The organism is Nocardia sp. NPDC023852, assembly GCF_040639505.1.
Taxonomy (GTDB): Bacteria; Actinomycetota; Actinomycetes; order Mycobacteriales; family Mycobacteriaceae; genus Nocardia.
In genome coordinates, this window is record NZ_JBFAAB010000001.1 from 574747 (window position 1) to 630877 (window position 56131).

Below are 56131 nucleotides of genomic sequence, written 5' to 3' on the forward strand. Positions count from 1 at the left end.
TCGACGAGTTCAAACCGCTCTATGGCAGCAGTCTGGTGACCGGATGGGCGGAGCTGCACGGATATCCGATCGGCATCCTGGCGAACGCGCGCGGCGTCCTGTTCTCCGAGGAGTCGCAGAAGGCCACCCAGTTCATCCAGCTGGCCAACAAGACCGACACGCCACTGCTGTTCCTGCACAACACGACCGGCTACATGGTCGGTAAGGAATACGAGCAGAAGGGCATCATCAAGCACGGCGCGATGATGATCAACGCGGTCTCCAACTCGAAGGTGCCGCACATCTCGGTGCTGATGGGCGCGTCCTACGGCGCCGGCCACTACGGCATGTGCGGCCGCGCCTTCGACCCGCGTTTCGTGTTCGCTTGGCCCAGCGCGAAATCCGCCGTCATGGGCGGCGCACAGCTGGCGGGTGTCATCTCGATCGTGGGCCGTGCCGCCGCCGAGGCGAAGGGCCTGCCGTTCGACGAGGACGCCGACGCCGGAATGCGAGCCATGGTCGAGGCGCAGATCGAAGCCGAGTCGCTGGCTATGTTCATGTCCGGGCGGCTGTACGACGACGGCGTCATCGATCCGCGCGATACCCGCACCGTGTTGGGAATGTCCTTATCGGCCATTCACAATGCCCCGATCAAGGGCGCCGACGGCTTCGGCGTCTTCCGAATGTGAGGCGCGCCGTGTCCAACTCCTCCCTCGCTCTGGCCCCGGCGATCACGAACGTCCTTGTCGCCAACCGTGGCGAGATCGCCCGCCGAGTGTTCGCCACCTGCCGCCGGATGGGCCTCGACACCGTCGCGGTGTACTCCGACGCGGACGCCGCCGCGCCGCATGTGGCCGAAGCCGACAGCGCCGTCCGGCTGCCCGGCAACGCGCCGGCCGAAACCTATCTGCGCAGTGAGCTGATCATCGAAGCCGCGCTGGCGACCGGCGCCGACGCTATCCACCCCGGATACGGATTTCTTTCCGAGAACGCTCAATTCGCCAGGGCGGTGCTGGATGCCGGGATGGTCTGGATCGGCCCTCCGGTCGAGGCGATCGAGCAGATGGGCTCGAAGGTCGCCTCGAAGAAGCTGATGGATGTCGCCGGCGTCCCGGTGCTCGCCGAACTGGATCCGGCCGAGGTCACCGCAGCGCATCTGCCGGTCCTGATCAAGGCCTCCGCGGGCGGCGGCGGGCGTGGCATGCGGGTGGTGCGCGACCTCGCCGACTTGACGCCTCAGATCGATGCCGCCCGGCGGGAGGCGGAATCCGCGTTCGGCGATCCGACGGTGTTCTGCGAGCGCTACCTCGAGACCGGCAGGCACATCGAGGTCCAGGTGATGGCTGATATCCACGGCACGATCTGGGCGGTCGGCGAACGCGAGTGCTCTATCCAGCGCCGCCATCAGAAGGTGATCGAGGAGGCTCCCTCGCCGTTGGTCGAGCGCACCGAGGGCATGCGCGCTCGGCTGTTCGAGGCGGCGCGGCTCGCGGCGGGCGCGATCGGCTACACCGGGGCGGGCACCGTGGAGTTCCTCGCCGACGAACAGGGTGCCTTCTTCTTCCTGGAGATGAACACGCGTTTGCAGGTCGAGCATCCGGTCACGGAGTGCACCACCGGACTGGATCTGGTTCGGCTGCAACTGGATGTCGCGGTGGGCGGCATGCTGCCCGCCGAGCCACCCGCGATGCACGGGCACTCGATCGAGGCGCGGCTCTACGCCGAGGATCCGGCGCATGAATGGCAGCCGCAGAGCGGAACGGTGCACCGGATCGATATCCCCATGGTGGCAGCGGAATTCGATCTACTCGACCGGCCGGGCGTGCGCTTGGACACGGGCGTTGTGGCCGGTTCGGTCGTCGGCGTGCACTACGACCCGATGCTGGCAAAGGTCATCTCCTACGCTGAAACCCGCGGCGAGGCGGCACGATTGCTGGCCGCCGCGCTGCACCGCGCGAAGATCCACGGCCTGGTCACCAACCGGGACCTGCTGGTGCGAGTACTACGCCATCCGGCGTTCGCGGCCGGTGCCACCGACACCGCGTTCTTCGCCACACATGGCTTGGACACCCTGGCCGCGCCGTTGGTATCCGAATCCGACGAGGCGCTGTCGATCGTCGCCGCCGCCCTCGCCGACGCGGCCGCGAACCGGGGCAGCGCCGGAGTGGGTGGTGGATTGCCCAGCGGCTGGCGGAATCTGCCCTCGCTGTCGCAACGCAAGTCCTACGAGAGCCGCTCCAGTGGGACGCACGAGATCGGCTACCGGTTCGGTAGGACCGGCGTCGCGGTGGACGGCCACGACGGGCTCGAGCTCGTCGAGTCCGCCCCTGATCGCGTGGTCCTCTCCGTGCCCGGTCCAAGCGGCCCCGTGCGTAGGCAGTTCGATGTGGCGCGCTACGGCGAGCAGGTCTACGTCGATTCGCCGTTCGGCCCCGTCGCCGTGCGCAGGCTGCCGCGCTTCAGCGATCCGGCCGATCAGGTGGCCACCGGCTCGCTGCTCGCGCCCATGCCCGGCAGCGTGATCCGGATCGGCGCAGAGGTGGGCAGCCACGTCGAATCGGGCCAGCCCATTCTGTGGCTGGAGGCGATGAAGATGGAGCACACCGTCGCCGCGCCCGTCGCCGGTGTGCTCAGCGCTGTCAATGTCACCGTCGGCCAGCAGGTCGACGTCGGCGCCGTGCTGGCGGTCGTCGAACCCGCCGCGGACAACGAAGACCTGGAGGAGCGATGAGGGGCCATTGCGCCGCGCCTGATCGCGCCGACCGGGTGCGACCGTTCCGCAGAACACAGGAGAACTGATGAGCTTCATCGAAACCGACGAACAGAAGGCGCTGCGGGCCGCCGTCGCCGCACTGGCCGGGAAGTACAACTACCGCGACTACGTGCTGCCGAAAGCCCGCAAGAACGAGCCGCTCAGCGAATTATGGGATGAGGCAGGCAAACTCGGCTTTCTCGGCGTGAACCTGCCGGAGGAGTACGGCGGCGGTGGCGCGGGCATGTACGAGCTCGCGCTGGTGATGGAGGAACTCTCCGCGCAGGGCGCCGGTCTGCTGCTCATGGTGGTCTCCCCGGCCATCTGCGGCACCATCATCACCAAGTACGGCACCGACGCGCAGAAGCGGGAATGGCTGCCCAAGCTCGCCGACGGCTCCGGCACGATGGTCTTCGGCATCACCGAGCCGGACGCGGGATCCAACTCGCACCAGATCACCACGACCGCGCGCCGCGACGGCGAGGACTGGATCCTCAACGGCCGCAAGATCTTTATTTCGGGCGTGGACCAGGCCGAGGCCGTGCTGATCGTGTCCAGGACAGCGGACCACAAGACCGGCAAGCTGAAGCCCGCCCTGTTCATCGTGCCGACCGACGCCGAGGGCTTCACCAAGACGGCGCAGGAGATGGACATCATCGAGCCGGACCACCAGTACAACCTGTTCCTCGACGACGTCCGGCTGCCGTCCAGCGCGCTGGTCGGCAAGGAGGACGCGGCGCTGATGCAGCTGTTCGCGGGTCTGAACCCGGAGCGCATCATGGGTGCCGCCATGGCCGTTGGCCTCGGCCGCTACGCCATCGACCGTGCCGTGGAATACGCCAAGGAGCGCACCGTGTGGAAGACGCCGATCGGTGCGCACCAAGGCATTTCGCATCCGCTCGCGCAGGTGAAGGTCGAGCTCGAGCTGGCCAAGCTGATGATGCAGAAGGCCGCTACCCTCTATGACGCGGGCGAGGAAATGGGGGCCGCGGAGGCCGCCAACATGGCGAAATACGCCGCGGCGGAGGCCAGTATCAGGGCACTCGACCAGGCCATCCAGACCCACGGTGGTTCCGGTCTGACCCGTGACGTCGGGCTGGCCGCCATGCTCGCCGCCTCGCGCATCGGCCGCATCGCCCCGGTCAGCCGGGAAATGGTCCTGAACTTCGTCGCCCAGTATTCGCTGGGCCTGCCGAAGTCCTACTAGGAAAGGCCATCGATGACCGAGACGGTTCCGTTCGTCCGCTATACAGTGGCGAATGGTGTCGCGACGCTCACGCTCGACTCGCCGCACAACCGCAACGCACTGTCGTCCAAGCTGGTCGCCGAGCTGCTGCGCGGGCTCGACGACGCGACCGCCGACGACAATGTGCGCGCGATCGTGCTCACGCACATCGGAAGCACCTTCTGCGCGGGCGCGGACCTGAGTGAGGCGAGCACCGCCGATCCCGCGGTGGCCGCGGACGAGCGCACCCGTGTCATGATCGAGGTGCTGCGCAGGCTCGTGGAGATCCCGAAACCGGTGATCGCGCAGATCGACGGCAATGTCCGCGCGGGCGGTATGGGCATCGTCGCCGCCTGCGACCTCGTGGTGGCCGGGCCGGACAGCAGTTTCGCGCTCACCGAGGTTCGAATCGGGTTGGCGCCGTTCATGATATCGCTGACCCTGCTGCCCAGGCTCAGTCCGCGCGCGGCCAGCAGGTACTACCTGACCGGTGAGAAGTTCGGCGCCGCCGTGGCCGCGGAGATCGGCCTGGTCACAGTCACCGCCGACGATCCGGCGGCCGAGGTGGCGCGGCTGTGCGCGGAGTTGCGCAAGGGATCTCCCCAGGGGCTGGCCGAGTCCAAACGCTTGGTGAACGCGAGCATCCTCGCCGAGTTCGACGCGTCGGCCGAGGAGCTCGCGGCACGCTCGGCGGGGTTCTTCGGCACAAGTGAGGTGCAGGAAGGCATGCTTGCCTTCTTGCAGCGTCGCCCCCCGAGCTGGGCAGAATGACCCCCATGGCGACTCCGCACGAACCCAAGCAGGACCGCAGCCGAGCGACTCGGCAGCGCCTGCTCGAGGCGACCATCGACTGCCTGGCCGAAATGGGTTGGGCGGCAGCCACAGTCGCCGTCGTCGCCGAACGTGCGGGGGTATCGCGTGGCGCGGCGCAGCATCACTTCCCGACCAGGGAGGACCTGATCACTGCCGCGCTGGAGTACATGTTCGACACCCGCAGCGGGCAGGCCATCGGGGAGGCGGCGACGCTGCCGGAGCCGGTCTGCGGCGTCGCCCGCACGGAGGCGGTGGTGGCGGGGCTGGTCGAGTCCTACACCAGTCCCTTGTTCAAGGCGGCCCTCCAGGTCTGGACCCACGCGGCCGCGGACCCGGCCCTGCGCGAACGCATCGTCCCGCTCGAGGCCCGCTTCGGACGCGCCTCACACCGCCGCGCGGTCAAGGCCCTCGGTGCCGACGACTCCGACCCCGTCGCCCACCACCTGGTCCAAGCGACCCTCGATTTGGCCCGCGGCCTCGGACTCGCCGACGTCCTCACCGACGACTCGGCCCGCCGAAAACGAATCGTGGAGCAGTGGGCGGCGACCCTGCACGCCGCCTTGCACCCACCGCGCTGAGCGGAGCTAGCACAGTCCTTGCTGCTCGAGCCGCCCGGAATCGATGGCGTACGAGGACGCTCCGATGGCGGCGCCGATCAGTCCGACGATGATCGCTCCGGGAATCGCGCCCACGAAGAAGACCGGCAGGCCGATGAGCGCACCGACGGCAGCACCGACCGCCGCTCCCAACCCCGTCCTGAGTTCGATGGTGTCGCCGGGCGGCAGACACACCTTGACGTACGACACCTGCGGCGTTTCCCCCGATGACGCGGTGACCTGCTCGGCCTGCTCGGCCTGTTCCGCTGGTGCGGCCGACGCCGTGGACGCGAATCCGACGGTGAGCGCGGCAGCGACCAGCGCGCTGATGACCGTCACGGCCAGTTTCATGATGGCATTCAACTGTTTCCCTGTTTGTTTCGTGGTGGACGCGTGACCTGATGGTGGCTGAGGCCCCGGCTCCCAGCGGGGAGCCGTCACATGCCCGATCATCATCGCTGGAGTTCTGCGAGATGCCAACAGTTAACCGAATGAACGCGACAACCGAGCCTTTCGCGACGATGTCACCGCATCTGCGTCTCGACCTATCGTGACGGCGTGACTTTGCTTCGCAATGCCTCTCATCGGCGCCCGTCGCTTCTGATGTGACCATCAGTTGCGGAACCAGACCTCGTCCATTTCGCCTACCTCGACGCGCTGGAGTGGTAGCACCTCCGCGCCAGGCACACGACCCAACGCAGCGAGCGCCTCCGCGTCCATTCCCGGATGATCAGCCACCGGCCACATCCGGCCGTCAGTCATCCGCCGGGCCGTCCACTGCCAACTCCGGTCCTCGTGCAGCACCCATTCATCGCCCCGAACATCCCGGTATACACCGGGCTCATTCGGCAGCGCCATCAGTCCGAGATCCCCGCGTAGTGTGCCAACGCACGCAGACTGCCGCTCGCGCGTCGCTGCTGACTCGCTGTCGTCCGGATGGCCGTCTTGACCGCACGGGACTTCTGGAAGTACTCCGGCGCTGCTTCCTTCGCGTTCGCCAAAGCCTCGATCGCGCGATCAGGGTCGCCCGCGCTCAGGTGTGCGCGCGCCTTGTCCAGCCAGAAATGTGCCTGCCGTTCCCGTGGGTAGCCCGTCGGCAGTTCCGTCTCATCCGCTAGCTCCAGCGCTTTGGGTACCCGACCCAAGTCGACCGCGGAGGACAGTTCGAACAGGCGCACGTTGGTCGGGCCGACCACCGTACCCAGCACCTGCCGGTCGCCCACCCGTTCGCCGAGAATGTGCGCTTCTGCGAAGTGGGTGTCGGTGGTGTCCGCATCAAACGCGGTAGATGCCAGTCCTGCGCGGCGCATGTGAAGCGCACACAGCACCGCCGCGGCGGTCTCGTCATCCGCGAGTGGTTCGACCTCGCTGATCGTGCGGTCCGTCAAGCGCACAGCTTGTTCGGTCGCGCCGACCCGGGCTAGGGCAGCCGATTTCACGTACTGGGTGGTGGCTAGCAACAGCGGGTCGTCTGCTTGGGATGCCGCGCTAACCATGTAGTTGGTTGCCAACAGAGATAGATCGTAGTGGCCGGTCTTGTGCCCCAATGTGTTCGCGGCCCGGAGCACGGACGTGAGCAACGCATAGGCCGGTGCTCCGTCGCGGAGTCCTGCAACGAGCAGCTGATCCACAAGGTCCGGGAGGACGTCGACGATCTTGGCGTAGGCAGCGGCGTGACGCCACTTGCCGACCTGCTCGACCTGCGGGCGCAGAACTTCCAACGGTTCCGCATCGATATCGGGCGGGAATTCCACCGCGGCCAGAACCCGCCGGACGGTCGGTGCGATGCGGTCGATCTGCTCGGCCTCGCTTTCGGCGCCGTACAGGATGCATGCATCCACCCCGAGAGCGGCGGCAACGACGCCCACCCACACTGCGGTCGGGGCCTTCTTGCCCCTCTCGACGTGCGCGAGGTAGTCGCGTCCAACATTCGCCAGTGCAGCCAACTGGTGCTGAGTCATGCCGCGGATGTTGCGGATGCGGGCGATGTTCGCGCCGACCTCGTCACTCTTTTTCACCCGGTCAACGGTAGCACCGACAGAAAGCACAATCAGAGCACATTCAGGTCTTCACCAGCTCTTAACGTGAGTGTCAGCTCCCGATGACGGGCGGCCGACTATCGGAAGTGGCGGCCAAGGTGAGAGTTCGTACGCATCGCGAACCAACTATCCCCGGCGTCGGGCGCATCCAACTCCACAACACCACACGCGCCCCGGGGGTATAGACCAAATGCCCAAAGCAGGACCACCGCAGCGAATTCCGTTCGACCACAGTGAGCCAGTTGCCGCCGACTACAGCCCGCCATCGCTCGAGGTGGCAGCACGTTTCGGAGACGGCATCCGCGAGTGGGCGGACCAGCCCGACGTGCACGCGCAACGCGTCCAAGAGGGGGTATAGCCCCAATGCCCACAGCTCTCTTGATCGCCTTCGCCGTAGCCGGCCTCGTCTACGGCACGATCTGTTTCTTTGATCAGCCCGTGGAAGGCGTCGAAGCGTGCCACTTCGCACCGGATGTCCCGTACACCCCGGAGGACGCACACCTGGTGTGGCAGGCGCGGATCAGCTGCGACACCGAAACGTGCGCCGACAAGGCCGCCGCGCTCGATGTCCTCGTCGCTGCCAAACTCGTCAAGCCATCGCGAGCCCTGCGGTGAGCACTTACCTCGCGCGGATCGATCGGTGGCGTGCCCAGCACCGCGACTGCACCGCCGACATTCCGCCGACCTCACTCGAGCAGGCAAGGTTCGTTCTCAAAGACCACGGCGGCCACGGCCCCCGCTGCCTGCAATACCTCACCGCGTCCGCTTACTACAGCTTCGGAGCCGGCGATGATGAGTGACTGGCGGATTCTATGGGACCCGGATCGGAACCTGGACGAACCTCGGGCCATGCTGCAGCGCGACGACGGACTGTCGGCGCGTATCGGTTGCGACGGCCGGGCCATCGACCTTGACGACACGGATCTCGACCGATGAGGACGCGTACCAACCATCGGCTGACCGCTGAACGCCGCTCGGCGGCTCCCCGCTATATCGGGTTGACGGAGTTCGCGAACTACGCCAGCGTCGACCACCGCTCCCTGTCCCGGTGGCGGCAGCACGGTCCCGTGTGGGTGCCCGGCCCGGATGTGGTCCTCGGCGAGCAAGAGCGCCCCGGCTGGACGGTCGAATGCGCCGAGGACTGGTCTCCGTCGGTGCGGCCCTATGTCCGCGCCGAACCGGATGTCTACCTCGACACCGCGCAGATGAAGGCACGTCACCACCTCTCCTACGAGGTGTTGTGGATCTGCATTGTGGTCGACAAATCACTACCGATGCCCGCCATATGGGTAGACGACAAACCTGGATGGCACCCGTAGGCCTTCCCGGCATCAGCCGGGCAGCAGGAATGAGGGTCGACATCGAAGCGAACGGATCACATCAGGAGAGTACTGAGCGGTATTGGCTGCTCCTGCAACAAAGAATGGGGGAAATCCATTGTGCTACAACATTTCTCGACTTTCCGTCATCGTCGTCGCGCTCGCCGCGACACCGATCTCGGGCACAAGCGGCAACGTCGCGAACGCCAGTCCCAGCGGGCCGACACTGGTAAAGAGAGCTCTGTGTGACAACGGGTTCACTTTTAGCAAGCCGACGATTCTGATGCCGCATATCGAGGGGGTGCGGATGGGCCGCGTGCACCGCCGTACCCGCCGATGCTGCGCTGACGCACAACTACTACCTGAGCCTGCAACGGCGCGACGCTTCCGGCCAATGGCAGTACATGGGCGCACCGGCCAAAAGCGCCATCGTCCCTACGGCGCGTCAGACCTATACCGCCACCGCCCCTTGCGCGCCCGGAGTTTGGCGAATCTTCTCCAACGCGCGCGGTACGATCCAGGGCAGGCCGTACGATTTCAGTCAAAACTCCGACGAAAGACCGTCTTTCCCTCCGATTGCGGATAGAGGATCAGATGTTGCGACTGTCGGGACGCTATGCCGACTATCGAGGCAAAATCAGCTTGCGTGCTCGAGTAGCAGGAGCCGCCCGCGCGCTGTCGCGTCCCCGAACGCGGCGGCTACACCCGCAAGATGCAGGACGCGGGTACCAACTGAGGCGCGAGATGGGGTGGTGGACCGTGCGACCGGAGACTGGCGCAGGTTCGCGCCGCTTCGTCAGTAAGCCGACCTATGCCACTCGAACGATCGCAAAAAATGACCGTGAGGCGGCTCTTACGTGGATGGGCAAGTTACTCGGCCTGTACTGATCCGGCACCCGCACGGCTGCGCCCACCCATTTACGAGAAGAGAGTCAGATCATTATCTTACTGTCCGAGATTTCCGCGTTTGTCGTGCAGCATCAGTAATGTTGTCTTCAATCCTCTCGGGGCCATCGTCTTTGAACAGAATCTTCGCTATCCAAGCCATGCCGCGGGTATCGTCGCCATCCACGGCAGGGCCAAAATTTGCATACAGAGGCGGACCCCACTCGGGACGGTTCGTCCATGTCATACCGCCACGCCGCACATAACATTCGCCGAGAAAACGAACGAATCCGTCGGCGAATTCGTAATTTTCGGACGCGAGGAATCCGGCCAGGTCGCAGAACAACGCTTTTGCTGCTTCCATTATTTGGGTCGACAGCGGCGGTTTCCACCATTCCGAATCGTCGGGCATATCCGGAGCAGTCTTCGTGAGGAATTCCCGCACTCGCGTTTCCATGCGGTCGGATGCTACCCAATCGAGGAATGCTTGGGTCTTATCATCGAATTCGATCTCGAAACCGATCTGTTCGTCGTCCACTCGCTGGGCCCTCCCCTCGTGCTGGTCTTGGTGTCACGGAATCTAGTAGTTGCGGCGCGTGCTGTAGCGGTCCGAACAGGCCGGTGTCCCATGTCGAGGCTCAAGGTACAGTCGTTCATTCGGTAGCCTCGGCAAGCCTGGCGGATGCCGCGGGGGAGGTCGCCGGGCGACTGGGTATGGACACCAAGGAAAGTCTCTACTGAAGCAGGTTGTGGGTGAGCTGTTGGCGAAGGACCGTCAGGACCGCTGCGCAGTCTCGCTCAGCGCATCGGCGTACGTGGATAGCCGAGAGCTTTCCGGCTGCAAACGATTTCGCGGACCGTCACATCTGCCTGCCGCTGTGGCGGGGAATGACCGACGACATCGTCGATCGGGTCATCGAGATCATCCGCACATCCATAGCCCAGGCCGGCCAGAAGCTACCGTGACGCTCGGGGTGCGGCTGCTTGGCTCCAGTCGAAGCCGAGTTCGCCCTTGTCGGCGATGATCTGTTCCCACCAGTCGCGGTGCTCGGCATACCAGGTGACCGTGTCTTCGATCCCGGTGGTGAAGTCGTGCGTTGGTTGCCAGCCCAACTGTGATTCGATCTTCTCCGGGTTGATCAGGTAGCGGCGATCGTGGTTCGGGCGGTCGGGGATGTGCTCGATCCACGCGCCCGGGTCACGTCCGAGCGTGGTGACGACCATGCGCGCGATATCGAGGTTGGTGACTTCGCAGCGAGCCGAGATGTCGAAGATCGGCAACAAGCCTGGATCGGTGGCCGCCTCCGCCGGGATCGCGTCCAGCTCTGCGTGCAGGACACGATGTACAGCAGCGCAGTGATCGGTGACGTGTAGCCAGTCCCGGCTTTGCAGGCCGTCGCCGTAGACGGGCACCTTGCGCCCGCGGAGCACGTTCGTCACCGCCAGCGGGATCAGCTTCTCTGGTAGTTGATACGGGCCGTAGTTGTTGGCGCAGTGTGTCATCCGGATGTTCATTTCCGGATAGGTCTGCATGTAGGCGCGCACCATCTGATCTCCGGCCGCTTTGGCCGCGCTGTAGGGGGTTTTCGCGTTCAGTGGGGAGCGCTCGGTAAACCATTGGTTTCCGGCTGCCAGTTCGCCGTACACCTCGATCGTCGATACGTGCACGTGCGACCGTACTGGGATAAGGCGACTGCACTCGGCCATCACCTGGGCGCCGAGGGCGTTGCTGCGCATAAACGCCGACGGGCCGAGGATCGCACGGTCATTGTGCGACTCCGCCGCGAAGTTTACGACGAAATCCGGTCGATACCGCCGGTAGACAGCCTCCATGGTTCCCAGCTCGGCGATATCGGCCTGTTCGAAAACGACGCGGTCGGCCACCGGATTCAGGTTTGCCGTATTACCTGCGAAACCGATGTAATCGACCGCCACTACCTCGGCGGCGGGCTCCCACTCCAGCAAACGGTGAACGTAATTCGCTCCGATGAAGCCTGCGGCACCGGTCACGAGGTAGACGGACATGGATGCTGATAGTAGCCGAGAGCCTATTCCGTGACCCGCCTGCCGCCATGCCAATTCAGATCGGTTCGATGAGAATCCCGCCAGGTTGGTGCTCCTACGAGGTGTTGTGGATCTCCATTTGGTCGACAAATCACTGCCTATGCCCGCTATATGGGTGGACGACAAAACTCGGATCTCGGCATCAGCCGCAGTAGAAGGACGAGCCGAGCCGATGCCGGACGAGCAGCCGGGTGCGTCAGCTCGAATCTGCTGCGCGAGCGTGTCCGGGAACGGGGTCGTCCGGTCCTTGTTGCCCTTGCCGTGCAGGACCAACATGCTTCTGCCCTCGCCCCTGACGCGATCCGCACCGGCGCCGAGATGCGGCGCCGGTGCGGATGCGGTGTTCAGCGGGATCAGGGGTTGTGCTGAACGCTGGGGTCGCGATGCGTGCCCGGGATTGGAGCGGGGCGCATCGCGAGGTTCAGTGAGTGGCGGTCAGGTCGTACAGGGTGACGCCGTCCACCTCTGTGGCGGTGAAGTTCTCCTGCACCCACTGTGCGATCTGCGCGCTGGTGGAGTTGCTGGAAGAACCGGGTCCGCCGCGGTTGCCGCCGATGAAGTAGTGGATCTTTCCTTCTGCGACATACTGTTTGAACTGCTCCAGCGTCGGCGACGGGTCGCTGCCGTTGAAGCCGCCGATCGGCATCACGGGTAGTTCGGTGGCCAACTGGAAGCCGGCGGCGCTGTTCGACCCGATCGACGCGGCTACCCACGTGTATTCGCCGCCGTTCTGGTCGAGCAGTGACACCACCTGCGCGCTGGGCCGGCTGGCCTGGAGCAGGCCGCCGGGTCCGCCATTCTGGCCTGGACCGCCAGCTGCCGCCGTGCCGGCGGGCATACCTTGCGGACCGGTGCTGGGCATCTGCTCAGTACTCTGCGGAGTCTGCTGCCCGTCGGGCATCGTGTCCTGCGATCCCGCATCAGGCGGCGGCCCACTCGGCATCGAACCTGCGCCACCAGGCGCCTGCCCACCGGGCATCGTGCCCTGCGGCCCACCGGGCATCCGCACGGTCCCCGGCGAGCGCCCATCCGATACGGTGCCACCGGGCATCTGTCCGGCGCGACCGTTCATCCCCTGCCCGTCGCCACGGCCACCGTTCATCCCCTCGCCCCACGGCGGTCGGTTCCCGCGCATCGCAACATTCGGACCGGCCGAGGGCATCGATCCCGCATGCGTGGTGGCGATAGCGTCGACGGCATAGGCAACCGGCCCGGCGAGTCCGGTGAACGCGACCGCCAATGCCGAAACAACGGCCAGTTTCCGGGGCGTGGGGACGACGACCGCGATCGTCGCGAGCACGCCGACGACCAGCACGGTCCAGCGCAGCCATGGCTGCCATTCGGCGCTGCGAGACAACAGCATCCACGCGGTCGCCGTAGTGAGACCCACCGCGAGCGCCATGCCGAGCCGCACCCACAGCCGACGCCGTTCACGCCACAGCAGTACCGCGCCCGCACCGACGAGTGCGGCGATCGCCGGAGCCAGGGCCACCGTGTAGTACGGGTGGAAGATGCCCGCCATGAAGCTGAACACCAGCCCGGTCACCAGCAGCCAGCCGCACCACAGGATGAGCGAGGCGCGCTGGCGGTCGGTCCGGACAGCTTTGCCGCAGAGAAGAATTCCGGTGACGATCGCGACGAGTGCCGCCGGGATCAGCCAGGCGATCTGACCGCCCTGCGCGGGCTCGAACATGCGGGTGATGCCAGGGCTGCCCCACATCCCGTTCCCGCCGGCCGGAAGGTCGCCGCCGGGTCCGACGCTGCCGCGCTCATTGCCGTTGAGTCGACCGAGGCCGTTGTAACCAAGCGTCAGCTCCAGGATGGAATTCTCATGCGAGCCACCGATCCACGGCCGCGAGGATGTGGGCCACAGTTCCACGGCCAACAGCCACCAGCCCGCGGCGACCACCATCGCGGCGCCCGCCGCGAACAGTTGCACGATCCGTTTGCCGAGCTTCGGCGGACCCGCGATCAGATAGGTCAGCGCCAGCGCCGGAACCACCAGCAGCACCTGCAATTGCTTCGTGAGGAAGCCCAATCCGATCAGCGCGCCGGTCGACACCAGCCAGCGCCAGCGGCCGTCCTCCACTGCTCGCGTCATTGCCCAGGCCGCGGCAACCATCAGGAATGCCAACAGTGCATCGGGGTTGTTGAACCGGAACATCAGCGCCGCGACGGGAGTCACCGCGAGCACCAACCCGGCGATCAATCCGGCGGCGGGTCCGAACGACCTGCGCACCGTCGCCCACACCAGCGCTACGCTGCCCACGCCGAGCAGCACCTCGGGCACCAGGATGCTCCAGCTGTTGAGCCCGAACGCGCGCACCGACAGCTCCATCAGCCACAGCGAGGCGGGTGGTTTGTCTACGGTGATCGAGTTCGCCGCGTCCGACGATCCGAAGAAGAACGCCTTCCACGACACCGAGCCCGCCTGCACGGCAGCGGAATAGAACGAGTTGGCCCACCCGTTGGCGCTCAGATTGCACAGATAGGCGACCGCGGTGCCGATCAGGAGCGTCGCCAGCGCCGGGTATTCCCACCGCACATCGCGTTTCGGGACCGGTTGCGGTGATGTCGCGACCGGTGGCGGAGCGAGCGTCGCCGTCATCAACGGTCTCCTTCGGTATCGAGCGTGATGCGAACGGACTTCTGAGCGGTCCGAACCGGAACCGACTCGGCGAGCGCAAGAGGGCCGGCGGCGTATTCGGCATGCAGATCGGCGGCGATCGCGCGATCCGCGCCGGCACTGTTGCGGAACACCCATCTCAGTCCGACGAACCGCAACAGCGTGGCCACCAGGTTGGCCAGTACCAGTACGAAGAGTTCCACGTGCACCGAAGCTCCCGGCGCCCAGCGATGCAGCGTGAACAGCGACCCGCTGGTCAGCGTCAACCCGATCCCGAAGATCACCAGCCCTTGGAACTGGTGCGAGACCGCGCCGGTCGAGCCGCGCACGCCGAAGGTGAACGCCCGATTGGCCGCGGTATTCGCCACTGCCGTGAGCAGCAGCGCCACGAAGTTCGCCACCTGTGCGCCGGTAAACGATTGCAGCACAATGTAAAGCAGCAAATAGGCCAGCGTGCTCAGCACGCCCACAATCGCGAAGCGCACCAGCTGCCCGACCATGCCCAGTGGCACACCGGGAACCAGCGGTTCCCGGCCCACGGCCCTGCGTAGTTCCTCCAGCGGCAGCGCCCCGGTGGCCAGCGCCCTTCCGAGCCGGCCGATTCCGAGTAAGTCCTTGCGCGCCGTGTCGATGATGTCGACCCGGCTGTCCGGGTCGTCGATCCAGTCCACCGGCACCTCGTGGATGCGCAGCCCGGCTCGCTCGGCGAGCACGAGCAGTTCGGTGTCGAAGAACCACTCCCCGTCGCGCACCAGCGGCAGCAGGCGCCGCGCGACGACTGTGCGCATCGCCTTGAAACCGCACTGCGCGTCCGAGAAGCGTGCTCGCAGTGAGGCTTTCAGCAGCAGGTTGTAGCAGCGGGAGATGATCTCGCGCTTCGGTCCGCGCACTACCCGCGACGAGGAGCTGAGCCGGGTGCCGATGGCAAGGTCGGAATGTCCGGTGATCAGCGGCGCGACCAGGGGAAGCAGGGCGTTGAGGTCGGTGGACAGGTCGACGTCCATATAGGCGACCACCTGTGCGTCGGACCGTTCCCACACCGCCCGCAGCGCCCGTCCTCGACCCTTGGCGTCCAGGTGCACGACGCGGACATCGTCCAACTCTTCGGCGAGTAGTTGGGCGACTTGAAGCGTGTCGTCGGTGCTCGCGTTGTCGGCTACCGTGATCCGCGCCGGGAATGGGAACCCGTCGCGCAGGTAGGCGTGCAGCCTGCGCACACACACGCCGAGGTCGGCCTCCTCGTTGTAGACGGGTATCACCACGTCTAGCACGGGCGCACCCGTGGTCTCGGTCTCGGTTCGTTCCGCCGCCGCGACGGTCACAGTCTCGGTCATGGGAACTACCCTCGGCTCCCACACTCCCACGGAGCTGGGCTCCAGCTGTGAGGTTCCTGGGGGCAGGGGCGCCTGACATGATCGCACCCCTCGCGCGCCTGCGTAGCGTACGGTCAATGGCACCGGGACCATTCAGGTCTCCGAGCAAAGGACCACGATTGTCCGACAAATCTCCGCGCAGCTCGATGTCCAAGAAGTCCGGGAAGTCCCTGAAGGAAAAGCGAGCGGAGAAGAAGTCCAAGTCCGCCGGCGACATCGTCCCCGATCCCAAAAAGCGTTGACCACGCGGCGGAGCGAGGACGACTCGCTCAGGTAGGCGCGCGGCGGTCGGTCGAGATCGCCGGGCTCCTGCTCGGCGCTCAGATGATCGAGCCCGCAGCGACTCGGCCCGCGAACTGATCCGCCGCAGGCGCTGCCGAATACGTGCTCGTGGTGTCACAGCACCCGAATGTCTTCCGGTTCATGCTGCACAGCCATTTCACGCAGCGGTCCGACGATTCCGAGCGTGCGTTGCACTCGGCCAGGCAGGCCGCGAATCGCACGGCCGAGCTGTCCGCCGAGGTTCTGGACCGCGAGTCGGTGGAGGTCGCGAGCGTAGAACTCGTCATCTATTCGATCTTCGGGGCAGTCGCCTGGCGACCGACTGGTGGCTCGGCGCGAACCGGCTCGAGGCGCCGGCCATGCCGAGAAAAGTTCGTCGCCTATCGTGCCGAGATCATCTCCGCGCTGGTGGAGACGAATTCCCGGCTCGACGGCATCGCTATCGATGCCGACCTTCCGCTGACCTCGCATTTTCCCGAGAGACCGTGGCGCCGCCCGGGTAGGCGCCGAGGTCGGTTCGCCGCAACCACACCGAACGCCGTTGTTCTGTTCGCTTCGCCGTTGAAGCCAACTGTGTTTGCGACGTCTTCAGTATCGCAGCGCCCACCGACACTAAATGTTGCCGCGCCGGCATGGCGGTCACCTTTGCTCGGTGTGACGGGCGCGCAGCGCCCTGACCTTGTGGCGGTTGCCGCAGTGCTCCATGGAGCACCAGCGGCGGCGGCCGGGGCGTGAAGTGTCGACATAGATGAGGTGGCAGTCCTCGGCAGCGCAGGTGCGGATGCGGCGCGCGAAAGGGCCGGTCAACAGCTCGACGGCGTCCTGGGCGACGGAGGCCGCCAAGTGCGTGCCGCTGGGGGTTCCGGCCCACTGCCGCTGCCCGGTCGGCGTGATGGCGGGGGTCAAGGCCGGACGGGCGGCTGCCTCGTTGATGATCTCCAGGTCGCCGGGCGGGTGGGGCTCGCTGCGCGTATGGGCGATGACCACCCGGAACAGTGCGTCGCGCAGCCTTCGCATGCAGGCCACCTCGGCTGCGGAGATGTCCAGTGCGGGCGTCGGGGTCAGCCGCGACCGGTCCGCCCAGGCGGCCAGGTCAGCAGGCTCGTGCAGGACCTCGTACCGACGGTAGGGGCCGGGACCACCGGTGGTCAGCAGCTCGAGGCACAGCGCGCCGGGGTCGAACCGGTAGGCGACGCCGGTATGGGAGTGCAGCATCAGCCCCGTGGTTGCAGAAGAATCCATGTAACCAGTATAAAGGGTTACATGGCACCGAGTTGGAAGCTGGTTATCGACAGCACGCACGCATCCGCCCTCGCGGACTTCTGGGCCGCGGCCCTGGAGTACGAGGTGGAAGACCCCAGCGCTCTCATCGAGCAGCTGCTGGCCGCAGGCCACCTCGACGAGGAGGCAGTCACCGAGCACCGCGGCCGCAAGACCTTCCGCGGCTATGCGGCGATCCGCCACCCCGAGGATCCGTTCGACGAAACCAGCGGCGTCGGCCGCGGCCGACGACTGCTCTTCCAGGACGTGCCCGAGGGCAAGACGGGCAAGAACCGCCTGCATCTCGACATCCACAGCGAACCCGGCGGCCTCGACAAGCTGGTGGCCGGGCTGGAAGACCTGGGGGCGACCCGCGTCCGAGAGGTGAACAAAGGGCCAGCCGGGCACTGGTGGATCATGCAGGATCCAGAGGGCAACGAGTTCTGCGTGGCGTAAGGCCCACCGCCGACCTGATCGCCACCCAGATGAGTCGCGGGTTCACATCACGGTGTCTGATGCGGCACCCGGATTCTGGAGAACAGGTACAGGCTGCTGTCGCGTCAGCTGTGGTGCAGTCGCCATAGCGGCGACACCGGGCCGTGCCCCGCGCCGAGATCGTAGGACGCGGCGAGGCAGCGGTAGGTCCATTCTTTGGCGAACTCCACGGCTTCGGGGACCGGGTAGCCGTGGGCGAGCGCGCAGGCGATCGCGGCAGCCAGTGTGTCGCCGCCGCCGTGGTCGTTGCCGGTCACGATCCGCGGGGCGGTGAACTCCAGAAACTGTTCGCCGTCGAACAGCAGGTCGGTGCTGTACTCCGAGGAGCGCAGGTGCCCGCCCTTGACGATCGCCCACTTCGGCCCGAGTTTGTGCAGCGCCTCGGCCGCGCGCCGCGCCGAATCCTCGTCGTCGACGTCGATGCCGGTGATCAGCCTGACCTCGTCCAGGTTCGGCGTCACCACGGTTGCGAGCGGGATCAGCGTCTGGCGGACCGCGTCGAGCGCTTCCTCATGCAGCAGCGGATCGCCGTGCATCGATGCCGCGACCGGGTCGACGACCAACGGAATCCGGCCGTCACGGCCGATGCCGACCTCCTGGCATACCGCAGCGACCGCCTCGATGATCGGGGTGGAGGCCAGCATGCCGGTCTTGGCGGCGCCTACACCGATATCGCCGGCGACGGTACGCACCTGATCGGCCACGACCTGCGGCGGAATTTCATGAAAACCGCTGACCCCCACCGAGTTCTGCACGGTCACCGCCGCCACTGCCACCAGCGCATGGACGCCGCACAGTGCCATGGTGCGGGTGTCGGCCTGGATTCCGGCGCCTCCGCCGGAATCCGTACCGGCAATGGTGAGCGCCCGGACGGGGGTTTGCCCCTCGGCGGGCAATGGCAGCAGTTTCACCAGACAAACCCTACGGCGGTCCGGCCGTGACGCCACGGGCAACCGGGCCCCGCCGATGACGGAAAATGAAAATCGTTATCATTAAGTCATGAGATCCGACCTGCTTCCCGTCACCGTGCTCTCCGGTTTTCTCGGTGCGGGCAAAACCACGCTGCTCAACCACATCCTCGCCAACCGAGAGGGCCGTCGAGTGGCGGTCATCGTCAACGACATGAGCGAGGTCAATATCGACGCCGCGCTGGTCGCCGGGCAGGGTCACCTCGATCGCACCCAGGAGAAGCTGGTCGAGCTGACCAACGGCTGCATCTGCTGCACGCTGCGCGAGGATCTGATCGAAGCCGTCGCCCGGCTCGCCAGGGAGGGCCGGTTCGATCAGTTGGTGATCGAGTCGACCGGTATTTCCGAGCCGATGCCCGTGGCCGCGACTTTCGACTGGGAGTTCGAGGACGGCTTCGCGCTCGGCGACATCGCGCGCCTGGACACCATGGTGACCGTGGTCGACGCCTCGACGTTCCTCGCCGAGGTGGCGCGCGGACAGGCGCTGGCCGAGCGGAATCTGCAAGCGGGCGAAGGAGACGCGCGCACCATCGCCGACCTGCTCGTGGACCAGGTCGAGTTCGCCGACGTGCTGCTGGTCAACAAGACCGACCTGGTCAGCGAGGCGGCCGCGGGCGCGGTGGAGGCCACGGTGCGCGCACTCAATCCGCGCGCCCACGTCCTGCGTACCAGGAACGGAGTCGTTGATCTGGCCGAGGTGCTCGACACCGGCCGCTACAACCCGGTGGTAGCCGCCGAGGCAGAGGGATGGGCCGAGGAGCTGGCGGGCGGACACACGCCGGAGACCGAGGAGTACGGCATCCGCAGTCTCACTTACACCGCCGACCGGCCGTTCCATCCACTGCGCCTTTCCGAAGCGTTGGAACAGCTGCGGGGTCTACTGCGCAGCAAAGGATTCTGCTGGATCGCGAGCCGGCCGTCGCTGGCCGCGGTCTGGTCCCAGGCCGGGCCGAACCTCGTCTTCGAACCCGCGGCATGGTGGTCGTCGCTGGAGGTGCGGCCGGGGCAGGAGATCGTCTTCATCGGGATAAGGCTGGATCGCGACAAGGTGCGCGCGCTGCTCGACGCTGCCCTGCTCACCGACGCGGAGCTCGCCGAGGGATCGGCCGCATGGGCCGCGTATCCCGACCCTTTCCCCGCCTGGGGTGAGTTGCACGAGCACGCGATGTAACACGACCGCGACCCACCCTCCCGGATTCCGGGGCGTGGGTCGCGGTGGGGAGCGGCGTAACGCCCGTGGCCATGGTGCGCCATCCTCAGTGCGAGATGCCTGGCGCCTGGCGGATGTAGGTCGTGTCGGACAACTGCTCGACCATGAAGTCCGCGATGTCGGCCCGGGCGATCTTCAGGGTGAGGCCCTGCTCCCCGGCGGGGAAGCCGCGCCGGTAGCTGCCGGTTCGCGGTCCGTCGGTGAAGGCGCTCGGTCGCACGATCGTCCAGTCCAGGTCGCTGGCACGGACGTACTCCTCCTGCTCGACATGGTCGGCGTAGGCCTGGCGCAGCAGCAGACCGAACAGCACGTACTTCCACAGGAAGTTCAGGTTGCTTCTGCTGTCGCCGACGCCGAGGGTGGTCTGGCAGATCAGCCGCTTCACCCCGGTCCGGTTCATCGCTTCGATGACCGCCTTCGTGCCTCCGGCCCGGACCACGCCCTTGCGGCCGTTGCCGAGCGAGATCAGCACCGCGTCCTGACCTCGCACCGCACGCTCTACCGAATTCGTGTCCAGCACATCGCCTTCCATCACATGCAGCCGCTCGTGCCGCTGCCCGACGCTCGCCGCGCTCCGGGTGAACGCGGTCACCTCGTGCCCCTCCCGCAAGGCCTGCTCGACGACCAGACGACCGACGGTGCTGGTGGCTCCGAAAACTGCGATTCTCATGACGTGTCTCTCCTCGGCTGAACGCTGTTGAGCTATTGGTGAATCCAGTACAACAGCGGAAAGCGAGACGAACCATGGCCGTGAGTCTCGATGACATAAGCGAGTGTCTCGATCGGCACAGGCGACGGCCCGGCCCCGGGGCATCGGAGGCGGCCGTGCGAAGAGTTCGCTCTAAAGACTCAGTTCAGAATGAAGTTGCGGAGGCAGATGAGTGAGCACGCAAGGCCGAGTAGGGCGTGGTGGATGTCAGGGCGGCGTTCGTAGCGGGGCCGCAGCATTTGAAGGCGTGCAGCCACCCGAAGGTGCGTTCTACCGGACGGCGCCGAGGCCTGAGCCGTGGGCGGTGCTGCAGCGCGATACATCCTCTACCGCAAGATGTTTGCGGTCACCGGTATGAACCCCAGGACGTAGCCGAGGTGGAGAACGGGATGCGCGACTCCGTTGTCGGTGGGGCGCCATGTTACGGCAACGGCTGGGCTGTCCAGCAGATCTCCACCCGTCCTTGAACGAGATGACAGCGGCTACCGGGTATCGAGGAACAGGGTCTGAGTGCTGCGGCCCAGGTGACCCTCTTCGTCGTAGAGAGCGGATTCGGCCAGTCCTATGCCGTGCGGTTGGGGATAGGTGACGGCGTCGAGGCAGACCCATTCGCCCGTCGGCTGGCGATGCAGGGTGACTGTCAGGTCTGTGTTGATGAACAGGTAGCGGGACCAGTCGAGGACCGCGCTGACACCATTGCCGGAGTCGGCGGCGGCGAGAGTGCGCTCGAGCGGGCTCGGGGCGGTGCCCGCCACGATGGGGTATCTGAGCCGGATCCAGCAGATCGCCGGGCCCGGCTCGGTGAAAGAGCCGGTGACGAAGCGGTAGTCGATGGCGGTGTGGAAGCCGACCGGCTGGGTGGACGGGAATCGCGCGGGCGCCGCCGCCAGCTCGGGTCCGGGGCGAGCGCCGGTCGGCAGGAAGCGTTCGGGTAGTGCCAATTCCGGCTCGGCCAGCTTGAACCGCCAGGCATTCGCCCGCAGCACCGGCCCGCGACCCGTGGACAGCGTCGCCTCGATCATCTCGACGCTGCGGCCGGGACGCGTGACGTGGGCCTGCGCCGTGAGCGGTTCCAGCGGCACGGGGCCGAGGATCTCGACGGCGACGCGCCCGACCTGGAACCCGGGACGCGGCTCGCACCGCTCGATCACGTGACCGAGCAGCGCGGAAGGTGGCCCCGCGTGCTGGGCGTCCGGCGACCAGGGACCGCGGGTGAGCTCGGTCGAGACGAATCGCTGCGGATTCGCTGGATCGGGCAGGTAGAAGGCGTCGCTCACATCGTTGTCCGTCCTTCGGACCGGCTGCGGTGCCGGGTCGCCGAGTTGTTCGGGCTGTGTGACGACGGTATCTCCGTGCTTGTCCGAGGTCGCGTCAGGCCCGGCCGAACGCGAGGGCGACGTTGTGACCGCCGAATCCGAACGAGTTGTTCAGCGCGAAGTCGATGCGCTGGGCGCGCTGGGCGCCCGCGACGATGTCGAGGTCGATCGTCGGATCGCGGTTGTCGAGATTCAATGTGGGCGGGACGAGCTGGTCGCGCAGGGTCAGCATGGTGATCAACGACTCGAGGGCGCCGACTGCCCCGATCGAATGTCCCAGCGCGGATTTCGGAGCATAGACCGAGGCGTCGGGGACGACCGCCGCGATCGCATTCGCCTCCGAGGCATCGCCGATGGATGTCGATGTGGCGTGCGCGTTCACATGTTGGATATCCGAAACCTGAAGTCCAGCAGTGTGTATGGCTTTGCGCATGGCGCGAGCCGCGCCGACGCCCCCTGGTTCGGAGGCGACGATGTGGTAGGCGTCGGAGGTGATGCCCGCGCCGAGCACCCTGCCGTGGACGGTGGCGCCGCGGGCTCGCGCGTGCCGCTGCGATTCGAGCACCAGGAGAGCGCCCGCCTCGCCGAATACGAACCCGTCGCGGTCTCGATCGAATGGGCGGGAGGCGTGCTCCGGCTCGTCATTGCGGGTGCTCATCGCGCGCATCATCGCGAAGCTCGCGATAGGTACGGCGTGGATGTGCCCTTCGACACCACCCGCCACCACGACGTCCGCCTCCCCGGTGGTGATCAGCCGCCAGGCGTGCGCGATGGCCTCCGAACCGGACGAGCAAGCCGAGACCGGCGCGAAAACCCCGGCCTTGGCGCCGATTTCGAGTCCGACCGTTGCGGCGGGCCCATTCGGCATCACCATCGGCACCGACATCGGCGAGACCTTGCGGTACCCGCCGTCGCGCATCGCGTCGACCGCGCTGATCAGCGCGTCGCCACCGCCGAGCCCGGTGCCGATGGCGACAGCCAGCCGCTCGCCGTCCATCTCGGGAGCGCCCGCCGCTCGCCAGACTCGGCGTCCGAGCACCAGCGCCATCTGCTCGACATAGGAGTGTCGGCGCTGCTCGACCCGGGTCAACTGGTCGCCGGGCTGTGACCTCAGCTTGCCGCCTATCCGAACCGGCAGGTCGTACTCGGCCACGAAGTCGTCGTCGAGCACGCCGATACCGCTATGGCCCGCCAGCAATTCCGACCAGGTGGCGTCCATGTCGTCGGCGAGCGACGTGGTAGCCGCGTAACCGGTGACGACGACCGAATCCCGAGTTTCTGAAGCGATTGTTACAGTCACGATGTCATGAATACCTGTACCAATCGATACAGTCAACTCATGGCCCGCCCCCTCGACCACGCCAAACGCGCCGAACTGCTCGCCGCCGTCGTGCGCTACATCGCCGACCACGGCCTCGCGGACCTGGCTCTGCGCCCGCTCGCCGCCGAGCTCGGCACCAGCTCACGCATGCTGATCTACTACTTCACGACCAAGGAAGAGCTGCTGGTTCAGGCGCTGGCGACGCAGCGGCCCGACATCACGGCCCTGTTCGCCGACATCGAGGATGCGGCTGCGCTGCGCGACCGCCTCTGGGATTTCTGGGCCGCCAACACCTCGGGCGAGGGCGGTACGAGCGCCAAGGTGATGCTCCAGGTGCTCGGCGCGGCGTGTGCTCCGCATAGTCCATATATTCGCTACGCCACTTCCGCCATCGCCGTCTTCGTGTCGGCGCTGGCCGAAGGTTTACGCGGCCTCGACTCGATCGATGACCCGGAAGCCGCTGCCACTCTGCTGATTTCGGGACTGCGCGGCATTCTCCAGGACCGCCTGATCACCGGCGAGGTCGGACGTACCGACCGCGCGGCCCACCGCTTGATCGACCAGACGGTGTCGGGTGCTCGCTGAATGGCCACCGGACCGAACCGGCGTTGAAGTGAATGCGGCGGTTGTGACCGGCGCGGCCAAAATCAGCGAAGTCCGTCTGGAGTGCTGCAGCTCTTTCGGCCGCCCAGCGGGACCGCCGCGGACGCGAGCCGAAAACGTCTGGCTGGATGCCGTGAATTGCGACACCGGGCACTTCGTCGATTACCGACCGCTTTCGGCTGACCACCGCTGCCGCGCGCGACGGAACGCCCTTGCATCGGAATAACCGAGTTGACGGGCGACATCGTCCTGAGAAATGCCGGGACGCGGATTCTGGTTTTCCAACCACACCTGGCGAGCACGGTCGAGTTCGCGGCGCCATGTGGTGCCTTCTCCGGCAAGTCGCCGCTGCAGGCTGCGGCCACTCGTCGCCATTCGGCTTGCCGCGCGGTCCACAGTGATCGGACCGGTACCGAGCAACGCGAGCAGTACGTGGTGCAGTTGCTCGGAGCACGTCACAGCGGGTGGCCGCACCGCTGCGGTTTCGGCATGCTGGAGCAGAATCCCGGCCAGCATGGGGTCGGCAGTCGCGAGCGACCGTGCCATATCGGCGACACGGAACATCATCTGATCTGTCGGAGCGCCGAAGTCGATCCGAGTCGTGCCGAAAGTCTCGACGAATTGATCGTGCCGTCGAGGCGCGGCCTGCCGGAAGCTGACCCGCACCGGCTTCACCACCCCACCGGTTCCCCGCTGGGTCCGGGCGACCATGGCGGCGAACGCGACCTGCGTCGTCAGCTCTCTGCCTCGTCCGTCACCGCAGAGCGTGTCCTGATCGAAGCCGATCTCCTCGGGCCCATCGACCACCGACAGGATGCAATGGTTGGAGAGAACGTTGACGTAGGAAACTGTTCGGGTCATTCCCGCTGCTATGGTCGGTGCCGTCATGAACAGATAGTCGATCAATCCGAAGCTCCCCGGAACGCACGATCGCCCGGCACGCAGTGCCACGTGCGGATCAGCGAGTTCGTGCTCGACCAGCTCCCACAACCGGAATTTTCGGTCGCTGGGTACGGCCACCCGCGTGCTGTTCAACATCCATCCAGGTATGCCTGCCTCGCGGGCCAGCTGCCGCCGCATCGGAGCGGACAGGCCGGTGTAGTCGAGGGCAAGTTTGGGTAACAGGATGAGATCTGCCGTATCCATCAGATGATTCTTGACCGGGCCATTGGCGGATCCGATCTTACATCGCCGCGGCCCGTCTTGACCTGTGGTAACGATCGGTGGCCGCACTGTGCGCCTGCGGCGGTGCGGCATCTCGGGTGTGGAGCGGATGCCGTTGCAGTACTGGCATATTCGGTCTCTCTTCTCGGCGCGTTCTGTCCTTTCTGCCGACTGTGGCAGCGGACATCATTGACTCATCCGCGGCTACCGGACGCCCGGCCGAGAACGAAAAAGAGGAATATCATGGAATACCGTGCCGAACCTGCGGAACCGAATCTCGAGGAACTGTCCCCTAACACGAGCCCTGCCCTGCGCGCAGCACTCGAGCGACACCTGAGCCACCGGGACAGTCGCGGGGGTTTCAATTCCTTCATCAGCCCCGCCGAGTAGACCACTGCGATCGAAGGACTTGCGGGTGGCTCGACACATGGTCACCCGCGGGTTCCTCGCGGGCGGAGACGCAGCCGAGACCGTTTCGAAGGAAAAGCTATACCCGCACAGCGCAGAGGCGCTGGAGTCGACCACCGAGGTGCGGTTGACGATTCAGGCCGATCGCGTGCTGATCGACGAAGATCCCTATCCCGAAAGTAAAGTCGGTGGGACAGGTACAAGCTTCGTCGGCCGATCGCGACGCGATTCGAGAAGGAGTGATTGCCGGTGGTGATGGAACCCGCGACGGCGCAATTACCCTGGCCTGCTGCCGGCTTGGACGTCGCGGCATTGATCCGCGACGGTTGGGAGCCGATGGCTTTCACGGAGTATGTGGTGAAGATTCACAGTCGGTGCAATCTTTCCTGCGATTACTGCTATATGTACGAAATGGCTGATCAGAGCTGGCTGAATCAGCCGAAGGTGATGAGCCGCAGAATCTTCGATGATAGTTGTCGAATGATTCGTGAACACGCACGGCGGCACTCGCTGTCGGCGGTGGATATCGTGTTCCATGGTGGCGAACCGTTGCTGGCCGGCAAACGGAATCTGGAGTACTTCGCGCAGGCGGCGCGAGCCGCATTGGAACCGGATACACACGTGCGGTTAGGTATTCAGACCAATGGCGTGCTGATCGACGAAGAGTTCCTCCGCATCTGTGATCGGTGGGATATTCGTATAGGCGTCAGCCTGGACGGCAGCGAGCGCGGACACGACCGGCATCGGCTGGACCGCCGCGGAGAGGGCAGCTACCGTCAGGTCGTCGCCGGGCTGACGCGACTGCTGGCCCCCGAGTGGCGGCACCTGTTCTCCGGCCTACTGTGCACTATCGACCTGCAGAACGAACCGGTGGAGACCTACGAGGCCCTGGCCAGGTTCGAGCCGCCGGCAATAGATTTCATGCTGCCGCACAGCAATTGGGTGACGCCCCCACCAGGAAGGACCGCCGACGAGTCGGTCACGCCCTACGCCGATTGGCTCATCGCGATCTTCGAGCGCTGGTACCACGCACCGAAATTGGAGACCACGGTCCGGCTGTTCGGCAATATCATCGAGCTGCTGCTGGGCGGCCGAATATCCTCGGAAGCCGTGGGGCTGGAGCCCGTCCGATTGGTGGTCATCGAAACCGATGGCAGCCTGGAGCAGGTCGACGAATTGAAATCGGCGTTCGCGGGCGCTACCAAGCTCGCGATCCGAGGCCCGGATAACCCGCTCGACCTCGCGCTGCGGGAACCGTCCATCGTGGCTCGGCAGATCGGCCTCGCCGCCCTCGGCGACACCTGCCTGGCGTGCCCGGTCCACACCGTCTGCGGCGGTGGGCATTATGTGCACCGGTATCGCGAGGATACCGGCTTCCGAAACCCATCGGTATACTGCGCGGATCTCAAAAAGCTCATTCAACATATCGAATCGCGCGTGCAGGCCGATATCCGCGCCGTTATCGAGCGCTAGCAACAGGGGCGAAATGGCTCGAAAGCCGACCGTGCGGTGACTGAATCGCAGCTGGCGGGTAGTCGGAGCTTCTTTCTGCTGTGGTCCGGCAATGCGTTGTCGTTGGTGGGATTTCATGGAGCGCGAGTCGCCTACCCACTGCTCGTGCTCGCCATCACGGATTCGCCCGCTGCGGCGGGATGGGTCGGGTTCGCGCTCGCTGCGCCGAATCTGATCTTCCAGATTCCGGCCGGTATTGCCGCAGACCGTTTCGCTCGGCTGCGCATCCTGATGATCTGTCAGATCGTTGGGCTGCTGGCAGTCTGCCTGGTAGCCACCTCGGTGCTCGTCGAGGCGCGGCATCTCGCCATGCTGGTCGCTGTAGCGGCTTTCGTCGAGGGGACGGTGTACGTCGTCGTCGACGTCTGTGAACTCGGCGCGATACAGGATGTCTTGACCGCCGAGCAGCGTCCCGCGGCGTTCGCCTTCCTCGAGGCTGAACAGCCCATTGCTTTGCTGTTCGGACGGGCTGTCGGCGGTGCGGTTTACGGTGTGGCGCGTTGGCTTCCGTTCATCGTCGATGCAGCCACGTATCTGTACTGTCTGGTCGCCCTGGCGCGGATCCGTCCGAACCGGACCCGCTCGGCCCCTGCCGACCCAGCACCTCGATCTCAGCTGCGTGACATCGGGGCAGGGATGCGTGTCGTGTGGCAGGAGCCGTTACTGCGGGCATCAACCGCGACGATCGGCATGTCGAATCTGATCATTCAGGTCGTTCTCCTGCTGATTCTGTTCGATTTGCAGACGAATGGGCACCCAGCGTGGACCATCGGCGTCGTGCTCTCGGCCGCAGGCATCGGAGGAATCCTGGGCGCGGTCGGCGCCTCCTGGTTCACCGCCCGATGGTCGGCACAGCTTGTCTATCGCGCCGGCGTGTGGGTGTGGACGGGGCTACTCGTACCGATAGCGGTGAGCGACAACCCGATTGTGCTCGCGGTGTGTTGGGGCGGAGTCGGCGGAGTCGGCGTCGTATCGAATGTCGCGTTGACTTTGTATCGGGTCGCCGTCATTCCGGAACACATACTCGGCCGCGCGCTTGCCGCCATGAGTCTGGTCGGCAGCGGTGCGGTTGCGTTGGGTGCGCTTGCCGCCGGCTTTCTGCTCGCCACGTTCGGGTCCGGTGTGGTGCGGTGGGTGGTCCTGGCAGCAATGTTCATCCTCGCTGTGGGCGTCAGCCGCGCGTCCCAGCGTCCATGAAACCGACGTCGGTGGCACTGGGCCTACCTGTAGGGCGTAAGCCTTGGCTGAAAATAGAGGGATGTTGCCGAGTTTGCTCGGCAATGGATGGAAACCCTTCTATTTTCGGACTATCCGTCCTACTGACATGCCGCCCGCCAGATCCACGGGATCGAGGCGGGCGGCTGCCGCTTATTACCGGACGATGGGTAGATAGACGGCGTTGCCGCTGTCGGCGAACTCGGCGGACTTCTCCGCCATGCCCGCCTCGAGTGCTTCGGCGTCGGTGAGGCCCTGGCGCGCGGCGTACTCGCGGACGTCCGCGGAGATGCGCATCGAGCAGAACTTCGGGCCGCACATCGAGCAGAAGTGTGCGGTCTTGGCGGGCTCGGCGGGCAGCGTCTCGTCGTGATAGTCGCGTGCGGTATCCGGGTCGAGGGACAGCGCGAACTGGTCGCGCCAGCGGAATTCGAAACGCGCCTTGGACAATTCGTTGTCCCGGTCCTGTGCGTGCGGATGCCCCTTGGCCAGATCGGCGGCGTGGGCGGCGATCTTGTAGGTGATCACGCCCACCTTCACGTCGTCGCGGTTGGGCAGGCCGAGGTGCTCCTTCGGCGTGACGTAGCAGAGCATGGCCGTGCCTGCCTGCGCGATGATCGCTGCGCCGATCGCCGAGGTGATGTGGTCGTAAGCGGGCGCGATGTCGGTGGCGAGCGGGCCGAGGGTGTAGAACGGCGCCTCCTCGCACAGCTCCTCTTCGAGCCGCACGTTCTCAACGATCTTGTGCATCGGCACGTGGCCCGGGCCTTCGATCATCACCTGCACGCCATGGGATTTCGCGATCTTCGTCAGTTCGCCCAGCGTGCGCAGCTCGGCGAACTGTGCTTCGTCATTGGCGTCCGCGATCGAGCCGGGACGTAGTCCGTCGCCGAGAGAAAACGTGACGTCGTAGCGCGCGAGGATCTCGCAGAGTTCCTCGAAGTGCGTGTACAGGAACGATTCCTGGTGATGGGCCAGGCACCACGCCGCCATGATCGACCCACCGCGCGAGACGATGCCGGTGACCCGCTTGGCGGTCAGCGGCACGTAGCGCAGCAGCACGCCGGCGTGCACCGTCATGTAGTCGACGCCCTGCTCACACTGCTCGATGACGGTGTCGCGGTAGATTTCCCAGGTGAGCGCGGTCGGATCACCGTTCACCTTCTCCAGCGCCTGATAGATCGGCACGGTGCCCACCGGGACCGGGGAGTTGCGCAGGATCCATTCGCGCGTCTCGTGGATGTTCTTGCCGGTGGACAGATCCATGATGGTGTCGGCCCCCCAGCGGGTGGCCCACACCATCTTCTCCACCTCTTCAGCGATCGAGGAGGAGACGGCCGAGTTGCCGATATTCGCGTTGATTTTGACCAGGAACTTCTTACCGATGATGGTCGGCTCGAGTTCGGGGTGCTTGTGGTTGGCCGGGATCACCGCGCGGCCCGCGGCCACTTCGTCACGCACCAGCTCCGGCAGAACCCCTTCGCGCGCCGCGATGAACCGCATCTCGGGCGTGATGATGCCCTGCCGCGCCCAGGCGAGCTGGGTGCGCGTGCCACCGACGGGCCCGGAGGTGGCAACGCGCGTAATCACGGAGGGCACCGCGGACGACGCATCGGGGTTGGTCCACGTATCTCGCAGTTTCGGCAGACCGGCTTCGAGGTCGATCGTCGCCGTGTCGTCGGTGTACGGGCCCGAGGTGTCGTAGACGTCGAAGTGCTCGCCGTTGGTCAGGTTGATCCGGCGCACCGGAATGCGCAGGTCGTCGACCTCGACGTAGTGCTTGACGCTGCCCTCGATCGGGCCGGTGGTGACGCTGTCGACGGTTGCGGAGCCACCATCGGACGCAGCGCTGGTCGCCATCTTTCCTCCCTACGCCGGCATTACCCGGTCAGGTTCATACGGTCGACGGCCCTGACGCCTGTTCGGCTAGCCGTCCTCTCAGCCCGCTGGTGCGAGCCCCCGTTGGCTTGTGGAATTTTCCCGCCCGACCATACCCGCTCACGCCGAGCGCGCGCCGGGCGATCGACACGAACCACTCCGGCGCGGTCGGCGGCGGGTTCGATCAGGTGCCTTATTGCATGGCAAACCGGAGCAGGGCTTGCTTGTCGCCCTGCTTGACCTTGCCCTTACGGTTCAGCACCTCCAGCTGCCAGGCATTGCCGTTGCGGAAGGCGCGGGCGACGGCGTTGGCGTTGTCGTTGCCGAGCAGCGACGGCCAGATGTCGGCGACCTGCTGGGCGCTGCCGCCGGTCGCGTCGTAGACCTTGAACGAAATGTTGTTCGCTTTTTCGAACGAGCTGCCCTTCTTGAACGCCACGGCGACGAAGACGATGGCATCGATGCCGCCCGGCACGTCCGCGAAGGTGACGGTGACGGTCTCGTCGTCACCGGTGGCCGCACCGGTCTGCTCGTCGCCGGAGTGCAGGACCGCGCCGTTGCCCATGGGGTCGAGGGAATCCAGTCCGGCGAACCGAACCGGCTCGCTGCCCTGCATGAGAATGGCGATCAAATCCAGGTCGACACCGCGCTTGCGGCGCGCCCAGCCGAGTGCTCCGCCGCTGGTACCCGCCGATGGATCCCAACTCACCCCGACATTCAGTTTGGTGATGCCGGCGAGATCCGCAGCGCCGTCTTCTTTTTTGAGCGTGATCATTGCCTCAGATTACCGGCGTTGTGAAACCGGCATGCGCCGCCGCGTTATCCCAGGTCACGCTGGGCGGGCAGGATCCGGCCCCTTACCTCGCCCAATCCGATCCGGGCCGTGTGCGGGCCGGGAGCCGACGCGGTGATGGTCACCTCGTCCCCATCCTCGAGGAAGGTGCGTTTCTGGCCGTTCACCATGACCGGTTCCGCACCGCCCCAGGATAATTCGATGAACGAGCCGCGCTGACTCGGATCCGGGCCGGAGATGGTGCCGGAGGCGTACAGGTCGCCGGTGCGGGTGGATGCGCCGTTCGCCGTGAGATGCGCCAGCATTTGTGCCGGCGACCAATACATCCGGGCGTAGGGTGGGTGCGAGACCGGCTGGCCGTTCCAGGCGACGGTGAGATCGATGTCGAGGCCCCACCTTTCTGTCTCCCGGAGATAAGGCAGCGGTTCGGGTGACTGTTCGGGCAGCGGTATTCGGGCGGCCTCCAGCGCGGCCAGCGGCGTGACCCACGCCGAGATCGTGGTCGCGAACGACTTGCCGAGGAACGGTCCCAGCGGCTGATACTCCCACGCCTGGATATCCCGGGCCGACCAGTCGTTGATCAGCGTGACGCCGAATACCCGGTCACCGAACTCGCCGATGTCGACCGGCGCGCCGCGCTGGGAGCCGACGCCGATCAGGAAGCCCAGTTCCGCCTCGATATCCAACCGTCGGGAAGGGCCGAAATCCGGGCTTCCCGACTCGGTTTTGCGCTGGCCGCACGGACGAACCACCTCGGTGCCGGAAACCACCACGGTGCCGGCCCTGCCGTGGTAGCCGACCGGCAGGTGGCGCCAGTTGGGCAGTAGCGGTTCGCTGTCCGGACGGAACAGGCGGCCGAGGTTGGTGGCGTGATCGACGCTCGCGTAGAAGTCCACATAGTCGCCGATGTGCACGGGTAGGCGCAGGTCCACGTCGGTCAGCGAATGTACTGCGCCACTGTCGATCTCGTCGTCGACCAGCTGGCGTACCTGCTCGCGCACCTCGTTCCACCGCTCGGGACCCTGTGCGAGGAAGGCGTCGAGTCCGGAGGAGGCGAACATCGAATCCTCCAGTGTCGCAGCGAGATCGATGACCTGGTCGCCGAGCCGCACGCCCACCCGGAAATCCTTTCCCTCCGGCGCGAACACGCCATAGGGCAGGTTGTCCGGTCCGAACAAGGATTCCGCGGGTACCTCGACCCGGGTCTTCACGCGGGCCCCCGTCCGGACCAGGTCCAGGGGTAGGTCGGGTCCTCGCAGGCGAGCGCGCCCGCGCCGAGTTCCAGCGGGCGGAAGGTGTCGACCATGACCGCCAGCTCGTCGAAGAACTCGAGTCCGATGCTGTTCTCGTAGGCACCGGGCTGTGGTCCGTGGGCATAGCCGCCGGGGTGCACCGACACCGAGCCCTGCGCGATGCCGGAACCCTTGCGTGCCTCATAGTTCCCCCCGCAGTAGAACATGACCTCGTCGGAGTCCACGTTGGAGTGGTAGTACGGGACGGGGATCGACAGCGGGTGGTAGTCCACCTTGCGCGGCACGAAATTGCAGACGACGAAGTTGTCGCCCTCGAACGCCTGGTGGGCGGGCGGCGGTTGATGGATGCGGCCGGTGATCGGCTCGAAATCGCCGATATTGAAGGTGAACGGGTACAGGCAGCCGTCCCAGCCGGCCACGTCGAACGGATGGGTCGCGTAGACCAACCGGGTGCCGACCACCTTTCCGCCGGGCCGGTGCTTCACCAGCACCTCCACGTCGGTGCCGGTGGCGGTGATCGTCTCGGTCGGTCCGTGCAGATCGCGCTCGCAGTAGGGGGCGTGCTCGAGTAGCTGCCCGAACTTGGACAGGTAGCGCTTCGGCGGCGCGATGTGACCTGCCGCCTCGATCACATAGGCACGCAATGGTTCCTCGCCGGCGGGCAGCCAGCGATGGGTGGTAGCGCGTGGGATGAGCACCTGATCACCCTGGCGTGCGGACAGCGGGCCGAAGACCGTTTCGACGACGGCGGCTCCGGACTCCACATACACCAGCTCGTCGCCGACCGCATTGCGGTACAGCGGCGAGTCACCCTCAGCGACTACGTAGGAGATCCGCACGTCCGCGTTGCCGAGCAGCAGTCGTCGCCCGGTGACCGGATCGGTCTCGGCGGGGACATCGTCGGGAAACAGCGTGTGCAGACGGAGGTGTCGATGGCGCAGTGGATGATTCGGCGTGGTGGTCTGATCAGGCAGCTCCCACACCGCTGAATCGACGATCGCGGGCGGGAGTCCTCGGTGATAGAGCAGTGCGGAGTCGCCGGAGAACCCCTCCTCGCCCATTCAGCTCCTCGTAGTAGAGCCGGCCCGACTCGTCGCGATGCTGGGTGTGCCGCTTCGGCGGTACCGCACCCACATGCCGATAGAACGCCATAACCGTTCCTCCGCCGAGCCGGTGGTCGATAGTTGATCTCTATCGTAGTGATCGGGATGGAGCGGCGGAGCGGAAACGCACGCTGATCCCGCTAGTTCTGCCGAATTATGGGCTTACTTTATGGCAAATGTACTGCCAGGGACAGTTATGACCGAATAATGATCATTTCGCTCAGGCGTGGCGCAGGGCGCGGTAGACGGCGGCGCCGACGAAAGCTCCTAGCGGCGTCGTTCGGGGCCGAGAATCCGCGCCCGCTGCGGTGGCTGGACGGCCGAATCGCTCCCCTTGCCGACCGAGATATCAGCATCAGTTGCCCGTTATCGCTGGTCCGGCGGGTGAAGTTGAATTCTCATCTCGATGAATGAGAGCGGATCGGCCGTGTGCGTGGGGCATCCGGTACCTGGAGCTATGTGGACCTGGTCATGCCCGATGCTGTGATCACTCAGTGAATTCGGCGATCACCGGGGCGTGATCACTGGCGCCCTTGCCTTTTCGCTCCTCGCGGTCGATCATCGCGTCCGTCGCGGTGGCAGCCAGCGCAGGGGAGGCAAGGATGAAATCGATGCGCATGCCCTCCTTGCGCGGAAAACGTAACTGGGTGTAGTCCCAGTAGGTGTAGATGCCCGGACCAGGGGCGAAGGGGCGCAGGACGTCCGCGTACCCGGCGTCGACGACGGCATGGAACGCATCTCGCTCCGGCTGTGAGGTGTGGGTCTTGTCCGCGAAGTATTCGACCGACCATACGTCGTCGTCGGTCGGCGCGATGTTCCAGTCACCCACCAGCGCGATCTTCGCTCCCGGGTCCTCCGCCAGCCAGCGCGCGCCGTTGTCCCGCAGCGCGGCAAGCCATTCCAGCTTGTAGGCGTAATGCGGGTCGTTCAGCGTGCGGCCGTTGGGGACGTAGAGGCTCCATACCCGCACACCACCGCAGGTCGCCCCGATCGCACGTGACTCGACTACCGGCGCGCTGATCAGCGATTCGCCGGCGTCCTTGTCGAACCCCGGCTGGTCGGGAAAGGCGAGTTCGACGTCGGTGAGGCCGACCCGGGAGACGATCGCCACCCCGTTCCACTGGTTGATACCGAGATGGGCCACTTCGTAACCGAGCTCGTCGAATCGTTCGAACGGAAACTGGTCGTCGCGGCACTTGGTCTCCTGGATGGCCAGCACGTCGACGTCCTGGCGGTCGAGCCAGTCCGCGACGCGGTCGAGCCGGGAGCGGATCGAATTGACGTTCCAGGTGGCGAGACGCACTGGGGCCTTCCTTCGTAAGCTGTGACAGGTCCGTTCTACCGCAGGCCGCCGGGTTCGGCGAGGGTCCTCGGAGCCGCGTAGCGGTAGGCGTGGTGTTCGACGAAGCCCAGGTCGCGGTACATCGCGCGGGCGGCCACGTTCGTCGCCTCCACCTGGAGGTAGGCATGCGTCGCGCCGCGGTTGCTGCCCCAACGGACCAGCTCGGCGCAGATCAGCGAACCGAGGCCGTGTCTGCGATGCGCGGCGGCCACGGCCACGCAGGTCAGGCCGACCCAGCGGCGTCCGTCCGGTGCGGTGGTCAGCGCGCCACGGCCGATCGCGATGGGCCGTGGCAAGCCGAGCGAGGCGAAGCCGAGTTCGCCGTTGTGGACGGCGGTGAGCACCTCGGGTACCGGCGCCGAAACCGCTTGTGCCGCAGGGGTCTCACCGCTGTAGCGATGAAGCTCCAGCCAGTCGGCACCGGGCTCGGCCGCGAAGCGCACCATCGAAGGTCCCTGCGGCAGCATGAAGTTGTCGATATCGATGGCCGATATCAGAGTCTCCCGCCAGCTGGGCCAGCCGACCGGTATCGGGGCAAGGCGGTCGGGTAACGCGAGCTGCATGGGCAGTCCGCGCGCGGTGTACCACTCGCTGATCCGGTGCAACGTTTCCGCGCCGAGGCTCGCGGGTTCCATGGAGTTACCCAGCGGCACAGCGGAATTGGCCCGGCCGGTGTAGCCGTGGCCGGCGCGGACCAGCCAGCCGTCGATCCAGGCGTGCTCGGCCCCCGGCCAGCCGTAGGCGGCGGCGGTCTCCAATGCTCGGATCTCCTTGGTGCGAATCGGCCTCGCGCCGATGACTTTCAACGCGATCACCCGGTCCGGCGCCACCGAGACGACCTGTCCGTCGGCGCCGCGCACGGTCGGCGGGTCCAGAGAGACGAGTTCGCCGATCACGTCGGTCAGCGGTTGCGGATAACCCGCGGGCAGCCGGTAGCGCAGTACGACGCGGCGGCCGAGCGGAGTATCCGGAACCTCGTCAGTCGTCATGCCCGAACGGGTCCGGAACTGTGCCGGGCAGCCAGCTCAGTCCCGGCACACCCCATCCGTTCCGCTTGATCGCCTTCTTCGCCGCGCGCGCGTTGCGGCCGACCAGCACGTCCACGTAAAGCAAGCCGTCGAGGTGTCCGACCTCGTGCTGGAGCATGCGGGCGAAGAAGCCCTTGCCCTCCAGCTCGACCGGATTGCCGTGCTCGTCGATGCCGGTCACCTTGGCCCAGTCGGCGCGGCCGGTGGGGTACTGCTCGCCGGGCACCGAGAGGCAGCCCTCCTCGTTCTCGTCCGGGTCGGGCATGGTCTCCGGGATCTCGGAGGTCTCCAACACCGGGTTGATCACCGCGCCGCGGCGTCGGGTCGCGGTGCCGTCGACGGCGACGTCCGGGCAGTCGTAGACGAACAGGCGCAGCGCGACGCCGACCTGATTGGCCGCGAGGCCGACGCCGTGGGCCGCGTCGAGTGTCTCGTACATGTCCGCGATGAGCGGAGCCAATTCCTCCGGCGATTGGGTGACCAGCTCGGTCGGGTTGTGCAGAACCGGGTCGCCGACGATCACGATCGGGAGGATTGCCATGGGGCAATTATGGCCGTGACGTCGCTGCCCCGGCCGCTCGGGTGCCGGACCGGCCGGCTGGCACCTACCGGCAGGTAGCGAACACGCCGCGTCCTGGGCCGGGGGATCCCTGACTTTCGTGGTTGTATGATCCGCGACGTACAAGCACCATTTTTCGTCAGGTGGTTACTCGGCGAGGGAGCGAGATGGACGGCGCAGCGGCTCGGGATCTTTCCGCGACCCAGGACGGCCTTTCCGCGTCTGACGCGGCGTCCGCGGGGCCCTCCGTGGTTACGCGCACTGCCGCCTCCGAGCCCGTCGCTCCCGCCGTGAGCGAAGATGTCACCGTAGGGCTCTCGGCCCAGCCCGAGGAGGGCGATGGCGGTCTGAGTCGTCGTGAACACGACATCCTCGCTTTCGAGCGACAGTGGTGGAAGTATGCGGGGGCCAAGGAAGAAGCCATCCGGGAACTGTTCGGCATGTCGCCGACCCGGTATTACCAGGTGCTCAACGCGATGGTCGACCGGCAGGAAGCGCTGGCCGTCGACCCGATGCTGGTGAAGCGGTTGCGAAGGCTGCGCGCGAGCAGGCAGAAGGCACGGGCGGCGCGGCGACTCGGTTTCCAGGTGTAACCACTGCGATGCGGACCTGGACCCATGATGTGCGACTAGGCTCGAGCGGGTGAGCTACCCGAACCCCACCTCCGGTGGGCCACCGTTGCGTGCGCTGGCGATGGTGCTGATCGCGTTGGCCATTGTGTTCGCGGGCCTCGGCGCTATGTCGTTGTCGAGTTCTGAAACCGGCGACACCGACGCGTCCGGAACCAGTCCGTCGGCGACCTCGAGTGCCACGGCGGCACCGCAGGTTCCCGCGGGCACCACCGTGTCGAAGGCGACGAATGCGGCGCCGACCTCGGCCGGCACCACGACCACCACCGCGGCGGGCCGTTCGGTGCCGGTGCGTGTGCTGAACAACAGCATGATCGCCGGGCTCGCGGCCAAGACGGCGAACCAGCTGTCGGCGAACGGGTGGACGATCGCGGAAACCGGGAACTACCCCGGTACGAACATCGCGAAAACCACCGTGTACTACGGAACTTCGCCTGGTGACCGCGACGCGGCGCGGGCCATCGCGGATGAGATCGGCGCCGACGTAGCGCCGAAGTCGAGCGCGATCGGTGATTCCGCGCCGGGTGTAACTGTGATCGTCACGGGTAACTGACCGGTGGGACCGCCCGCGCACCGGGCGGATCGAGATCCCTCGATGGCATACGGCCCTGTCCGGGCGCGACACGTCGGGCGTGGCATCATCTTGTCCGGTAACGAACGTGTCCACAGCTTTACTCGTAAACTCGGCACTCGTAAAGGAGTTCCCCGATGGCCCCGTACACAACTCGTCGCCCGTCCTGGCGGACTGTGACCCCGGTGCTTGCGGTCGCGGCCTTCGGCCTCGCTGCCTGTACGAACAGCCAGGAGTCGAGCGACGTCCAGGGAACGACTCCGCCGGTGTTCACCCCCTCACCCGGCCCGGCGGGGCAGTCGGGGACCGAGCACGGCAGCGCGCACACCGAGCCCGGGGTGCAGGTCGAGCTGAAGGATGCCGCCGGCGTTTCGGTCGGCACCGCGCACTTCGCCAAGGACGGCAACCACCTGCAGGTCACCGTGGATGCGCACGGGCTGCGTCCCGGCTTCCACGGCCTGCATGTGCACCAGACGGGCAAGTGTGAGGCGAACTCGGTCGCGCCGACCGGCGGCCCGGCGGGCGACTTCCTCTCGGCGGGGGGGCATCTGCAGGTCGGCGGCGCCAACGCGCACCCGGCCAGCGGTGATCTGACCTCGCTCGAGGTGCGCGGGGACGGTGCGGGCAAGCTGGTCACCACCACCGACTCGGTCACGCTGGACGACATCAAGGGCAAGGCCCTGATCATCCACGCAGACGCCGACAACTTCGGCAACATCCCCAGCCGCTATGTTCGCGCGGACGGCAGCGCGGGCCCCGACAGCATGACGCTGGCGACCGGCGACGCTGGTGGCCGCGTCGCCTGTGGCGTCATCCAGTAGCGCGGTGCAACATGGCCGGGGCAGGAATCGAACATGTTCCCTTCCATGGCTCGCCCCGGCCCACTATCGGTGTGGAATGGGAAATCGCGCTCGTCGACAAGGTGAGCCGCGATCTGTCGAATACGGCTGCGGCGGTGTTCGATTCGGTCGGTGATCTGCGCGCCCACGACGGCACGCCGCAGGTCACCAAGGAGCTGCTGCGCAACACTGTTGAGCTGGTCACCGGCGTGCACGACACCGTCGGCGCGGCGGTGGACGATCTGACCGGCACGATGAACGCCGTCCGCCGCGTCGCCGACCCGCTCGGCGTCGACCTGTTCTGCGCGGGCACCCATCCGTTCGCGCAGTGGTCGTCCCAGCAGCTGACCCGCTCGCAGCACTACGACGAGCTGATCGAGCGCACCCAGTGGTGGGGCCGCCAGATGATGATCTGGGGTGTGCACGTGCACGTCGGAGTCTCCCACCGCGAGAAGGTCTTTCCGATCCTGAACTCGATGTTGCTGTCGTATCCGCATCTGCTCGCGCTGTCGGCGTCCTCGCCGATGTGGTCGGGATCGGACACCGGCTACGCCAGCAACCGGACGCTGATGTTCCAGCAGCTGCCCACCGCGGGACTGCCATTCCAGTTCGAAAACTGGACGCAGTTCGAGCATTTCGTGCACGATCAGTTCAAGACCGGTGTTTTCGAGCAGCTGGGCGGGATGCACTGGGACATCAGGCCCGCGCCGAAGTGGGGCACGATCGAGGTGCGGGTGTGCGACGGGATCTCTACCCGCGCCGAGTTGGCCGCTATGGCCTCGCTCATCCACTGTCTGGTCGTCGACCTGGATCGCCGCGTCGAAAACGGTGAGGCCCTGCCCGTTCTCCCGCCCTGGCACGTACAGGAGAACAAATGGCGGGCCGCCCGCTACGGCTTGGACGCGATCATCGTCACCGACGCCGAGAGCAACGAGCGACTGGTCACCGACGACCTCGACGATCTGCTGAACCGTCTGGAGCCCACGGCGAACCGGCTCGGCTGCGCGGACGAGCTGGCGCTTGTCGCCGAGATCCCCAAGCGCGGGGCGTCCTACCAGCGGCAGCGCCGGGTAGCCGCGGCGCATCAGGGCGATCTGGTCGCTGTGGTGGATGCGCTGGTCGAGGAGCTGAAGCAGTAGCGTCGCGCCACGCGTCGGTCGGCTGCCGTTCAGCTGGTCTGGGGGATGGCGTTCACCCCCTGTTTACTATGGTCGAGTGCTAGTCGAAGACCCGGGTTCCATAGTAGGAGGCGCGGCGCCGCCGAGGCGCGCGCCACAGACCCGGGTGTGGGTCCTGGCAGCGATCGCCGCGGTGCCGGTTCTGATGGTCGCGTTGCAGGTCGTCGCGGTAGTCCACGGGGTCGAAGGCCCCCTGGACAGTCTCTGGCGGGACTACGTCGGTACGCCCAAATCCATGTCGGTGCCGTGGGCCGGACTGCTCCTCGCGCTGGTGGGCATTTCGGCCCGGCGCCGAATGGTCGCGTTGGGCGCCGCGGTGACCATCGACGTGGTGTGGGCGGGTGTCCGGTTGCTGGCCGGGGACCCGTTCGCGATCGGAAACGGCCCGGTGATCGTGCTGACCGCACTGGCTGGGGTGGCATGGCTGCGCTGGGCGGGCGCCGAACGGCGCGACGCGCTGCACGCCGCCGCGCTCGGCGCACTGCTCGTCCTGGCCACCAAGGTCGGCGACGTGTGGCTGCACATCACGGTGATCAGCAGGCCGACAGTGCTCGACGAGTACGTGATCCTGGCCGACCACGCGCTCGGCGATCCGTCCTGGGTACTCGGCAGGGCGCTCGACGCGCTCGGGCCGGTCGTCTACGCGGTGCTGCACTGGGTCTACATCGAGCTGCCGGTGGCGGCGATCGTCGTGGCGATGTGGCAGCTGCGCCGAGTGGTCTCGTCGGGGCGGTGGCCATCGCACTATCTGGTGCGCACCTTCCTGGTACTCGGGTTGCTCGGTCCGATCGTCTATGTGCTGTTCCCGATTGTGGGGCCGATGTTCGCATTCGGACCCGACGGCCACGGATTGCAGCTGGGCAACTACTGGCCGGGTGTGGTGCCGCCGATCGACCGGAGCCCGATGCCGATGCCGTTCGATGCGGCGACGCCGCGCAACTGCATGCCCTCCATGCACACGGCCTGGGCGCTGTCGGTCTTCCTACACACTCGCCGCGATACCGATGGCGGCGCCGCGCCGCGTTGGATTCGCTGGGGCGGCGCATTCTGGCTGCTGGCCACACTGGCCGCGACCCTGGGTTTCGGCTACCACTACGGCGTCGACCTCGTCGCGGGTGCAGTGCTGTGTCTGACCGTCGAGTCGGTGCTGCGTGCGCCGGAGCGAGGTTGGGGATGGTTCCGGATCCAGCTCGTCGCGGGTGGCGTGGCGGTGCTGGCCGCCCTGCTGCTGTCCTACCGCTACCTCGCCGTGCCGATGGCCGAATACCCGGTGGTGGCGGGCACGGTCCTGCTCGGGCTGCTCGCCGGACTGGCCGCGGTGTTCCACGCGACATGGTTCGCGGGCGCGAGGATGCCGGAGCGGGCCGAGCGGGAAGTCCAGCCCGTCCCGCGCTGAGCCGTCAGTCGACGTCGTCGTCACGCAGTTCGTTGACGCGCAGCAGCCCGTCGCGGTCGCGCTGTTCGCGGTAGGCGGTGCGGCCGATGAGATGGGCGATCACCGGGGCGGTCAGCAGAGTGAACACGCCGACCAGCGCCAGCGTCCAGATGTTGCCGTGCCCACGCAGCTGGATCGAGGCTCCCGCAAGCACCAGGATCAGCCCGATCACTTGGGGTTTGGTGGCCGCATGCATGCGGGTCAGCGTGTCGGGGAAGCGCACGATCCCGATCGCGGCGGTCAGCGCGAACGTCGAGCCGGACAGGATCAGTATGCCTGCGAGCACGTGCCAGAGGTTCATGTGTCGTCACGCACCCGGAAGCGGGAAACGGCGGCCGAGCCGAGGAACCCGACCAGTGCCAGCGCAACGATCGCGGGAACCACGGTGGTGTCGGCGCTGTAGGCCGCCCACACGGCCAGTCCGGAGGCGGCAGTGGCCACCAGCGAGTCGATGCCGACCACCCGGTCCAGAGTGCTCGGCCCTGCCACGACGCGGTAGGTGGTGATCACGGCGGCCGCCGCCAGCAGGACGGCGGAGACGACGGCGACGATGGTCACGGTGTCACCTCCGGAGGTGATGTCGGTGGGCGGAACGCCGGCCGGTCGGGCGCTCGAGCGCGTCGACCAGCAGTCGTTCCAGGCGGCGGGTGGTGCGATAGAACTTGTCGACGGCCGCGTCGCTGCCGACGTCGAGCACATGGACGTAGACGACACAGCGCCTGCGATCGATTTCCAGCACCATGGTGCCAGGGATCAGGTTGAGCACGTCGGTGCAGAGCACGAGCACGAGATCCGATCTCGTGCTCAGGTACACCCGCAGCACCCCCGATACCGGCGGCGGGGCCGGGCGGATCGCGAACCAGGCCACCTGGAGACTCGACTCCAGCGCGTAGTACGCGCTGATCACGACCACTTCGACGAGCGGAAGCGGATGCAGTCGCCCGGACACCGGCACCCTGGGAAGCGACAGCGCCACCATGATCAGTGCACCGACCACCACCCCGGCCAGCAGATTCGCCGTGCTGAGATCACCCCACAGCGCGACGTAGACCACGGTGAGCCAGGCCAGGATGCCGACCCGCACGATGGTGTCGCGCCGCACACCGCGCGGCTGCCCGCTGCTCATCGCGACGCTCCCAGGCCGTCCGGCGAATCACCGAGCACCGCGCCGATGTAGACGCCGGGGTCGCGCAGATCGACCGCGGCTCGGTCGGTGATACCGAGGATCGGACCGGCCAGCACCGTGAGGCTCAGACCGACCGCGACCAGCGCCGCGGTGGACACCACCATCAGCAGCGGCATCCGGCCGGGGTCGGTGCGTTCGTCGTACAGCACGTCGGTCGAATCCTCGATCAGTGTGGGCGGTTTCGCCGCGGTGAGGTGCCCTTCGGGTGCCTCCGAGCGCGGGCGCCAGAACGCCTTGCTCCACACTCGTGCGATGGCATAGAGCGTGAGCAGGCTGGTGAGCACGGAACCGCCGACCAGCACCCAGGCCAGCGCGCTGCCCTGCTCGGCGCCCGCCTGCAGCAGCGCGACCTTGCCGATGAACCCCGAGAACGGCGGAATGCCACCCAGATTCAGCGCGGGAATCAGGAACAGCACGGCCAGCAGCGGGCTCGCCGCCGCGAGCCCGCCGAGTCTGCGCAGCGAGGTCGATCCGGCCTGCCGCTCGATCAGACCGACGACAAGGAACAGCGATGTCTGCACCAAAATGTGGTGCGCCACGTAGAACACCGCGCCCGACAGCCCGGCCGTATTCGCGAGCCCGACCCCGAACACCATGTATCCGATGTGGCTGACCAGCGTGAACGACAGCAGGCGGCGGATGTCGCTCTGCGCGATCGCGCCGAGGATGCCGACCAGCATGGTGAGGAGGCCGCACACCAGCAGCACCGAGTCGAAGCCGCCGGCGGGAAACAGCAGCGAGTGTGTCCGGATGATCGCGTACACACCGACTTTGGTGAGCAGGCCGGCGAACACCGCGGTGACCGGAGCGGGGGCGGTCGGATAGGAGTCGGGAAGCCAGTTCGACAGCGGGAAGACCGCCGCCTTGACGCCGAACGCCACCAGCAGCACCGCGTAGATCGCTGTTCGCGTGCCCTCGGGGACCGCGCCGATCCGGATGGCGAGCTGGGCGAGATTCAGCGTTCCGGTGGCCGCGTAGGCCAGTCCGATACCGGTCAGGAAGATCAGCGAAGAGACTGTCGAGACCATCACGTACGACACGCCGGCGCGGATGCGTTCCGCCGTCGCACCGACGGTGAGCAGCACGAACGAGGCGGCGAGCAGAATCTCGAAGCCGACGAACAGGTTGAACAGGTCACCGGCCAGGAAGGCCATCGAAACACCCGCCGTCAGCACGAGATATGTGGGCCGGTAGATGGAGGTCGGCTGCCGCACGCCGCCGTCGCGGATGTTCTGGCCCGCGCCGTACAGCGAGACCGACAACAGCACGATGGACGAGACGAGCAGCATCGCGGCGGAGAGCCGGTCCACCACCAGCGTGATGCCGATCGGAGTCTCCCAGTGGCCGACCTGCAGCGCGGTGGTGCCGTCCCGGTCGACGAGAAACAGCAGCAGACCGCAGATCACCACCACGCAGGCGAGCGCGCCGAGACTGATCGCGCTCTGGGTGCGTGGCCTGCGCCCGAAGACCAGCGTGGCTGCGGCGCCGAGCAGCGGGACGAGCACCGGAAGCGGTGCGAGGATGGGCAGTAGACCGGGGGACAGGCTCACGTTTCCGGGTCCTCTCCGGCGCGTCGCCGGGCGACGTCGACGTCCTCCTGGTCGTTGGCCACGTCTTCGGTCGTGGTGAGCATGTAGGAGCGGTAGGCCAGCGCGAGCACGAATGCCGCGATGCCCATGGTGATCACGATCGCGGTGAGCACCATGGCCTGGGCCAGTGGATCGGCCATCTCTTGGTGCGCGGCGTCGGCCTCGCCCCGAATGGGGGGCTTGCCGTCGGCACCGCCCGCGGTGAGGATCAGCAGGTTCACCGCGTTGCCGAACAGGATCAAGCCGAGCAGCATCTTCGAAACGGCGCGTTCCAGGATCAGGTACACCCCGCAGGCGACCAGGATGCCGATCACCACCAGCAGCGTCAGGTTCGCACTCATTTGCTGGAACCCCGCTGCATCGAGGTCGGTTCGGTCTCGTCCAGTTCGCTGTCCAGCCGCGCGCCGAGGCTGCGCAGCACGTCGAGGACCAGGCCGACGACGATGAGATACACGCCGAGGTCGAAGAAGAGGGAGGTGACCAGCTTGACGTGACCGATCACCGGCAGCGTCACCTCGACGATCGCCGAGGACAGCGGTGGTGCTCCGAGCAGCAGCGACGAGACGGCGGTTCCTGCGGCCAAGGACAGGCCCGTGCCCAGGATGTGCCCGGCGTCGACGGGTAGCGCCTCGCCCAGTTCGTAGCGCCCGCCCGCGAGATACCGCAGCGTCAGCGCCAGGCCGGCGGCGAGCCCGCCCGCGAAACCGCCGCCGGGCGCGTTGTGGCCGGAGAAGAAGAAGTAGACCGACAGGACCATGATGGTCGGGAAGACCAGTCGGGTGGTGATTTGCAGGACCATCGAGCGCTCGGCCCGGTCGACCAGCCGCCCCGCGGGCAGCCAGCTCACCAGATCGGGATCGTAGTCGGGGGAATCCGTCGCGCGCGGCGCGCTGCCGAAACGCCTGCTGCGGAACACCAGCGATGCCACGCCGGTCGCGGCGACGACCAGCACCGAGATCTCGCCGAGCGTGTCCCAGGCACGAAGGTCGACCAGCAGCACGTTCACCGCGTTCTTACCGCCTCCGAATCGGTATGCGGCATCGGGGATCCGGTGCCAGATCGGTTCGGCGGTGCGCGCGGCGACGGCGAACGCGGCGAGCACCGCGACCACTGTGCCGACCACCGCGGCCAGAACGGCCCGGCGCACCTCGAGCGCGGTTGTCCTGCTCTCCTCGATCGTCGCGGGGAAGGCGCGAAGCACCAGTACAAAGATCACCAGAGTCAGTGTCTCCACAAGGAATTGGGTCAGCGCCAGGTCGGGTGCGCCGTGCAGCGCGAAGATCACGCCGCACCCGTAGCCGGTGACCCCGACGACCAGCACGCTCGCCAGCCGATTGCGAAACACCGTCGCGGCGAGCGCCGTCGCCGCCATGATCGCGCCGACAACCACCTGCAGCGGTGAATCCCACAGGCGCAGTGTGACTCCGGTGCGGTTGCCGAGCGCGAGCAGCACGCTCGGCAGGACGATCAGGGTGACGAGAATCGTCGCCTGGGTCAGCGGCAGCGAGCCGCGCTGCACGGCGGCGGTCATCCGCAGCGACAGCCGGTCCATCGCGCGCAATGTGGCGTCGTAGGCTCGGTCGGCGTTGCCAAGGCGTGGGTGCGCCGATTCCACGAGACGGTCGCGCAGCCGGTACAGCAGGATGCCCGCGGCGATGATCAGCACCGTCAGCGCCAGCGGAGCGGTAAACCCGTGCCACAGTGCTAGATGTGAAACCAGCGGTCCGGCAAGCGTTTCGGCGTACGGGGCGAGCGCTCTGTCCAGCTGGGACGTCATGAGTCCCGCCGCGAGACCCGCGACCGCCAGAATCGCGGGCGGCCCGAGGAACAGGGCGCCCGGCGGCAGCCAGCCGACGCGGACGTCGGCAGTGGTGCTCATGGCATCCGGCTGCTCGCTCGGGTGGTGGGCGACCGGAGCGGGCTCTCCCGAGGCCTTCTTGTCCGCGAAGGCACCCCACACGAACCGAACGCTGTAGCCGACCGTCAGCATCGAACCGAGCACCACGCCGACGGCTACCGCGACGCGGGACGCTCCGGTGAGCACGTCCGCGTCGAGGACGGCGCTCAGCGCGCTTTCCTTGCCGACGAAGCCGAGCAGCGGCGGAATACCGGCCATGCTGAGCGTGGCGAGGACCGCGGTGCCGCACAGCACCGGGGCTCGGCGCCCCAGTCCGGACAGCCGCCGCAGATCGCGGGTGCCCGCACCGTGATCGATGATGCCGACCACCATGAACAGACACCCCTTGAACAGCGCGTGCGCGACGATCATCGTCACCCCGGCCAGCGCTGCGCCCGGCGTGCCGATCCCGACCAGCACGATCAGAAACCCGAGCTGGCTCACCGTGCCGAACGCCAGCACCAGTTTCAGATCGACGACCTGCAGCGACCGCAGACCGGCCAGCAGCATCGAGGCCAGGCCGAGGGTGAGCACCAGCGGATGCCACACCGGGTTCTCCGCGAACACCGGCGCGAGCCGGGCGACCAGGTACACACCGGCCTTCACCATCGCCGCGGCATGCAGGTACGCGCTTACCGGCGTCGGCGCGGCCATCGCGCCCGGCAACCAGAAATGCAGTGGCACCGCCGCGGATTTGCTCAGCGCGCCGACCAGCAGCAGCGCCACGGCGATATTCACGGCGATCCCGCTCGGCGGGTGTGCCTCGGCCAGCAGATCCGACAGCAGGTAGCTGTCGTTCGCCTCGCCCAGAATGACGATGCCGACCAGCATCGCGAGCCCGCCGGCAGCGGTCACCAGCAGGGCCTGGATCGCGGCTCTGCGGCTGGCCGCCTGCTCGGCGTTGTGACCGACCAGCAGAAACGACAGCACCGTCGTCGCTTCCCAGAAGACGAAGAGCAGCAGCATGTTGTCGCTGGTGACCAGCCCGAACATGGCGCAGGCGAAGCCGACCAGCTCGGCGGCGAACACACCGAGTCGGGGCTCCTCGTTCTCGAAGTACCTGGCGCAGTACACCAGGATCAGCGTGCCGATGCCGAGTATCAGCGCGCACATCACGGCGGCGAGCGAGTCGAAGCGCAGATCGATGTTCATCGCGATGCTCGGCGCCCATGTCAGCCGAACACGCTGTGGGGTAAGCCAATTGGCGATCACCCAGCCCAGGCAGCCGAGCGGGACCAACGCGAGCACGTAGAAAGCGTTGCGCCCCAGTGCCCGCACCCACAGCGGCGCCACCACGGCGGTCGCGGCAAGAGCGAACAGAATAGCGAGCAAACTGCACTCCGTCGAGTAGGGGCGGCGGGGTGTTCGGCACAATCCTACGTGGAGGCTGGGTTTTTTCGCCGGACAGGTGAGTATGGCGTAGGCCATCCGCTTCCATCGAAGCTATATGTCCGCTACCGATTCGCTCTCGGGTTGCCTTTTCTCGAGCCTCTTGGTGCGCGGTCTCAGCCTGAGCAGCGTGGCGAGTCCGACCGCGCAACCGATGACGATGGCGAGTGCGGCCCACCCTGGTGTCGTGTCTTGGACCGGCACGTGGTCCTCGACCTTGTTCGGCAGCACGGAGGTGACCGAGGGAAGGTAGAGTACGGCAATCGCCAGCACTCCGCTCGGCCCATAGTGCGGCCGCGCGGTGCCGCAGCAGTAGCCCGCCGTCAATGCGATGACAGCGCTGATCGTCGCGGAGCCGACTCGGTTCGCCTCCGTAGACGTGACCAGCGCGAAGACCGAGATGCCCGCGACGAGCAGGATGGCGATGGCTGTCGAGGGCAGCCGAGCCCCGACGGCGACGCCGAGAGCGTTCAGCGCGATGAGGACGCACACAACCCAACCCGGCTGGACCGCGTAGCCCACCGCGTCCACGGCGGTGATGAGGCTCACGGCCAGATACACGGCGATACCGTCCCGGCCGGGCAGCAGCATCGCGGCGGCGGTGGCGGCGGCGAGTATCGCGGCCACTGTTATCCCGATTTCGACGGGGTGGCCCTCGTCAGGCATCTTGCTGAACTGGCGACCCAGCCATTCGGTGCCCGCCAGCACGACCGGCGCGAGCACCATGCCCGCGAGGATCGGGGTCACCGGCAGCGCGATCGCCATCCGCGGCGTCTTCTGCTCCTCCAGCTGCGACCAATTGCGCAGGGTGCTGAGCAGCAGCAGGGCGACAGTCACTCCGATCAACCAGTGCGGTGGGGTCTCCAGCACCACGGACGGGTCCGCATCGGTATCGAGTAGCTCCGCGAGATCGTCGTAGATGAAGAATGCGACGCTGCCCACCGCGAACGCCGCGGCGGGCAGCGGCCTGCGCAGCGCCACCGCGCCCAGCGCGCCGAGCAGCACCGCGCCACACACCGAGTCGATGTAGTTCTCCGTGGTGAGCACGTCGGCCGAGGAAGCATGGCGTCCGGCGAAGTGATTGATCAGCTGCCCGACCGCGCCCGCCAGTGCCGTCGCCCACCCGGTCACCGGCCGGGTGGTGGTGGTGATCAGCACGGATACCGTGACGGCGATGATCATGGCCAGCGCGGCACCGCGTGCCCCGCTGTTCATCAGGCCGGAAATCCGCTGGTCCGTCATCGGAGTCGGGGCTGTGAAGGCGACGGGCAGGAACAGTGTGATGCCCGCGACGGCGGCTCCGATGAAGGCCGTTGTCGCGTCGATCGTCTCGCCGATCCTGCGCACGGTTGTCGAAGATACCTGCGTTCATCGCGCAAAACTGGCGATTGCCATCTATTCGCTAATGCATATCGAGAGCGCGAAAATGCCGCGCATTCCCGTTTACCAGAAGTTGTCCAACGGTCGCTAGAGGTAGCGGCCTTCGTTGCCTGCCGCCTGTCCGCGCGTCTCCGCGTAGCGGCGCAGCGCATCGATCTGGAGCGGGTCGAGCGAGGGCCGTACCGCCGCCTTGGCGGCCGCCACGTCGGCCGCGGTGACGTCGGCGGCGTCCATGTCCCGCCGCATCGCGGCGAGCGCTGACTCGCGCAGCAGCGCGGTGCAGTCGGCGGCCGAATAGCCGTCCAGTTCGCGCGCGAGCGCGGCGAGGTCGACGTCGTCGGACAGCGGCACTGCGCGGCCCGCCGTGCGCAGGATGTCGTGCCGCGCGGCCGCGCCCGGCGGCGGCACGAAGACCAGCCGCTCCAGCCTGCCGGGCCGCAGCAGCGCCGGGTCGATCAGCTCCGGCCGGTTGGTCGCGCCGAGCACCACCACGTCGCGCAGCGGCTCTATACCGTCGAGTTCGGTGAGCAGTGCGGCGACCACTCGGTCGCCGACGCCGGAGTCGGCGCTCTGGCCGCGGCGCGGAGCCAGCGCGTCCACCTCGTCCAGGAAGATCAGCGACGGCGCGGAATCGCGGGCGCGCTGGAACAATTCGCGCACCGCTCGCTCCGAAGAGCCGACCCACTTGTCCAGCAGCTCGGCGCCCTTCACCGCATGCACGCTGAGCTGGCCGCTGCCCGCCAGCGCACGCACCAGGAAGGTTTTGCCGCAGCCGGGCGGACCGTAGAGCAGCACGCCGCGCGGCGGGTCGATGCCGAGGCGGGCGAACGAATCCGGATGGCGCAGCGGCCACAACACCGATTCGGTGAGTGCCTGCTTGGTCTCCACCATGTCGCCGACGTCGTCGAGCGCGAGACTGCCGATGGCGAGCTCCTCCATGCCCGAACGCGACAGCGGCCGGATCACCTCGAGCGCGCCGAGGAGATCCGACTGGGTGAGCTGGGGATCGCCGTGGTCTTTGCTGGCCCGCGACGCCGCGCGCAGCGCCGCCTCCCGGCACAGGGCGGCAAGATCGGATGCTACGAATCCTGGTGTGCGCGCGACGACTTCGTCGAGTTTCAGCTCCCCGGTCGGCACTCTGCGTAGCAGTTGCTCCAGCAGTGCTTTGCGCACGGCGGCGATGGGCAGCGGTAGCGTTATCTCGCGGTCGCACACGTCGGGTGCCCGCAGCCGCGCGTCGATCCCGGCCGGGTGCGCCGTAGTCGCCAGGAAGGCGACGGACGGCTCGCCGACCGCGGCCCGCAGCTGGTCGAGGATGAGGGTGGCAACCGGCTCGGCGTCCTCGGGTAGCAACGCGTCGATGTCGGTGATGAGCAGAATGCCACCCTGGCCGGAGCTGACGTCGGCCACCCCCTGGGCCACTTCGCGCAGCCGCGCGCCGCTCTCGGCCGCGCCGATGGTCGGGCCGTCCAGTTCGACGATGCGGCGCGGCGCTGCGACGGCCCGCGCCAGCGTGGCCTTGCCGACGCCCGCGGGTCCGGTGATCAGCACGCCGAGATGCGGTGTCGCACCCAGCGTTCGCAACAGCTCAGGTTCATCCAGCGCGAGGCTGAGCCATTCGCCGAGCTTCGCGGCATGCGCGCGTACACCCACCAAATCCTCGACCGTGATGCTCGGCGTGTCCCTGGTCGGCGCATGTCTGCCCGCCGGTGCGCCATTCGTTCCCGCGGCCGTCTCCAACGCGGCGGCCTCGGTGGCGCCACGCGAGGACTCACCCACTGGAATCGGAGTTCCGGCCAGCGCCAGGTCGGCGGCGGTCCGGGCGGCGACCACGCCCGCGCCCCAGACGACCGCGGTGTTCGGCTGCACACTCACCGGTCCGCGCGGATCGGTGGCGGTGACGGTGAGCAACTCGGTGGTCCACGCGATGCCGAAGGTGCGCGAGAGCGCCTGGGTAGCCGCCGAGGAGCTGATGTCGGGGCCGAGGTCGCGGGGAAGCAGCGAGACCGCGTCGCCCACCGTGACGACCTTGCCGAGCAGCGCCTGACGCAGTGTCGCGGCCGGAATGGTGCGTGTCGCGTGCACCGAACCGCTCAGCGAGATCTGTTTGGCGCCGTACACCGTCGCCGGGGCGACCACCACCGTCGCGTCCTCGCGCAGCCCAGCGTTCGACAGCGTCACGTCATCGAGCAGGGCGATCCCGGCGGGCGTTCCCTTCGGTGCGACACCGGCTACCGCGGCCGTGCGCCGCGACCCCATCAGCGCGATCCCGTCCCACTCTCGCAGTCCGAGCGCGGTGAGCGCCTCCGGATGTAACCGCACCACACCGCGCCGGGCGTCGGCCGCGGAAGGATTCAGTCGAGCGGTGAGCGCAAGTTCTGCCACTGTGCCATTCTGCCGCGCGATGCGGCGGTCGGTCACCGGACCGCGGTATCCGATACGACGTCTGTGGCTATCGGGCGGGAGCGTCTACCGCTCGGCTACTTCTTCACGATTCCGGCGGCTACGGCGACCGACGTGTCCGCCACGCTCGGCGACAGGCAGACCAGCTTGGCGGTGCCGAGGGCGACGTTCGGGCTGCCCTCGAACGGACCGCCCGGGTTCTCCGCGAGGATCTGCTCGATCAGCGTCTTCTCACCCTCGGTGTCCAGTTTTTTGAACTCGCCGCAGGTGGTGCTCGACGCGGGGCCGAGCGAGGAATCGTTCTGCTTCGCCGTGGTGGTCGGCGTGTCCGCGTCGGTGCTCGGCGCCGCTGCCACGGGAGCACCGGTCGTGTGCGTGGCGGGGGTGGTGGTGCTGGTACTCGACGAGTCGTTGGGTAGTCCGTTCACGGTGGACTCGTCCTGCCCGCCGCAACCTACCAGCAGGAAACCCACCGTCCCGACGGCCAGGACGATGGCGGAAGTTCGCTTCATACCGTGCTTTCCCGGGTGGATCGATGTGCCGGAGCCTCCGGCGCGTTCGGTGCAGCGTACCGGGTCGGTTCGGATCAGTGGATGTGTGCCTGCCAGTCCGCGGGAACCCGGTCGTGGGGGCCAGGGACGCCTTGATCCGCCGGGTGGCTGTGCGGCGGGGCCAACTCCGGTCCGCTACCGTACATTTCTTCGGTACGGAAGTTGTAGTACCAGTTCTCGCCCGGCTCGAAGCTCTGGATGAACGGGTGGCCGGTGTCTTTCGCGTGCTTGGTGGCATGCTGTGCGGGCGAGGTGTCGCAACAGCCGACGTGCCCGCACTGGGCACAGCGACGCAGGTGGACCCACCAACCCCGGTTCGCTTCGCATTCCAGGCAACCGGGACCGCTGGGTGGGGCCGCGGGATCGATGCCCTCGAGCTGCTCTGTCATCACTACCCTCCTGCGTTCGAGTCCGGTTCCGCCTGATTCTTCTCGGGCCGGTGCAGTGGCAGCCAGACGGTGAACCTGGTGTCGCCCGGCTCGGAGTCCACCCGGATGTCGCCGTTGTGCTTGTTCACCACGATCCGGAACGAGATGTCCAGGCCGAGCCCGGTGCCCTCGCCCATCGGTTTGGTCGTGAAGAACGGTTCGAAGATCCGGCTGCGGTCCTCCGGCGGGATGCCCGGCCCCGTGTCGCCGATCTCCACGACGGCGCAGTCCTTCTCGTGCCTGGTGCGGATGGTCAACGTGCCGTTTCCATTCATCGCGTACACCGCGTTGTCGATCAGATTGGTCCACACCTGGTTCAGTTCGGCCGCGTAGCAGGGCACTTGCGGCAGCGTCCGGTCGTACTCCTTGACTACCTGTACCTCGTCGCCGATCTTGCGGCTGAGCATGACCAGCGTGCTGTCCAGCAGCTCGTGGATGTCGACCACTTGGAACGGTGCCCGGTCCATCTGCGAATATTGCTTTGCCGCGTTGACCAGCGAGGAGATGCGCGTGGTCGAGTCGGCGATCTCATTCATCAGCAGCTCGGTCTCGATGGTGTAGTTCAGCCAGCGGATCGCGCCCTGGAAAACCTGTTCCGGAGCGCCCTCCAGAGTGGCCGCCACACGCTCGAGCCAGTCCGCGTCGAACCCGGCCTGCACGAAGTTCGGCGCGAGATTCCAGCCATCGAGGATGCCGTGGTCCTCGAGCCATTCGCCGAGCACGTCCTCGCGGTCGGCGGCCTCCATCGGCGTGAGCTCCGGCGCCTTCGCGACCTGGGCGGCGGCCTCCTCCTGCAGACGCACGAGGGCACCGAGGGAATCCGGATCGAACTTGCCGTCGGCCATCATCGCCAGCTTGTGCCGCATCCCCGCGACCCGCTCGCGCAGACCCGAGGTGGCGCGCACCGCGGCGGCGGCCGGGTTGTTCAGTTCGTGGGTGAGGCCCGCGGAGAGTGAACCGAGTGCGAGCAGCCGTTCGCGCTCGCCGATGCGCGCGTTGGTGTTCCGGCTACCGAAGAACACGCCCTCCAGCAGGTGCACCGCCATCGGGAACCACTCGCGCATCATCCGGGCGAAGATCTCCGCGTCGAGCACGTAGAACCGTGACGGCCTCGTCACATGCATCGAGCCGCTGTACTTCTGCTCGACCTTGTCGCCGATGTAGGACATCCAGGCGCCGGAGTAGGCGCCGTGGTGCTCGGTGCGGACCAGCTCGATCTCGGCGCCGCCGGACTGTTTGGTGAGCACCACCTCGCCGTCCATCAGCACGTAGAAGCAGGTGGCCGGTTCGCCTTCGCGGAAAACCAGTCCTGGCTCGATGGTTTCGATCCGGCCGTCGGCGCACAGCCATTCCAACTGCTCGTCGGTGAGCTTCTCGAACAGGAACAGGGCGCGTAGTTCAGCGGGGTCGCAGACAACTCGGCTGCTGCGATCCGCGGTCTGATTCGAAGTCATTGAGTCTCCTGATCACGCGAGGTACCGGTGCACGAGCATGACGGCCATCGCGCCTTCGCCGACCGCGGAGGCGACGCGCTTGGCCGATTCGGCGTGCACGTCGCCTGCCACGAACACGCCGGGCACGCTCGTTTCCAGATGGTGCGGCGGACGGGGCAATTCCCAGCCGGCCGGGCGCCCGCCGTCGACGAGCAGGTCCGGGCCCGCGAGCACGTAGCCCGCGTCGTCGCGCGTGACCACACCCTCGAGCCAATCGGTCTGCGGTGCGGCGCCGATGAACAGGAACAGGCGCTCGGCCTCGGCCTTCTCCTCCGCGCCGGTCTTCTTGTTACGCAGCACGATCAGCTGCAGATGGTCGTCTCCGTCGGCGGCGGTCACTTCGGTGTCGGTGTGCACCGCGATATTCGGTATCTGCGCGATCTGCTGGACCAAGTAATGCGACATGGACTGCTCCAGCGAGTCCGCCCGGACGACCAGGTGTACTGTGCGTGCTTTGCGGGAAAGGAACACCGCTGCCTGGCCCGCCGAATTCGCGCCGCCGACGATGTAGACCTCGTGGCCGGCGCACTCGGAGGCCTCGGTCATCGCCGAGCCGTAGTAAACGCCGCGTCCGGTGAAGTCGTCGACGCCTGGCGCCGGGTGGCGGCGGTAGTCCACGCCGGTAGCGATGATCACGGTATGCGCGCACAGCCTGCCGCCGTCGGCGAAGCGCACGGTGCGCGCGGACCCGTTCACCTCCAGCCCGACCACCTCGCGGGTGGTGATCACCTCGGCGCCGAACTTCGCGGCCTGACGGCGCGCCCGGTCGGCCAGCTGCGCTCCGGACAAGCCGTCGGGGAAGCCGAGGTAATTCTCGATGCGCGAGCTCTGTCCGGCCTGGCCGCCGGTCGCGGTCCGCTCGACCAGCACGGTGCGCAGGCCCTCGGACGCGCCGTACACCGCGGCGCCCAGACCGGCGGGGCCGCCGCCGACCACGATCAAGTCGTAGAACTCGCCCGCGGGATTGACGGTGAGACCGACGTTCTCGGCCAGCTCGCCATCAGTGGGTTGCACCAGCGTCTCGCCCGCCGCGGTGATCACCACCGGACAGCGCTCGGGATCGGCTCCTGCCGCCTCCAGCAGGCGCGCGCCCTCGGGCTCGTCGGCCAGGTACCAGCGGTAGGGCAGCTGGTTGCGGGCCAGGAACTCGCGCACCTGGGACGAGCGCGGCGACCAACGGTTGCCGACCACTTTGGTCTCGGTCACCGGCCGGTGCTCGCTGCTGCGCCAGGCGTCCAGCAGGCCGTCCAGTACGGGGTAGAGCTTCTCCTCCGGCGGGTCCCACGGCTTGAGCAGGTAATGGTCCAGGTCGACCACGTTGATCGCGTCGATCGCCGCGTTGGTGTCGGCGTAAGCGGTCAGCAATACGCGGCGCGCGTACGGGTGCAGGTCTATTGCCTGCTCCAGGAATTCGATGCCGTCCATGCCCGGCATCCGGTAGTCGGCGATCAATACCGCGACCGGTTGGCCGCGCAGTTTCATCTCCCGAAGCGCGTCGAGCGCCTGCGCGCCCGATTCCGCGCGCAGAATCCGGTAGTCGGCGCCATAACGGCGGCGCAGATCGCGTACAACCGCCCGGGAAACGCCTGGATCGTCATCGACGCTCAGGATGGCCGGTTTCGGAGTGGCGGGAGAAGTCACCTGACGAGTATGGAGCCTCGGCACGCGGTCTGTCGTGGTCGTTCGCTGAGGGCTCAGAATCGGCGGTGTAGGACGAGGTCGAGTTCGGTCGGAGTGAGCAGTCGCTCCAGTAATTCTTCCTTGGCGGCCGTCCGAGTGCTGCGTAGCGAAGACGATGTGCCTCGGGCGGTGTGCCCGTCCTCGGGTTCGATAGCGGGAAGCAGCGGAACCGGGTCCGCATGCCGACGATGTAAGAGGGAGCGCAGTTTCACGGCCGATTCACCTCACGTTGGGACGCCGAAAAGTCGGAGGCAGTGTCTGATGCTTCATCTATCCGCAAGTCTGCGCCGACCATTACATCGCGGTGCGCAACGAGCAGAAATGTGATGCAACTGTCTTCGCGATCAAGAAGTAACCGTCGCCCCGATTAAAATGTGTGTGACCCGTCGAACGCGGTCGGACGGACATCCGTCGGTCCGTCGCATGTATCCCGGAGGCAGTGTTGCCGAAGAATCTCGAAGCCACCATCGAAATCTCCGCGCCGCCGGAGCGAGTGTGGGCGGTGGTCTCCGACCTCAGGCGGATGTCCGAGTTCAGTCCGCAGTGCGTCCGCATGGTGGCGCTCGGCGCACCCAAGGCAGGCACCTGGACGATCAACCTGAATCGAGACGGCAAGAAGTATTGGCCGACCACCGCCCGCATCGTGCGCTACGAGCCGAACCAGGCGCTTGCGTTCCGGATCAACGAGAACCGCAGCGTCTGGAGCTACACACTGGAGCGGACCGAGACGGGCACCCTGCTGATCGAGCGGCGGGATGTGCCCAACGGCACCACCTGGTTCTCCCGCCGCGCGATCAAGGCGGCGCTCGGTGGCGAACACCCCTTCGAGGAGGCGCTGGTGTGCGGCATGAACGAGACGCTCGGCAAGATCAAGAATGCCGTGGAAGCCCGCGTGTAGCCCCACCCTGCGGAATAGCCTGCAACGGCGCGCGCCTCCGCCGACGTGAAGGCGCGCGCGGGGTAGGTGGTGCTGAGCCCCTACTGCCAGTTCGGCAGGATCACGACCTGCGCCGCGTAGGACAGACCCGCCCCGAACGCGATGAGCAGCGCCCGGTCGCCCGGCTTCGACTCGCCCTTGCGCAGCAGCGCCTCCATAGCAAGCGGAATCGAGGCGGCCGAGGTGTTGCCCGCCTCCTCGATGTCGTTGGCCAGTGCGCAGTCCTTGGGTAGCTTCAGCACCCTTGCCATGATCTCGATGATGCGGCCGTTGGCCTGGTGCGGGATCATCGCGTCCAAGTCTTCGGTGGACAGTCCGGCGCGGTCGATCGCGTCGCGGCACACCTTCTCCAGCGAGTGCGCGGCCCAACGGAACACCGCCGTGCCCTCCATGGTCAGGTAAGGCCGCACCGCGTCGAGGCCCTTTTCATCGATCTCGTGGAAGTACTCCATCCAG

The 56131-nt window shown here is 66.8% G+C and carries 56 protein-coding genes, 2 pseudogenes and 1 riboswitch (2 of these 59 running past the window's edge); of the genes and pseudogenes, 23 read left to right on the forward strand and 35 right to left on the reverse strand.

Annotated features, from left to right (window positions below):
* From AB0H00_RS02530 to AB0H00_RS02550, 5 genes are all read left to right on the forward strand, one after another.
* A protein-coding gene (locus tag AB0H00_RS02530) for a carboxyl transferase domain-containing protein (RefSeq protein ID WP_357259563.1) crosses the window boundary here: on the forward strand, positions 1-668 show its 3' end. Its footprint begins 931 nt before the window's first position; the window shows 668 of its 1599 coding nt (coding positions 932-1599); the start codon falls outside the window, past its left edge; the stop codon is at positions 666-668.
* An 8-nt stretch (positions 669-676) separates the two neighbouring features.
* The gene (locus AB0H00_RS02535; protein ID WP_357259566.1) at positions 677-2710 is read left to right on the forward strand and encodes a biotin carboxylase N-terminal domain-containing protein; all 2034 of its coding nucleotides are present in this window, start codon (positions 677-679) and stop codon (positions 2708-2710) included.
* Between the two features lie 67 nt (positions 2711-2777).
* Positions 2778-3938: an acyl-CoA dehydrogenase family protein gene (locus tag AB0H00_RS02540; protein WP_357259569.1), complete on the forward strand. Its 1161-nt coding sequence runs from the start codon at positions 2778-2780 to the stop codon at positions 3936-3938.
* 12 nt (positions 3939-3950) lie between these two features.
* Positions 3951-4727 (forward strand): enoyl-CoA hydratase family protein, encoded by a 777-nt coding sequence (locus AB0H00_RS02545; protein ID WP_357259571.1) that lies wholly within the window; start codon positions 3951-3953, stop codon positions 4725-4727.
* A 5-nt stretch (positions 4728-4732) separates the two neighbouring features.
* The gene (locus AB0H00_RS02550) at positions 4733-5347 is read left to right on the forward strand and encodes a TetR/AcrR family transcriptional regulator (RefSeq protein ID WP_357259574.1); all 615 of its coding nucleotides are present in this window, start codon (positions 4733-4735) and stop codon (positions 5345-5347) included.
* A 6-nt stretch (positions 5348-5353) separates the two neighbouring features.
* Here the strand turns inward: AB0H00_RS02550 and AB0H00_RS02555 are convergent, their stop codons facing one another.
* The 3 genes from AB0H00_RS02555 to AB0H00_RS02565 all read right to left on the reverse strand — a co-directional run bounded on the left by AB0H00_RS02555 (position 5354) and on the right by AB0H00_RS02565 (position 7383).
* Positions 5354-5716, reverse strand: coding sequence for a hypothetical protein (locus AB0H00_RS02555; protein ID WP_357259577.1), 363 nt, complete (start codon positions 5714-5716; stop codon positions 5354-5356).
* Positions 5717-5977: 261 nt separating this feature from the next.
* Entirely contained in the window at positions 5978-6223 is a 246-nt protein-coding gene (locus tag AB0H00_RS02560) for a hypothetical protein (RefSeq protein WP_357259580.1), read from the reverse strand.
* The gene (locus AB0H00_RS02565; RefSeq protein ID WP_357259582.1) at positions 6223-7383 is read right to left on the reverse strand and encodes a helix-turn-helix transcriptional regulator; all 1161 of its coding nucleotides are present in this window, start codon (positions 7381-7383) and stop codon (positions 6223-6225) included. Before AB0H00_RS02565 ends, AB0H00_RS02560 begins: the two co-directional genes overlap by 1 nt.
* 211 nt (positions 7384-7594) lie before the next feature.
* On the opposite strand from AB0H00_RS02565, the gene AB0H00_RS02570 reads away from it, so the two are divergent.
* The 4 genes from AB0H00_RS02570 (at position 7595) to AB0H00_RS02585 (ending at position 8723) form a co-directional block, all read left to right on the forward strand.
* Entirely contained in the window at positions 7595-7762 is a 168-nt protein-coding gene (locus AB0H00_RS02570) for a hypothetical protein (protein WP_357259585.1), read from the forward strand.
* 5 nt (positions 7763-7767) lie between these two features.
* Complete coding sequence (locus AB0H00_RS02575) at positions 7768-8019, forward strand: hypothetical protein (RefSeq protein ID WP_357259588.1); 252 nt, start codon at positions 7768-7770, stop codon at positions 8017-8019.
* Entirely contained in the window at positions 8016-8204 is a 189-nt protein-coding gene (locus AB0H00_RS02580; protein ID WP_357259591.1) for a hypothetical protein, read from the forward strand. Before AB0H00_RS02575 ends, AB0H00_RS02580 begins: the two co-directional genes overlap by 4 nt.
* 132 nt (positions 8205-8336) lie before the next feature.
* The gene (locus AB0H00_RS02585) at positions 8337-8723 is read left to right on the forward strand and encodes a hypothetical protein (protein ID WP_357259594.1); all 387 of its coding nucleotides are present in this window, start codon (positions 8337-8339) and stop codon (positions 8721-8723) included.
* 940 nt (positions 8724-9663) lie between these two features.
* On the opposite strand, the gene AB0H00_RS02590 is transcribed toward AB0H00_RS02585, so the two are convergent.
* On the reverse strand, positions 9664-10146 hold the full coding sequence (locus tag AB0H00_RS02590; protein WP_357259597.1) for a hypothetical protein: 483 nt from the start codon (positions 10144-10146) through the stop codon (positions 9664-9666).
* Positions 10147-10361: 215 nt separating this feature from the next.
* On the opposite strand from AB0H00_RS02590, the gene AB0H00_RS02595 reads away from it, so the two are divergent.
* Positions 10362-10574: a DegT/DnrJ/EryC1/StrS family aminotransferase gene (locus AB0H00_RS02595; protein WP_357259600.1), complete on the forward strand. Its 213-nt coding sequence runs from the start codon at positions 10362-10364 to the stop codon at positions 10572-10574.
* Here the strand turns inward: AB0H00_RS02595 and AB0H00_RS02600 are convergent.
* The 3 genes from AB0H00_RS02600 to AB0H00_RS02610 all read right to left on the reverse strand — a co-directional run bounded on the left by AB0H00_RS02600 (position 10566) and on the right by AB0H00_RS02610 (position 15632).
* Positions 10566-11633: a GDP-mannose 4,6-dehydratase gene (locus tag AB0H00_RS02600; RefSeq protein WP_357259602.1), complete on the reverse strand. Its 1068-nt coding sequence runs from the start codon at positions 11631-11633 to the stop codon at positions 10566-10568. The genes AB0H00_RS02595 and AB0H00_RS02600 overlap by 9 nt on opposite strands.
* A 460-nt stretch (positions 11634-12093) precedes the next feature.
* Positions 12094-14280 carry a glycosyltransferase family 39 protein gene (locus AB0H00_RS02605; protein WP_357259605.1) on the reverse strand — a complete coding sequence of 729 codons (2187 nt, stop codon included), beginning with the start codon at positions 14278-14280 and terminating at the stop codon, positions 12094-12096.
* On the reverse strand, positions 14280-15632 hold the full coding sequence (locus AB0H00_RS02610) for a bifunctional glycosyltransferase family 2/GtrA family protein (RefSeq protein ID WP_357259607.1): 1353 nt from the start codon (positions 15630-15632) through the stop codon (positions 14280-14282). The genes AB0H00_RS02605 and AB0H00_RS02610 overlap by 1 nt, the downstream gene beginning before the upstream one ends.
* A 158-nt stretch (positions 15633-15790) precedes the next feature.
* Between AB0H00_RS02610 and AB0H00_RS02615 the strand changes: the two genes are divergently transcribed.
* Positions 15791-15913, forward strand: a complete 123-nt coding sequence (locus AB0H00_RS02615) for a hypothetical protein (RefSeq protein WP_357259608.1) — start codon at positions 15791-15793, stop codon at positions 15911-15913.
* Positions 15914-16592: 679 nt separating this feature from the next.
* On the opposite strand, the gene AB0H00_RS02620 is transcribed toward AB0H00_RS02615, so the two are convergent.
* The gene (locus AB0H00_RS02620; protein WP_357259610.1) at positions 16593-17195 is read right to left on the reverse strand and encodes a CGNR zinc finger domain-containing protein; all 603 of its coding nucleotides are present in this window, start codon (positions 17193-17195) and stop codon (positions 16593-16595) included.
* Between the two features lie 21 nt (positions 17196-17216).
* Between AB0H00_RS02620 and AB0H00_RS02625 the strand changes: the two genes are divergently transcribed.
* Positions 17217-17669, forward strand: coding sequence for a VOC family protein (locus tag AB0H00_RS02625; RefSeq protein ID WP_357259613.1), 453 nt, complete (start codon positions 17217-17219; stop codon positions 17667-17669).
* A gap of 104 nt (positions 17670-17773) precedes the next feature.
* Here AB0H00_RS02625 and thiD read toward each other — a convergent pair whose 3' ends face one another.
* Complete coding sequence (gene thiD, locus AB0H00_RS02630; RefSeq protein ID WP_357259616.1) at positions 17774-18619, reverse strand: bifunctional hydroxymethylpyrimidine kinase/phosphomethylpyrimidine kinase; 846 nt, start codon at positions 18617-18619, stop codon at positions 17774-17776.
* A gap of 88 nt (positions 18620-18707) precedes the next feature.
* Here thiD and AB0H00_RS02635 point away from each other — a divergent pair, with 88 nt between their 5' ends.
* Positions 18708-19847, forward strand: coding sequence for a GTP-binding protein (locus AB0H00_RS02635; protein WP_357259619.1), 1140 nt, complete (start codon positions 18708-18710; stop codon positions 19845-19847).
* Positions 19848-19932: 85 nt separating this feature from the next.
* Here AB0H00_RS02635 and AB0H00_RS02640 read toward each other — a convergent pair whose 3' ends face one another.
* The 4 genes and pseudogenes from AB0H00_RS02640 to AB0H00_RS02655 all read right to left on the reverse strand — a co-directional run bounded on the left by AB0H00_RS02640 (position 19933) and on the right by AB0H00_RS02655 (position 23211).
* The gene (locus AB0H00_RS02640) at positions 19933-20556 is read right to left on the reverse strand and encodes an SDR family oxidoreductase (protein ID WP_357259623.1); all 624 of its coding nucleotides are present in this window, start codon (positions 20554-20556) and stop codon (positions 19933-19935) included.
* A gap of 179 nt (positions 20557-20735) precedes the next feature.
* Positions 20736-20916 (reverse strand): annotated as a pseudogene (locus AB0H00_RS02645) (IS5/IS1182 family transposase); the annotation flags it as partial.
* A gap of 161 nt (positions 20917-21077) precedes the next feature.
* Complete coding sequence (locus tag AB0H00_RS02650) at positions 21078-21872, reverse strand: thioesterase family protein (protein WP_357259626.1); 795 nt, start codon at positions 21870-21872, stop codon at positions 21078-21080.
* Positions 21873-21966: 94 nt separating this feature from the next.
* Entirely contained in the window at positions 21967-23211 is a 1245-nt protein-coding gene (locus tag AB0H00_RS02655) for a KasA/KasB family beta-ketoacyl-ACP synthase (RefSeq protein WP_357259628.1), read from the reverse strand.
* Between the two features lie 39 nt (positions 23212-23250).
* Here AB0H00_RS02655 and AB0H00_RS02660 point away from each other — a divergent pair, with 39 nt between their 5' ends.
* Entirely contained in the window at positions 23251-23817 is a 567-nt protein-coding gene (locus AB0H00_RS02660; RefSeq protein ID WP_357259631.1) for a TetR/AcrR family transcriptional regulator, read from the forward strand.
* 180 nt (positions 23818-23997) lie between these two features.
* Here the strand turns inward: AB0H00_RS02660 and AB0H00_RS02665 are convergent, their stop codons facing one another.
* Positions 23998-24981 carry an AraC family transcriptional regulator ligand-binding domain-containing protein gene (locus AB0H00_RS02665; RefSeq protein ID WP_357259634.1) on the reverse strand — a complete coding sequence of 328 codons (984 nt, stop codon included), beginning with the start codon at positions 24979-24981 and terminating at the stop codon, positions 23998-24000.
* A gap of 762 nt (positions 24982-25743) precedes the next feature.
* On the opposite strand from AB0H00_RS02665, the gene AB0H00_RS02670 reads away from it, so the two are divergent.
* Together AB0H00_RS02670 and AB0H00_RS02675 are read left to right on the forward strand one after the other, a co-directional pair.
* A complete protein-coding gene (locus AB0H00_RS02670) occupies positions 25744-26880 on the forward strand; it encodes an FxsB family cyclophane-forming radical SAM/SPASM peptide maturase (RefSeq protein ID WP_357260409.1) in 1137 nt (378 codons plus the stop codon).
* Between the two features lie 36 nt (positions 26881-26916).
* Complete coding sequence (locus AB0H00_RS02675) at positions 26917-28116, forward strand: MFS transporter (protein WP_357259637.1); 1200 nt, start codon at positions 26917-26919, stop codon at positions 28114-28116.
* A gap of 174 nt (positions 28117-28290) precedes the next feature.
* Here the strand turns inward: AB0H00_RS02675 and thiC are convergent, their stop codons facing one another.
* From thiC to AB0H00_RS02710, 7 genes and pseudogenes are all read right to left on the reverse strand, one after another.
* Complete coding sequence (thiC, locus tag AB0H00_RS02680; RefSeq protein ID WP_357259640.1) at positions 28291-29994, reverse strand: phosphomethylpyrimidine synthase ThiC; 1704 nt, start codon at positions 29992-29994, stop codon at positions 28291-28293.
* Positions 29985-30107, reverse strand: a riboswitch (TPP riboswitch). Its footprint overlaps the gene before it by 10 nt.
* A gap of 98 nt (positions 30108-30205) precedes the next feature.
* Positions 30206-30787, reverse strand: coding sequence for a TerD family protein (locus tag AB0H00_RS02685; protein ID WP_357259643.1), 582 nt, complete (start codon positions 30785-30787; stop codon positions 30206-30208).
* A 44-nt stretch (positions 30788-30831) separates the two neighbouring features.
* Positions 30832-32016 (reverse strand): fumarylacetoacetase, encoded by a 1185-nt coding sequence (gene fahA / locus AB0H00_RS02690; RefSeq protein ID WP_357259646.1) that lies wholly within the window; start codon positions 32014-32016, stop codon positions 30832-30834.
* A pseudogene (locus AB0H00_RS02695) lies at positions 32013-33210 on the reverse strand (homogentisate 1,2-dioxygenase). The gene fahA and the pseudogene AB0H00_RS02695 overlap by 4 nt, the downstream one beginning before the upstream one ends.
* A gap of 438 nt (positions 33211-33648) precedes the next feature.
* A complete protein-coding gene (locus AB0H00_RS02700) occupies positions 33649-34464 on the reverse strand; it encodes an exodeoxyribonuclease III (RefSeq protein ID WP_357259649.1) in 816 nt (271 codons plus the stop codon).
* A gap of 35 nt (positions 34465-34499) precedes the next feature.
* On the reverse strand, positions 34500-35492 hold the full coding sequence (locus AB0H00_RS02705; protein ID WP_357259652.1) for a GNAT family N-acetyltransferase: 993 nt from the start codon (positions 35490-35492) through the stop codon (positions 34500-34502).
* On the reverse strand, positions 35482-36072 hold the full coding sequence (locus AB0H00_RS02710) for a peptide deformylase (RefSeq protein WP_357259655.1): 591 nt from the start codon (positions 36070-36072) through the stop codon (positions 35482-35484). The genes AB0H00_RS02705 and AB0H00_RS02710 overlap by 11 nt, the downstream gene beginning before the upstream one ends.
* Positions 36073-36380: 308 nt before the next feature.
* Between AB0H00_RS02710 and AB0H00_RS02715 the strand changes: the two genes are divergently transcribed.
* The 5 genes from AB0H00_RS02715 (at position 36381) to AB0H00_RS02735 (ending at position 40703) form a co-directional block, all read left to right on the forward strand.
* Entirely contained in the window at positions 36381-36683 is a 303-nt protein-coding gene (locus tag AB0H00_RS02715; protein ID WP_357260412.1) for a DUF3263 domain-containing protein, read from the forward strand.
* A gap of 49 nt (positions 36684-36732) precedes the next feature.
* On the forward strand, positions 36733-37272 hold the full coding sequence (locus tag AB0H00_RS02720; protein WP_357259658.1) for a LytR C-terminal domain-containing protein: 540 nt from the start codon (positions 36733-36735) through the stop codon (positions 37270-37272).
* A gap of 155 nt (positions 37273-37427) precedes the next feature.
* Positions 37428-38111, forward strand: coding sequence for a superoxide dismutase family protein (locus AB0H00_RS02725; protein ID WP_357259661.1), 684 nt, complete (start codon positions 37428-37430; stop codon positions 38109-38111).
* An 11-nt stretch (positions 38112-38122) separates the two neighbouring features.
* Positions 38123-39268 carry a glutamate--cysteine ligase gene (locus AB0H00_RS02730; protein WP_357259663.1) on the forward strand — a complete coding sequence of 382 codons (1146 nt, stop codon included), beginning with the start codon at positions 38123-38125 and terminating at the stop codon, positions 39266-39268.
* Between the two features lie 76 nt (positions 39269-39344).
* Positions 39345-40703, forward strand: a complete 1359-nt coding sequence (locus AB0H00_RS02735; protein WP_357259666.1) for a DUF5933 domain-containing protein — start codon at positions 39345-39347, stop codon at positions 40701-40703.
* A gap of 4 nt (positions 40704-40707) precedes the next feature.
* Here AB0H00_RS02735 and mnhG read toward each other — a convergent pair whose 3' ends face one another.
* The 7 genes from mnhG to AB0H00_RS02770 form a co-directional block, all read right to left on the reverse strand.
* Complete coding sequence (mnhG, locus tag AB0H00_RS02740; RefSeq protein WP_357259669.1) at positions 40708-41043, reverse strand: monovalent cation/H(+) antiporter subunit G; 336 nt, start codon at positions 41041-41043, stop codon at positions 40708-40710.
* Positions 41040-41300 carry a monovalent cation/H+ antiporter complex subunit F gene (locus AB0H00_RS02745; protein WP_357259672.1) on the reverse strand — a complete coding sequence of 87 codons (261 nt, stop codon included), beginning with the start codon at positions 41298-41300 and terminating at the stop codon, positions 41040-41042. Before AB0H00_RS02745 ends, mnhG begins: the two co-directional genes overlap by 4 nt.
* A gap of 4 nt (positions 41301-41304) precedes the next feature.
* Positions 41305-41868 carry a Na+/H+ antiporter subunit E gene (locus tag AB0H00_RS02750; RefSeq protein WP_357259675.1) on the reverse strand — a complete coding sequence of 188 codons (564 nt, stop codon included), beginning with the start codon at positions 41866-41868 and terminating at the stop codon, positions 41305-41307.
* Positions 41865-43478 carry a Na+/H+ antiporter subunit D gene (locus AB0H00_RS02755; protein ID WP_357259678.1) on the reverse strand — a complete coding sequence of 538 codons (1614 nt, stop codon included), beginning with the start codon at positions 43476-43478 and terminating at the stop codon, positions 41865-41867. The genes AB0H00_RS02750 and AB0H00_RS02755 overlap by 4 nt, the downstream gene beginning before the upstream one ends.
* Positions 43475-43858: a Na(+)/H(+) antiporter subunit C gene (locus tag AB0H00_RS02760; RefSeq protein WP_357259681.1), complete on the reverse strand. Its 384-nt coding sequence runs from the start codon at positions 43856-43858 to the stop codon at positions 43475-43477. Before AB0H00_RS02760 ends, AB0H00_RS02755 begins: the two co-directional genes overlap by 4 nt.
* Positions 43855-46746 (reverse strand): Na+/H+ antiporter subunit A, encoded by a 2892-nt coding sequence (locus AB0H00_RS02765; RefSeq protein ID WP_357259684.1) that lies wholly within the window; start codon positions 46744-46746, stop codon positions 43855-43857. The genes AB0H00_RS02760 and AB0H00_RS02765 overlap by 4 nt, the downstream gene beginning before the upstream one ends.
* A gap of 111 nt (positions 46747-46857) precedes the next feature.
* Positions 46858-47985: a hypothetical protein gene (locus tag AB0H00_RS02770; RefSeq protein ID WP_357259687.1), complete on the reverse strand. Its 1128-nt coding sequence runs from the start codon at positions 47983-47985 to the stop codon at positions 46858-46860.
* Between AB0H00_RS02770 and AB0H00_RS02775 the strand changes: the two genes are divergently transcribed.
* The gene (locus AB0H00_RS02775) at positions 47978-48274 is read left to right on the forward strand and encodes a hypothetical protein (RefSeq protein ID WP_357259689.1); all 297 of its coding nucleotides are present in this window, start codon (positions 47978-47980) and stop codon (positions 48272-48274) included. The genes AB0H00_RS02770 and AB0H00_RS02775 overlap by 8 nt on opposite strands.
* Here the strand turns inward: AB0H00_RS02775 and AB0H00_RS02780 are convergent.
* The 6 genes from AB0H00_RS02780 to AB0H00_RS02805 form a co-directional block, all read right to left on the reverse strand.
* The gene (locus AB0H00_RS02780) at positions 48271-50568 is read right to left on the reverse strand and encodes an AAA family ATPase (RefSeq protein WP_357259692.1); all 2298 of its coding nucleotides are present in this window, start codon (positions 50566-50568) and stop codon (positions 48271-48273) included. The two genes, AB0H00_RS02775 and AB0H00_RS02780, sit on opposite strands and share 4 nt — an antisense overlap.
* A 95-nt stretch (positions 50569-50663) precedes the next feature.
* Positions 50664-51098, reverse strand: coding sequence for a hypothetical protein (locus AB0H00_RS02785; RefSeq protein WP_357259695.1), 435 nt, complete (start codon positions 51096-51098; stop codon positions 50664-50666).
* 74 nt (positions 51099-51172) lie between these two features.
* On the reverse strand, positions 51173-51526 hold the full coding sequence (locus AB0H00_RS02790) for a UBP-type zinc finger domain-containing protein (protein WP_357259697.1): 354 nt from the start codon (positions 51524-51526) through the stop codon (positions 51173-51175).
* Positions 51527-51528: 2 nt separating this feature from the next.
* Positions 51529-53019, reverse strand: coding sequence for an ATP-binding protein (locus tag AB0H00_RS02795; protein WP_357259700.1), 1491 nt, complete (start codon positions 53017-53019; stop codon positions 51529-51531).
* Between the two features lie 12 nt (positions 53020-53031).
* A complete protein-coding gene (locus AB0H00_RS02800) occupies positions 53032-54699 on the reverse strand; it encodes an FAD-dependent oxidoreductase (RefSeq protein ID WP_357259703.1) in 1668 nt (555 codons plus the stop codon).
* A gap of 53 nt (positions 54700-54752) precedes the next feature.
* The gene (locus AB0H00_RS02805) at positions 54753-54950 is read right to left on the reverse strand and encodes a hypothetical protein (RefSeq protein WP_357259706.1); all 198 of its coding nucleotides are present in this window, start codon (positions 54948-54950) and stop codon (positions 54753-54755) included.
* A gap of 230 nt (positions 54951-55180) precedes the next feature.
* On the opposite strand from AB0H00_RS02805, the gene AB0H00_RS02810 reads away from it, so the two are divergent.
* Complete coding sequence (locus AB0H00_RS02810) at positions 55181-55636, forward strand: SRPBCC family protein (RefSeq protein WP_357259708.1); 456 nt, start codon at positions 55181-55183, stop codon at positions 55634-55636.
* Positions 55637-55716: 80 nt separating this feature from the next.
* Here AB0H00_RS02810 and AB0H00_RS02815 read toward each other — a convergent pair whose 3' ends face one another.
* Positions 55717-56131, reverse strand: the 3' end of a protein-coding gene (locus AB0H00_RS02815; protein ID WP_357259711.1) for a beta-ketoacyl-ACP synthase III. Its footprint extends 614 nt past the window's final position; the window shows 415 of its 1029 coding nt (coding positions 615-1029); its start codon lies beyond the right edge, outside the window — the gene reads right to left on this strand; its stop codon occupies positions 55717-55719.

Coding starts and splice junctions, on each gene's coding strand:
- AB0H00_RS02540 (WP_357259569.1), top strand. CDS start 2,778: ATGAGCTTCATCGAAACCGACGAACAGAAGGCGCTGCGGGCCGCCGTC.
- AB0H00_RS02545 (WP_357259571.1), top strand. CDS start 3,951: ATGACCGAGACGGTTCCGTTCGTCCGCTATACAGTGGCGAATGGTGTC.
- AB0H00_RS02550 (WP_357259574.1), top strand. CDS start 4,733: ATGGCGACTCCGCACGAACCCAAGCAGGACCGCAGCCGAGCGACTCGG.
- AB0H00_RS02555 (WP_357259577.1), bottom strand. CDS start 5,716: ATGAAACTGGCCGTGACGGTCATCAGCGCGCTGGTCGCTGCCGCGCTC.
- AB0H00_RS02560 (WP_357259580.1), bottom strand. CDS start 6,223: ATGGCGCTGCCGAATGAGCCCGGTGTATACCGGGATGTTCGGGGCGAT.
- AB0H00_RS02570 (WP_357259585.1), top strand. CDS start 7,595: ATGCCCAAAGCAGGACCACCGCAGCGAATTCCGTTCGACCACAGTGAG.
- AB0H00_RS02575 (WP_357259588.1), top strand. CDS start 7,768: ATGCCCACAGCTCTCTTGATCGCCTTCGCCGTAGCCGGCCTCGTCTAC.
- AB0H00_RS02585 (WP_357259594.1), top strand. CDS start 8,337: ATGAGGACGCGTACCAACCATCGGCTGACCGCTGAACGCCGCTCGGCG.
- AB0H00_RS02600 (WP_357259602.1), bottom strand. CDS start 11,633: ATGTCCGTCTACCTCGTGACCGGTGCCGCAGGCTTCATCGGAGCGAAT.
- AB0H00_RS02605 (WP_357259605.1), bottom strand. CDS start 14,280: ATGACGGCGACGCTCGCTCCGCCACCGGTCGCGACATCACCGCAACCG.
- AB0H00_RS02610 (WP_357259607.1), bottom strand. CDS start 15,632: ATGACCGAGACTGTGACCGTCGCGGCGGCGGAACGAACCGAGACCGAG.
- AB0H00_RS02620 (WP_357259610.1), bottom strand. CDS start 17,195: ATGGATTCTTCTGCAACCACGGGGCTGATGCTGCACTCCCATACCGGC.
- AB0H00_RS02625 (WP_357259613.1), top strand. CDS start 17,217: ATGGCACCGAGTTGGAAGCTGGTTATCGACAGCACGCACGCATCCGCC.
- AB0H00_RS02635 (WP_357259619.1), top strand. CDS start 18,708: ATGAGATCCGACCTGCTTCCCGTCACCGTGCTCTCCGGTTTTCTCGGT.
- AB0H00_RS02640 (WP_357259623.1), bottom strand. CDS start 20,556: ATGAGAATCGCAGTTTTCGGAGCCACCAGCACCGTCGGTCGTCTGGTC.
- AB0H00_RS02660 (WP_357259631.1), top strand. CDS start 23,251: ATGGCCCGCCCCCTCGACCACGCCAAACGCGCCGAACTGCTCGCCGCC.
- AB0H00_RS02665 (WP_357259634.1), bottom strand. CDS start 24,981: ATGGATACGGCAGATCTCATCCTGTTACCCAAACTTGCCCTCGACTAC.
- AB0H00_RS02670 (WP_357260409.1), top strand. CDS start 25,744: ATGGCTTTCACGGAGTATGTGGTGAAGATTCACAGTCGGTGCAATCTT.
- thiC (WP_357259640.1), bottom strand. CDS start 29,994: ATGGCGACCAGCGCTGCGTCCGATGGTGGCTCCGCAACCGTCGACAGC.
- AB0H00_RS02685 (WP_357259643.1), bottom strand. CDS start 30,787: ATGATCACGCTCAAAAAAGAAGACGGCGCTGCGGATCTCGCCGGCATC.
- AB0H00_RS02705 (WP_357259652.1), bottom strand. CDS start 35,492: ATGACGACTGACGAGGTTCCGGATACTCCGCTCGGCCGCCGCGTCGTA.
- AB0H00_RS02710 (WP_357259655.1), bottom strand. CDS start 36,072: ATGGCAATCCTCCCGATCGTGATCGTCGGCGACCCGGTTCTGCACAAC.
- AB0H00_RS02725 (WP_357259661.1), top strand. CDS start 37,428: ATGGCCCCGTACACAACTCGTCGCCCGTCCTGGCGGACTGTGACCCCG.
- AB0H00_RS02730 (WP_357259663.1), top strand. CDS start 38,123: ATGGCCGGGGCAGGAATCGAACATGTTCCCTTCCATGGCTCGCCCCGG.
- mnhG (WP_357259669.1), bottom strand. CDS start 41,043: ATGAACCTCTGGCACGTGCTCGCAGGCATACTGATCCTGTCCGGCTCG.
- AB0H00_RS02750 (WP_357259675.1), bottom strand. CDS start 41,868: ATGAGCAGCGGGCAGCCGCGCGGTGTGCGGCGCGACACCATCGTGCGG.
- AB0H00_RS02760 (WP_357259681.1), bottom strand. CDS start 43,858: ATGAGTGCGAACCTGACGCTGCTGGTGGTGATCGGCATCCTGGTCGCC.
- AB0H00_RS02775 (WP_357259689.1), top strand. CDS start 47,978: ATGATCATGGCCAGCGCGGCACCGCGTGCCCCGCTGTTCATCAGGCCG.
- AB0H00_RS02770 (WP_357259687.1), bottom strand. CDS start 47,985: ATGATCATCGCCGTCACGGTATCCGTGCTGATCACCACCACCACCCGG.
- AB0H00_RS02785 (WP_357259695.1), bottom strand. CDS start 51,098: ATGAAGCGAACTTCCGCCATCGTCCTGGCCGTCGGGACGGTGGGTTTC.
- AB0H00_RS02790 (WP_357259697.1), bottom strand. CDS start 51,526: ATGACAGAGCAGCTCGAGGGCATCGATCCCGCGGCCCCACCCAGCGGT.
- AB0H00_RS02795 (WP_357259700.1), bottom strand. CDS start 53,019: ATGACTTCGAATCAGACCGCGGATCGCAGCAGCCGAGTTGTCTGCGAC.